This window comes from Chryseobacterium urinae (assembly GCF_030518295.1).
Taxonomy (GTDB): domain Bacteria; phylum Bacteroidota; class Bacteroidia; order Flavobacteriales; family Weeksellaceae; genus Chryseobacterium; species Chryseobacterium mucoviscidosis.
Genome location: NZ_JAULSJ010000002.1, coordinates 1 through 57,671, shown reverse-complemented (window position 1 = coordinate 57,671; position 57,671 = coordinate 1). Strand labels below are relative to the sequence as shown.

Below are 57,671 nucleotides of genomic sequence, written 5' to 3'. Positions count from 1 at the left end.
TGAGTTTAAATTCAACAAATTCATCAGACAGGTTGGTGTAGGAAGCGGTTTCGGATTAAGGGTAAATATTGCCTACATCAAACTGAGACTGGATTTAGCGTATAAAATGTACGAGCCCAACAGACCGGAAGGTGAAAGATGGAGACTGAAATACATTCAGCCGTTTAAACCTACTCTGAATATTGCATTCGGATATCCTTTCTAAAAATTTACAGGTGGTATTTCTCATAAATGCCACCTTTTCTTTTAATCCGGCGAAATTCCCAAAGCGAAATACACCACCGCGACCGTTCTTGCAAGGATCTCTCTAAACTGATTTCTGTAATAACTTTCAGGTTTTGTAACATCCTGCGCATCAAAACCAAGCGCATTCATACTGTTGTTTCTGGCAAATAATAAAGCGCGAAGATTATGAAATCCCTGAGAAACAATAATTACATTGTCTTTTCTATACACATCTTTACAGCGGAGAATACTTTGATAGGTATTAAAGCCTTTCGGATCTTCCATAATAATTTCCTCAGGAACTCCTTCCTGATAAATAAGATAGTTTTTCATGGCAGCAGGCTCATCATATCCTTTGCTCTTTTCACCGCTTACAAGAATTTTCCGGATTTTCCCGTGATGATAAAGCAAGGCTGCCGCATCCATTCTTTTTGTAAAATAAGGATTGGACACACCAGATCTCATTTTGGGTGAAGTTCCCAAAACCAAAGCCACTTCCCTTGGAGGAATTTTTGAAATTTTGGTATAGGTTCTTCCGTCTGTAAGCGCAAAAACCCACGCATTGGCAAGACATATCAACAGAATTCCCATTTCTATTGATATGAATACCAGGTTAAATATGTTTTTTATTATTCTCAACTAAGATAAAAGTTAAGCTTTATTTTTTTGCTTTTAGCAATCGACATACAAGCTAAAATATGTCCTCTCTCCTCTTCATTTACCGTTAAATATTCATTTTCAAGCAATTCCACATCGCCCTCCTCAAGAATACATTCACAGCTTCCGCAAATTCCCGATTTGCAGGAATACGGAACCTGAAATTTCTGTACAAGTAACTGCTGCAAAATCCTTTCCTCGTTGGTCGGAAGTACAGTAGTATATTCTTTTCCAAGCATTTTAAATGCCAGTTCAACGTTTTCTAATAGCGGAAATTCTTTTTCTACAGGATAAATATCGTCATTAAATTCTTCAAAAAGCTCAAAATGAATATTTTTTTTCGGAATTCCGTGATGATAGCAAGCATTGGCAAGCGTTTTAATCATCTCTCCTTTTCCGCAGATCAGCACTTCATCTACGGCATCCCAAATGGTAGATTCTTCATCCGTATCATCCAGATGAAGGATCTGGTTGATGATGAGACTTAATTTTTTATCATCCAGTCTTCCATGGAAAAAACTATTGGCGGTTTTCTCTCTGGAGAAAAAATGAAAAATTTGCAATCTTTCTCCGTGCATTGTAGCGAGCCGATCCAGTTCATCTCTGTAAATCAGATCTTCAGAACTTTTATTTCCAAAAAATAAAAATAATCTTGTTCTCGGTTCGTTGTGGAGAATATTTTTAAAATGACTTAAAATCGGCGTAATTCCTATTCCTGCAGCAAATCCTACAATGGTTCTGAATTCGCTGGGTTTTGAAATTAAAGTAAATCTTCCGTTGGGCTCGCTTACCAGAAGCTCATCACCTTCATGATAATTTTTAAATAACTGTGAAGAGGCTCCGTCATGAGAATTTACCTTTATACCTAAAGTAATTTTTTGTTCATACGGAGCAGAAGTCATCGAATAATCATTGATGATTTCCTTACCGTGAGCGTGAAATTGTATGCTGACAAACTGACCGGCATCAAACCTGAAATTTTCTTTCAGATTCTCCGGAATCTCGAATTCCAGAGAAAAAGTATTTTTGGTCAGTTCTTCCTTTTTCGCTATTTTTAACCAATGAAACTGTGTAAGTTTCCCTTTATAGATTTGTTGTTCCATAACTTCAAATCAAAAATAGATAAAAAATAATTTATGAAGAAGATAATTTTATCCACGCTTGTAGTTTTTTCATTGGCAAGCTGTAAAAAGGAAAATCAACAAAGTGAAGAAACTTCCACGGTTACGGATTCTGTTGCAGTTTCTGAACCAAAAGTCTCTCAATCTGCTTTAAAGACATTTACAAATGAGCAGGCAACTGAATTTTTAGGCAAAAAAAATGACACGCTGTATGTCACGAATTTTTTTGCAACATGGTGCGGTCCATGTGTAAAGGAAATTCCTCACTTTAAAAGTAAGATTGAAGAGCTTAAAGGCAAACCGGTAAAAATTACTTTTATTAGTCTGGATAGTAAAGAAGAGTGGACTACAAAAGTTCCGCAGTTTGTACAAGAACAGGGAATTGAAAAAAACACAATTCTTTTGGACGGTGCTTCGCTTGACGGTAATTTTTTTACTTCTAATTTTAAAGAGTGGACAGGAAATGCAATTCCGTTTACATTCATGAGAAAAGGGGATAAAACTGATGAAACTTTAGGGATGATCAGTGAAGAGCAGCTTAACCAAAAAATCAATTCTTTATTAAAATAAACTTCAGACGTTTTATGTCAGACAAGTTTAAAATCCTGTGTTTCGTTTTATTAATCGCCATTATTTTGGCAGCGGTTATTAATCTGAATACAGGATTTTTAAGTTTACATTTTCAGGACTTTTGGGGAGAATCTTCCAACAGCCAGATTGCGGAAATACGTGTGAACCGTGTTTTGGTAATGCTTTTGGCAGGAATTTCTATCCCCACTTCCGGTTTTCTGATGCAGGAATATTTTCAGAATCCTCTTGCTGGACCGGATATCTTAGGAATTACTTCCATTGCCAGTTTATCTGTCGCATTTTACATCTTTTTTTCGCACGATCTTCTCATCCCGGAATTTCTTCAAAACAGTTTTTTAAGCTTTGCAGCCATCGGCGGAAGTCTTTTACTGATGCTGATTCTTCTTTCCATTTCCAAAAAATTTCAGGATAAATCTTACCTTATTATCTTTGGGTTTCTGGTTTCGGCTTTTGCAGGAGCTATTGTTTCTCTGTTGCAGTTTTATGGAGAAGATCAGAGTCTTAAAAACTATATTTTATGGTCTTTCGGAGCGAATAATATGGTTTCAAGAAATCAGATTTATGTTTTATCTGTTTTAATAATAATCGGACTATTTGTTTGCTTTAAAACCATAAAACCATTGATTGGAAATTCATTGGGAACTTCATACGCACAAAGTCTGGGAGTTAATCTCAATCAGCTTAAACTGTTTATTATTGCTGCCTCTTCCCTTCTTTCCGCTTCTGTCACCGCTTTTTTAGGTCCTATCTTATTTATCGGAATCATTGTTCCACATTTCAGCAGACTGATTTATAATCCGGCAAAGCTTTGGCAGCAATGGATTTTAAACATGATGCTGGGAATGTTGATGATGCTTTTTTTCTCCATCATCGCAGAAAAAACACAGATTCCTATAAATGTAATAAGCTCCGTTTTCGGAATTCCCGTAATTTTACTGATGCTTTTGAAGCAGAATAAGATTTAATATTGTTGGTTTTTCACAAAGGCGCAAAGTTATTTTTATAATTTTACGTTTTAGGCGCAAGGATTTTATCTTTGATAAAATTTAGGATCTCAAAATTATTACAAAATTAATGCAGTACAACACTTGCTGAAAATCTTTGATTTTCTTGCGCCTTAAAAAAAGCATAAAATTTGAAATCTTTGCGACTTTGCGAAAAACCAACAATACAACACAAATGACAGAAAACGAATTATCAAAAATTGTCTTTGAGACAGGATTAAAAATTCATAAAAAACTAGGAGCCGGATTATTTGAGCATGTTTATGAAGAATGTTTATTCTACGAACTTAAAAAAGCCGGACTTTTTGTAGAAAAACAGAAGTTACTTCCAATTGTTTATGAAGAATTAAAAATTGAAAATGCTTTCAGATTAGATATGATTGTCGAAAACAAATTAATTTTAGAGATAAAAACTGTTGATTATATTAACTCAACGCATAAAGCACAACTTTTAACTTATCTCAAAATGACGAATTGTAAATTAGGGCTGCTTTTAAACTTTCAATCTGATATTTTTAAAAACGGGGTGACAAGAATTGTCAACTTTTTATAAATAAACACAATAAAAATTTGACAAAGTCAAATTCCCTGCGTCTTAAAAACAGTATTTTTGCAAAAAAAACTTTGCGCCTTAGCGAAAATCCAACCATAATGCACCTACAAATAAAACAAGCAAACATTGGCTATCACAAAACCTTAATTTCAAATGCAACAGCTCATCTGAAATTAGGCGAGGTCTGCCTTTTGATTGGAAATAATGGTGTCGGGAAAACCACTCTTATTAAATCTATTTTACATCAGATCCCTATTTTAAGCGGTGAAATTTTCATCAATAACAGGAATGTGAAAAATCTTTCCGTAAAGGAGATTGCAGAACAGATTGCCATCGTTTTCTCCAGTTCGGTAATTCCGCAGAATTATACTGTTGAAGATCTAATTTCGTTGGGGAAATACATTTATTATCCTTTTTACTTTGAGCTGAAAAAAGAAGACAGAGAAGAAGTTGCGCATATTATTGAAGAACTCGATCTTGGACAGTACAAAAACACGCTGCTTAAAAATCTGTCGGACGGAAATCTTCAGAAAGCATTTATCGGAAGAGCCATTACACAGAACGCTCCTATCATTATTCTGGATGAACCCACGACTCATCTGGATGAAAAAAATAAAATTATCATCCTCAAAACACTCCGGAAATTAGCAAAAGAACAGAATAAATTAATCCTTTTTTCATCTCACGACTGGCGTCTTGCCAAAGAATTTGCAGACAAAATCTTGTATGTAAAAGATGGTAATCTATTCTCGGGAATCGTAGAAGATGTCCTGCTTCAGCATGATGAACTGATCAATCCTTCATTGTTTCAGATCAATGAAAAATTTGTGGCACCTAAAATCATCGCTTCGGACGCTTACAAAGAAATGCTGTATTCTTTGCTGCAAAAAAACTTTCAAAAAGATCTTTCTTCTCTGAAATTTGAGTTTCAGGACAATTTTTGGCACATCAATGACGGTTTACAAAACTTCAAATGCGAATCTTTTGAAGAAATCGTTAATTTAGTGAAAACCATTCATTAATACCGCATTTTCCTTATATAAACAACATACTATGCATGCATAGTATTATGCTTATCATATAATTTAACTTTCTGATTTCCATTTATTTAACAAAATTTAACGTAAATAAATATTATGCATGCATAATATTTACTAAATTTGGATTATAACCATTCGGATAAAATGATGGATAACAATAAAGAAAAAATAGAAAACGTAGATCTTATTTTAAAACAGACATGGTTAGCTGTTTCTAAAATGTACACCGAATTAGCTCAGGAGCACGATTCGACGGCGGTTCAGGCGCTTACTCTTCTAAAAATTGATCCTAAAGAAGGTACAAGAAGTACAAATCTGGGTCCGAAAATGGCAATTGAACCTACTTCTCTTACAAGAATTATTAAACTTCTGGAAGATAACGGATATATCTATAAGGAAAAAACAACAACCGATAAAAGAGAAGTCATTATAAAACTTACGGATAAAGGTCTGAACTCCAGAAATCTGTCTAAGGAAGTTGTAGTAAATTTCAACAAGAGAGTGATGGAAAAAATCTCTCCGGAAAAGCTTGATACCTTCAAGGAAGTGATGAGCGAAATAATGAAAATTGCAACCGACTTAAACAACAAAAAATAAAATCTGCAAGATGTCATTCTGACGAATAAAGAATCTATTTATATCATTTAGAATGACCAAACAAAAGAATTAATACAATTACAAATAATAAATCAAATGAAAAGAAGAATCAAACACGTTACAGTTCTTGGTTCAGGAATTATGGGAAGCGGTATTGCAGCACACTTTGCCAATATTGGAGTAGAAGTTTTGTTGCTGGATATTGTTCCTTTTGAACTTTCTGAAGCTGAACAGAAAAAAGGTTTGACCAAAGATGACAAAGCGGTACGAAACAGAATCGCTTCAGAAAACTTTGAAAAACTCAAAAAAGCAAGTCCGGCACTGCTCTATTCTCCAAAATTTGCAGACAGAATAAAGGTTGGAAACTTTGATGATGATTTACCAAAAATAAAAAATACAGACTGGATTATTGAGGTTGTGGTTGAAAGACTGGACATCAAAAAATCCGTTTACGAAAAAATCGAGCAGTTCAGAAAACCGGGAACGCTGATTTCTTCCAATACTTCCGGAATTCCTATTCATTTATTAACAGAAGGAAGAAGCGAGGATTTCAAACATTATTTTGCAGGAACACACTTCTTTAATCCTGTAAGATATCTTCCTCTTTTAGAGATCATTCCGACAAACGATACGGCTCCTGAAGTTATCGACTTCTACATGAATTACGGGGCAAAATTCTTAGGAAAAACAACCGTTTTAGCAAAAGATACTCCAGCATTTATCGCCAACAGAATCGGCGTTTTCTCTATGATGGATTTGCTTCACAATGTTCAGAAATTAGGGTTAACCGTTTCTGAAGTTGATAAATTAACAGGTCCTGTAATTGGGCGCCCAAAATCTGCGACCTTCAGAACAGCGGATGTTGTAGGTCTTGATACATTGGTAATGGTGGCAAACGGTGTTCGCCAAAGCGGTGCTGAGGCCAATGACTTCAATAATGTTTTTGCCCTTCCGGATTACATCCAGAAAATGGTTGATAATAAATGGTTAGGATCCAAAACAGATGGAGGTTTCTATAAAAAAGTGAAAAATGCAGAAGGAAAATCTGAAATTCACGGATTAAATCTGGATACTTTAGAATACGAACTTCAGGGAAAATCTTCTTTTGCAACTTTAGAATTAACTAAAAATATCGACAAACCGATTGATAGATTCAAAGTATTAATCGGTGGAAAAGATAAAGCGGGAGAATTGTACAGAAAATCTTTGGGTGCATTATTCGCCTACGTTTCTCATAAAGTTCCTGAGATTTCCGATGAGGTTTACAAAATCGACGATGCAATGAGAGCCGGTTTTGGCTGGGAAAACGGTCCTTTTGAAATCTGGGATGCAGTTGGTGTTCAAAAAGGTATCGAACTGGCTAAAGAAGCAGGTTACGAAGTTTCAGACTGGGTGAAAAACGTTGAATCTTTCTATAAAGTGAATGATGAAGGACAAAGTATTTACGTTGATAAAAATTCAGGAGTTTACAACACCATTCCGGGACAGGATTCTTTCATTATTTTAGATAATATCAGAAAAAATAAAACGCTGTGGAGCAATTCAGGTTCTGCCATCGAAGATTTAGGCGACGGAATTATCAACTTTGAAATCCGTTCCAAAATGAATTCTTTAGGAGGGGAAGTTCTGGATGGCTTAAACAGAGCAATTGATTTAGCTGAAAAAGAATATGACGGATTGGTTGTCGGAAATCAGGGTACGAATTTCTCTGTAGGAGCTAATTTAGCGATGATTTTAATGATGGCTATCGAACAGGATTGGGATGATCTCAATATGGCGATTGCTTATTTCCAGAAATCAATGATGAGAGTTCGTTACTCTTCTATTCCTGTGGTTGTTGCTCCTCACGGAATGACACTTGGTGGTGGTTGCGAAATGACGATGCACGCCGACAGAGTGGTTGCAGCAGCAGAAACATACATCGGATTGGTAGAAACCGGAGTGGGTGTAATTCCTGGCGGTGGAGGAACCAAGGAATTAACGTTAAGAACTTCAAGAGAATTCCACAGCGATGACGTGAAAAACAACAGACTTCGTGAGGCTTTCATGAATATCGCAATGGGTAAAGTGGCAACTTCCGCTTATGAAGCCTACGATATGGGAATTTTAGAACATGGAAAAGATATTGTTTCCGTAGATAAGAGAACCCAGATCAAAACGGCTAAGATGCTGGCTAAAAGTTTAGCAGAACACGGTTACACGCAGCCTATCGAGCAAAAAGTAAAAGTTTTAGGTAAAGACGCTTTAGGAATGTTCTACGTAGGAACAGACCAAATGTTAACCGGAAATTATATTTCTGAACATGACAAAAAAATTGCAGATAAATTAGCCAACGTAATGGTAGGTGGAAATCTTTCTGAACCAACGGTTGTAACGGAGCAGTATCTATTGAATCTCGAAAGAGAAACATTCTTACAGCTTTGCGGGGAAAGAAAAACACTGGAGAGAATTCAGTATATGTTACAGAATGGTAAACCGTTGAGAAATTAGATCTATCTGTAAAATGTAGAGAGTATTAACGTAAAAAGTATTTTAATATGCATGATTTTCGGCAACTTGAAGTTTGGAAAAAATCAATTCAACTTTGCAAAACATATTATTTTTTTTCAAAAGAATTTCCAAAAGACGAATTATTTGGTCTTATATCTCAATCCAGAAGATCGTTATATTCTATTCCTTCAAACATAGCTGAAGGTGCTGGAAGAGATACTAAAGCTCAGTTTTCACATTTTTTAAATATTGCTTTGGGTTCTTCTTTTGAATTTGAGACTCAAATCATAATCGCCAAAGAATGTGAATTTTTTCCGGAGGATAAATTTCAAAAGACTCTTACTGAAATACAGTATATCCAAAATATGATTATTAAACTGAAAAAAGTTTATTCAAGTTAAAACTTAAATACATTGTACATCATACAATAATACATTATACAATTTATGAAAACAGCATATATAGTAAAAGGGTTCAGAACTGCCGTTGGTAAAGCACCAAAAGGAAGTTTAAGATTCACAAGACCCGATGTAATGGCGGCAACCGTAATTGAAAAATTAATGGCTGAACTTCCGCAATTAGACAAAAACAGAATCGATGACCTTATCGTAGGAAATGCGATGCCGGAAGCTGAACAGGGCTTAAATGTGGCACGTCTGATTTCTTTAATGGGGCTTAACACTGACAAAGTTCCCGGAGTTACCGTAAACAGATACTGTGCATCAGGAAGTGAGGCGATTGCGATTGCTTCTGCAAAAATTCAGGCAGGAATGGCAGACTGCATTATTGCAGGAGGTACGGAATCGATGTCTTACATTCCGATGGGTGGTTACAAACCGGTTCCTGAAACTCAGATTGCCAAAACAAATCCTGATTATTATTGGGGAATGGGTTACACGGCGGAAGAAGTTGCCAAGCAATATAAAATTACAAGAGAAGAACAGGATCAGTTTGCGTTTGAATCTCACTTGAAAGCTTTAAAAGCAAATCAGGAAGGAAAATTTAAAAATCAGATCGTTCCGATTCCTGTTGAATATAATTTCTTAGACGAAAACCAGAAAATGCAGACTAAAAAGTTTGATTTTTCAGTAGATGAAGGTCCGAGAGCAGATACATCACTTGAAGGTCTTGCGAAATTAAGACCTGTATTTGCCAACGGAGGAAGTGTAACTGCCGGAAACTCATCCCAGATGAGTGATGGAGCAGCTTTCGTAATGGTCATGAGCGAAGAAATGGTAAAAGAATTGGGACTTGAACCTGAAGCAAGATTGGTTGCTTATGCCGCAGCAGGATTGGAACCAAGAATCATGGGAATGGGACCAATTTATGCAATCCCGAAAGCTTTAAAACAGGCAGGTCTGGAATTAAAAGATATTGAGCTTATCGAACTGAACGAAGCATTTGCCTCTCAATCAGTAGCAATCAAAAAGGAATTAGGCTTAAATCCGGACATTTTAAATGTAAACGGAGGTGCGATTGCTTTAGGTCACCCTCTTGGATGTACCGGAACAAAATTAACTGTTCAGCTTCTTGACGAAATGAGAAAACGCGGAAATAAATATGGTTTGGTTTCAATGTGCGTTGGAACAGGACAGGGAGCAGCTTCAATCTTTGAATTATTATAACTAAAAAAGAAAAAAATCAAATATTAAATGGGAAATATAGTAAAAGGTGGAGAATTCTTAATTAAAGAAATTCCTGCAAACGAAATTTTCAGTCTTGAAGAACTGAATGAAGAACAAAAAATGCTTCGCGATTCTGCGAAAGAATTTATAGACAGAGAAGTAGTTCCGCAAAAAGAACGTTTCGAAAAAAAAGATTATGCATTTACCGAAGAAGTAATGCGTAAACTTGGAGAAATGGGACTATTGGGAATTGCTGTTCCTGAGAATTACGGAGGTCTTGGAATGGGATTCGTAACAACCATGCTTGCCTGCGATTACATTTCCGGAGTTACAGGTTCATTGGCAACAGCTTACGGAGCGCATACCGGAATCGGTACCCTTCCGATCGTTCTTTACGGAACAGAAGCTCAGAAACAAAAATATCTTCCGGATTTAGCAGCCGGAACAAAATTCGGTGCTTATTGCTTGACTGAACCGGATGCAGGTTCTGATGCCAATTCAGGGAAAACAAGAGCAAAATTGTCTGAAGACGGAAAACACTACATCATCAACGGACAGAAAATGTGGATTTCCAATGCAGGATTTGCCGATACTTTTACTTTGTTTGCCAAAATTGATGATGATAAAAACATCACAGGTTTCGTGATCAACCGTTCAGAACTGGAAAATCCTGAAAGCCTTACTTTTGGTGAAGAAGAACACAAATTGGGTATTCGTGCCTCTTCTACGCGTCAGGTTTTCTTTAATGACATGAAAATTCCTGTTGAAAACCTATTAGGAGAAAGAAACAACGGATTTAAAATCGCTTTAAACGCGCTGAATGTTGGCCGTATCAAATTAGCGGCGGCTTGTCTGGATGCGCAGAGAAGAATTTTAAACCACTCTATTCAATATTCTAACGAGAGAAAACAATTCGGAGTTTCTATTTCGACTTTCGGAGCAATAAGAAAGAAACTGGCTGAAATGGCAACCGGAGTTTTCGTAAGTGAAGCAGGATCTTACAGAGCAGCAAAAAATATTGAAGACAAAATCGAAGAACTTGTTGCAGGAGGACTGGATCATCAGGCTGCTGAATTGAAAGGAGTTGAAGAATTCGCTGTAGAATGTTCAATTCTTAAAGTTTTCGTTTCAGATTTATCTCAGCATTCAGCAGATGAAGGAATTCAGGTGTACGGAGGAATGGGATTCTCTGAAGATACTCCGATGGAAGCGGCGTGGAGAGATTCAAGAATCTCAAGAATTTATGAAGGAACCAATGAAATCAACAGATTATTAGCAGTTGGAATGCTTATCAAGAAAGCGATGAAAGGAGAATTGGATTTATTATCTCCGGCAATGGCAATCAGCAAAGAACTGATGGGAATTCCTTCATTCGAAGTTCCGGATTATTCAGCTTTCATGAGCGAAGAAAAAGCCATTATTGCGAATCTTAAAAAAGTATTCTTAATGGTTTCCGGAGCAGCGCTTCAGAAATACATGATGGATATTGAAAAACAGCAGCATTTACTGTTAAACGCTTCAGAAATTCTTAACCAGATTTATATGGCAGAATCTGCCGTTTTAAGAGTTGAAAAACATTTCTCTCCTGATTCTGTGGAAGCAGCAATGGCTCAGTTAAACCTATACAAAGCAGTTGAAAAAATCATCGTTGCAGCAAAAGAAGGAATTGTTTCTTTTGCAGAAGGTGACGAGCAGAGAATGATGCTTTCCGGATTAAGAAGATTCACGAAGTACACCAACCATCCTAATGTGGTTGCACTAACAGAAAAAGTGGCAGCTCATTTTATTGAGAAAGGACACTATTAAAAATAGTTTGAATGTAATAGAAAATCCCGAAATTACTTTCGGGATTTTTTTTATTAAAATTGTTTTTGTCCAATTTCGTTTATTTCGTTATAGTTTCCTTTAGGATCATCTCCATATTGATTTCTACCTTGTGTTCCTTCAGTCGCATACAACACTAAAAGCCATATTCCCCCGATAATAGGAATTAAAGAAATAAACAGGAACCACCCGCTTTTATCCACGTCATGCAATCTTCTTACAGAAACAGCCAGTCCCGGAAGAAAAGTTACCAGCGCATACAATAGATAAAGGTATCCATAAGGAATTTCAGGTGAAAATTTCAAACCAAGAATATTATCTAATACCGCAGCAATAACTGCAAAAATCAGATTAAATAAAAGATACATCCAATATTCAGTTCTTCTTGCTCTTCCGTTAAAATCAGCGTACTGTTTTAATACTTTTAAGTACCATTTCATAGTTATAATTTTTTTGTTGTTTTCAAAAGTAATGATTTTTCAATTAAAATTTTTCAGATGTAATAAAAAAGAAAATTCAATTGTCTTTGAAATATTACATTTAACCTTTTTTTAAATTCAATTATTTTTTATACTTTTAACGTAAATACAAAAAATGAGAATAACATTATTAGCCATTCTGCTGTTTTCAGCTTCACTTTCAGCACAGCAAAAAATCAGAAAACCTTTAATTCCGAGAACAGATTCTGTCGGGATTTATAAAATGGATTCCAAGACAATTCAACCGCCGCAGAAATCGGATCAAAGAAACTTGTATAAAATGCCTTCTGCAAAACCGAAAGAAGGAACAGCGTATTCTGGTCTTAAAAACAACAAAACAGATCATCACGATTATAAAATGCTGAATTCTATTGCTCCGGAAGCACCAAAAAAAGAGGAGAAAGAGCTTCCTTCAACATCCAAATAAACAAATTTTAAAAAATTATTATACACATAGGAAAATTTATTATTTCTACAAGAAAAAACGGTGAGTTTCAATTTAATTTAAAGGCGGCAAACGGACAGGTAATTCTTTCCAGCGAAGGTTACAGTTCTAAAGCAGGATGCCAGAATGGTGTTGAGTCGGTAAGAAAAAACTCTCAGGACGACTCTAAATTTGAAAGACTTACCGCAAAAGACGATCGTTTTTATTTTAATCTGAAAGCTACCAACGGGCAGGTTATCGGAAGCAGCCAGATGTATGAATCTGACAACGGCATGGAAAAAGGCATTGAATCTGTAAAAAACAATGCGCCAAACGCCTCCGTGGAAGAAGAACTCGATTAAAAAGATATCCTAAAATAATTTTTGTAAAATGTCTCATAGTTTTGAGGCATTTTTTATTTTTGTAATCTACTTTACAAAAAATGACAAAAGAAGAAATGCTCCACCGGGCAATAAAAATAGCCGATAAGGCACATAAAGGACAAACCGACAAATATCACGCTCCATACATTGCACACGTTATGCGGGTAATGGAATACGGAAAAACAATGGACGAAAAAATTGTAGGCGTTTTACACGATGTTGTTGAAGATCATCCTCAGGAATTCAGCCTTGATTATTTAAGAGATCAGGGATTTCCGGAGTATATTATTTTTGCGATAAGCTGCCTCACAAAATTTGATCCTGATGAAGATTATGATGATTTCGTAAGAAGAACCGAACGTTCTCCTCTTGCGGTTGCCGTAAAATTAAACGATCTGCGCGATAATATGGATCTGAGAAGGGTTAACCGGGAACTCACTCCAAAAGATATTAAAAGATTTAATAAATACCTGAAAGCCTATCATTATCTGATTGAAAAATATTAGAAAAACATAAAAAACACACAATGACTAATAACCTTCCTCCTATTTCATCAACTTACCGTTCTAAGTTGATTTCTGCTGTTATTTCGGTATCTTTATTCTTTGTTATATACCTTATCCTGATTCTTATCTCTCTGCTGATGATTTTTCTGCTGGGCTATGGAGCGATAAGGCTTGTCGCATTATATGCAAATTATTTTACAGCCATTATTGCTTTGGGACTTATAAGTATAGGATTCATTGTTTTTTATTTCCTCATCAAATTTATTTTCAAAAAAAATACGTACACCACAAGACATTTAATAGAAATCGACAGAAAGAGTCAGCCTGAACTTTTTGGCATCATTGATGAAATTATTCGTGAGACAAAAGTAAGCACACCCGGAAAAGTTTTTTTGTCGCCGGAAGTTAACGCAAGTGTAAGTTACAGTTCTCCGTTCTGGAGTATGTTTTTACCCGTTAAAAAAAATCTTACCATCGGCATCGGACTGGTAAATTCTTTAACAGTTGGTGAGCTTAAAACCGTTCTTGCGCATGAATTCGGACATTTCTCGCAGCGAAGCATGAAAATTGGAGGATACGTGAATCAGGCTGAAAAAATTATTTTTGATACGGTTTATAACAATAAAGATTTTGAAAATTCTATTAAGCACGGTTCAGGACATTGGGCATTTCAGATCACAGGAGTTATTTCGGTAGGATTTATAAACGTTTTTCAGTATATTTTAAAGATGTTTTCAGATTTTCTGTTTAAAAACAATGCTTCTTTACGAAGAGAAATGGAATTTCATGCCGATGCAGTGGCGACGTACGTTACCAATCCCAAAGAACAGGCTTCTTCATTATTAAGATTGGAACTAAGCAATGCTGCGTTCAACAGTGCATTTATGTTTTATGCAGACACTAACAACCAATATTTGCCTGAAAATTTATTTGAAAACCAGACTTTGCTGATGAAGGTTTTCAGCGAAAGAAATAATCATCTTTTTGAACATGGTCTTCCGAAAGTTGATCTTGAAGATATAACCCGATATAATAAAACAAACGTAAAAATTGAAGATCAGTGGTCATATCATCCTGAAACGGATAAAAGAATTGAAATGATCCGGAAAAACGAAACAAAAAATACTGCGGAAAACAATAATCTGGCAAAAAATATCATTCGCGGATATTCAGAAGTATGTAAAATTTTAACGAGTAAATATCTGACTTTATACAATATCAAAAATACGGGTAAGATAATTGATGATAATGATCTATTTCTTCAGCTTTACAATGAAAAATACCCTTACAGACTGATAAGTTCGGGGTTCAACGGATATTATGAAAGTCATAATCCTGTTCTGGAAAATATTGATGAGCTTATAAATGATACTCAAGTTACAGAAAAGCAGGATTTTTTCAGTGATAAAAAAGTTACTTTGGTTTATGAAAAAGCAGGAGCAGAAAGCGATCTCTATACATTGGATTATCTGGTTGCCAATCCGAAAGCTATTAAAACCTTTACCTACAAAGGAAGATTATATAAATCAAAAGAAGCCGGACTTTTAATTCCGAAAATTAAAGAAGAGCTTGAAATCCTTAAAAAGCATCTACTCGAAAATGACATTCTTGTTTTCAGATACTTTTACAGTCTCGCCGATGATCACGAAAAAGAAATTTTAGCCGATAAATACAGAAAATTTGCTTTACTGGATACAGAATTTGATGTCTTTCAGAATTCTATCAATAATTTCACCCCTCATCTGGAATTTATGATGGTAACTTTGCCATTGGAAGAAATTCGTAAGCACAGAGCTGTTTTACTAAAGAATGAAAAACCGTTTAAAGATATCCTGAAACATTTTACGGAAGAATCTGCATACAAAGACTTTTTAACAATTGAAAATAAACAGCTTATGAAAGATTTCATCAGTTCTGAATACATTTATTTCAATCATGACAAATATATTCAGAAGGAAGTGGATGTTTTATTTTCTTTGATTAATGAATATCAGATCACAATCAATAAAATCTATACCGATTTTAAAGAAGAGCTTATTGAATATCAGAAAAGATTAGAGAAAGCTTATTAATCCGCACCAGGATATTCAAATGTTTTAACAGGATGTTTGGTTCCGTCGATATTAATGTTTAAAGCAACATACAGGAAATGAAAATTCTGGTTTGAGGAAGCATTGAATTCTCTCTGCCAAAGATATCCCGCAACAACTCCCACACTATTATCGATCTGATAACCACCGCCAACGTACACTCTGTTTCTTGCAAAAGTCGGTTTCATAGGACTTACAAAAAAAACCTCATCGTATGCATTGGCAAACACAGTTCCTTTCTTTACTTCTTTTGCATTAAGTGGAACACTTACGTTCAAACGGTAACGGTAACGCATTCTTTCAGAATTTTTGTCAGACTGAGGTTCATAAAACCATGATTTTTCTGCACGGATTCTGTTTTCAAACTTTACAATTCCTTTTTTAAAATCGATTACGTCCTGTAACCATACCCGGAACTCTTCTTTGTTGATAGAGCGATCTTTATAAGTCGCATATCTTCCCAAACCGATAAAAGGTTTATGATTTTTGGTAAGATTATACCCCAATCCTCCTTTAATTTCGTAGTAATCGGGGTATGTATATTCTTCAATTCCTCTTGACTGTCCTTCCAGATAAAGGAAAAATTTAGGATGAAATTTGTAAGTGATGGTGAGTGCGTTGAAGCTGGAAATATGTTCCTGTGCTTTAAAAAATGTAACCCCTAAAAGTAAACCCAAACTCACAAATAGTTTCATCTAAAAAATTTTTGCAAATGTAAATGAATTAACAATTTCGTAATATTAACTTTAATTCATCATTAATTAACATTTACTTAATATTAATAGTATACGATAAACCAATATGGAACCATCTTTGTGGCATTGGAACTCCAAAAGTTTCTGTATATGAAGTATTTGTTAAATTATTGATCAAAACGTACACTGAAAAATCTTTTTTGGCAAAACTCAGTTTTTCATCCAGAAGATTGTAGCTTCCGTTATTCAGTCTTTCATTATAACGGTAAACTACTTCATTGGTAAAGTTTTTCAGGAATTTTGTTTCCAGCTTTGCAATAAACTGATGTTTTAAATTATCCAGAACATATCTTGCTACAAAATTATCAGACTGATTCGCTTTGTTATCCAGATAAGTATAGCCGACCGTATATTTCAGCCATTCAGTTAATCTGTGATTCAGTTCAGCTTCCATTCCTTTTAAAGTGGTATCTCCTATATTCTGTGCATACCAGACTGCATCATTCGGTTTAATTTTTGTCCAGTCGATTGCATTTCCGGAATCACGAAGGAATCCGCTCACTTTCGCCAGAATATTTTTCGTCTGATATTGGTATCCCACTTCTGCATATACCGCACTTTCAGGTTTAAGATTAGGGTTTCCAACTTCCGTTTTGCTTACATAATACAGATCTGTGAAGGTAGGAACCCTGTGAACTTTTGCAATATTTCCGTAGATTTTATTGTTTTGGTTAAAGCTAAATCCTACATCCAGACCGGGATAGAAAAAGTTTCCTTCTTTGGAATAATTTGCCCAGGAAATTCCTGGAGTAATGTTTAGTTTTTTATCTAATAAAGCAAAATGGTGCTCAAAGAAAACCTGTGAAACAAAACGGTTTCTTTCTCCTAAATTGTTACTTACCAGAAATTCTTTCCTTAGTTCTACTCCTATTCCTGTTGTTCCCAATCTCCATTCGTAAGTAGAATTTACTTCTCCTCCTACATTGTTCCCGATGTGCATGTTTCGGTAAATTTCAGGCTTTTGTCTGTTGAAAAGATACATATCCTGCCCTCTTCTCCAGTAGACATTTGAACTGAGCTTCATCTTACCAAATCTTTGCTGATGTGCTAAACTTACAATTGAAGCCTGCGTCTCTTCATACTGTTCCGTAGCTGCTTTCGATGCATAAAAACCGTTTGCTCCGAATTTCTTCTCAGAAAAACCAGCCTGAAGCCTGATATCACCTTCTTTTATATTCAGTTTACTCTGATAAAATACATTTCTGATCTCATAATCTGTATTGTACATATATCCTTCTGAACTTGCAGAATTAGCCTGTAAAGAATTGGAAAATTTTTCATTTCCAAGCTGTGCGTTCATACCAAAACCATACGTTTCATAATCTCCGCCTTCTGCATTTATTTTTACTCTTTTTCCGGGATTTGTTTTGGTGATCACATTAATCACTCCGGCATAGGCATTCTGCCCGAATCTTCTTGCTGCAGGACCTTTTATTACTTCAATTCTCTCCACATCATCAAGATCTACCGGAAGATTCATGGAGTTATGCCCGGTTTGAGAATCGTTCATACGGATTCCGTTTAAAAGCAGAAGAACCTGCTCGAAAGAGCTTCCCCGAAAACCGATATCACTCTGTACTCCATTGGCTCCTCTCCTTCTGATATCCATTCCCGGAACCTGCTGAAGAATTTCATCGATGCTTTTTGCAGGAGAATTGATGATTTCTTCTCTTGTAATGATGGTAATATTCTGGTTTGCCGTTTTGTAAGGGGTTGAAATAAGTTTTCCCTGAACCTCAATTGTTTCAATATCGGTAGATTTTTCCTGTGCGTGCGTAAAGCAGAAAGCTCCTACAAGAAAAACAGGAAGTATTCTTTTAATCATAATCAGTTTTATTCTCAGTTAGTTTCGTGAGCGCAAAAGTACTGGAGATCATGAAGAAAGCCAAATGATAGTTGTCATAAAAAAAGATGCGACTGAAAAATCGCATCTTGGGAAGTAATTTCATTATCTTTTTCTCATTAAATGTGTAATAAGATCTCTGAACAGCTTTCTCATTTCTATATTACATATTTATGGGTACAATTTTAACAAATTTTAAAATAAAAAACAATACTTTGAACTTAAAAATACTTAAAAAATTCACCAGACTGTTAAATACTTATTACGGTGGTTATTAGCTTAGGTAAGTATATACAATTCTACACTAAGTGACTTTATTATTCCTTTTTAAAGATTCCTTTTATACTCTTATCAAAGTCTGTACATTCTGAAATATATTTCGCTTTGATAACTTTTACACCATGTACTGATATTATTTTCTCTGTATCAACCTTTAAGTCCGGATGATTTTCTTTTATATCTGCTATATCAAAATAGATACTTCCTTTATCGGTTATATTTTTAACATTTTGGTGTTTTAATTGTTTTGGTGTCATTTTTTTAGTTATTAGATATTATCGGCTATATTAAATTAAAACTTTTTTATCACATAGCTTTAGCCATTAACTACAAAAATGAAAAAAATTATATTATTAATTTATGATCCAAATATATATTATTATTTATTACTCAAATAATTAAATATTTAAACTAAAAAACAATATAACGTAGTAAATAAATTAGTTTTTATCCTTAACTAAATCTTTATATTTCGTCCTCACTTCACTGTTTATAAGAAAATACCTGAATTTATCACCATCTGATATTTCCCTTAAATTAAATTTATATACGAATTCGTCTACATATTTCTGAAGATGCTTTTTAGAAACATGGTTGTAAGTTCCGTTCAGAGAATTTTTTAAAATTTTCCACAAACCTTCAATAGTATTGGTATGAATACTACTGTCTGCAGAATTTACATATTCTTTTTTTGAATGATCTACAATCTTATGATCATAAGTTCTCCGTAATCCTTCATAACCCCACCATTCATCGCTTATTAATCTGGTTTCCTTCTTAACAACGTATTTATAGATCAGGGGCTGAATACTCAGTTTCTTGGTATCATCTACTACAAAAGCATTCATTTTGCCTCCTCTCTGCAACATTCCCATTACCGGCACTTTGTCTTTATAATTTCTTCCCTGCGAATTTTTTACTTTTTTATTTTTATGTCTGTTTTTATTTTTTCCACCGATAAAAGTTTCATCACACTCTACAGTTCCTTCCAATTCATTATGATTTTCAATTCCAAAGCAGGCGCGTATTCTTTGCAGCATAAACCAGGCTGTTTTTTGTGTTACATCAATATCTTTTGCAAGCTGTAGAGAACTTATTCCTTTTTTGTGGGAAGTTATCAGCCAGATCGCCAGAAACCACTTCTGTAGGCTAATTTTGGAATTTTCAAACATAGAGCCGGTTTTGGCATTGAAATATTTTCCTGTATTTTTACATTTATATCGATTTTTACTACATTTATATACTTGAGATTCAGAATCGAAAGGACTCTCTATTATTCCTCCCCATCTCATCTGTTCAAGATAATCGATACATTTTTCCTCCGTTGAAAAAGTCTGGAGCAATTCAAGTACAGACTTTATATTAGTGTTTATCATGGTATAGTAAATATTAAGTTTACATTATGAAAGATGCAATCTGTTTAATAATGGTTCACTCATAAGAGAAAAATTAACATATTTTTATGGTTTTCCCTTTGTAGTGTAAAAACGTAAGTAATTACCAAAAATTATATCGGCCTGTAATCCGCCAAAAATTCGTAATTTTGTTAGTCTTAATTTTACTATGGCTCATACAACAGATATAGATATTAAAAAACAGATTTTCGTTAAGAATGCACATCTTAATAATCTGAAACACATAGATGTTCTTATCCCGAAAAACAAACTCATCGTTATTACAGGAGTTTCCGGAAGCGGAAAATCTTCATTAGCGTTTGATACCATTTACGCGGAAGGACAGCGAAGATATGTAGAGAGTTTAAGCTCTTACGCACGTCAGTTTTTAGGAAAATTAGAAAAACCTAAAGTTGACGATATCAAAGGTTTGGCACCTTCTATTGCCATTCAGCAGAAAGTAATTTCTTCAAATCCCAGATCTACGGTAGGAACTTCTACGGAGATCTACGATTACATGAAGCTTCTTTTCGCAAGAATCGGAAAAACATTTTCTCCGGTTTCAGGCGAAGAGGTAAAAAAAGATTCGGTTTCCGATGTCGTAGATTTTATTAAATCTTCAAAAAAAGAAACTTCCTTTTTATTAACAGCTCCTTATGATTACGATGCTGCAAATTTTGGAGAAAATTTAAATGTTCTGAAATTGGCAGGTTTTACAAGGCTCGAAATTAATGGAAACGTTGCAGGAATTGAAGATCTCGAAAGTTTTGGTTTTACTCCCGAAAAAGGAATGGAAATAAATCTGGTTATCGACCGTTTTACTTACGAGGAAGATGAAAGTTTTCTTCAGCGTCTTGCCGATTCTATCCAGATGGCTTTCTATGAAGGTCGCGGATATTGTTCATTAAAAAATGTTGATACCGGAAAAGTAAAAGAGTTTTCAAACAAATTTGAACTGGACGGAATCGAGTTTTTAGAACCGAATGTTCATTTTTTCAGCTTTAATAATCCTTACGGAGCGTGTCCTACTTGTGAAGGATACGGAAAAGTGATCGGAATTGATGAAGATCTTGTAATTCCCAACAAAACATTGTCCGTTTTCGAAGATGCGGTTGCTTCATGGAAAGGAGAAAGCATGAGCGAATGGAAAAAAGATTTCATTAAAAAAGCAAAAGACTTCCCGATTCATAAGCCGTATCATCAGTTAACCAAAGAACAGAAAAAGTACCTTTGGAAAGGAGACGGAAAAAGCACGTTCCCATCGATTGACAATTTCTTCAAAATGCTTGAGGAAAATCTGTATAAAATTCAGTACCGTGTTATGCTTTCACGTTATCGCGGAAAGACTCTTTGCCCGACTTGCGAAGGTTTGAGACTGCGTGAAGAAACAAGCTGGGTAAAAATCGACGGACACAATATCCAATCTATGATCGAGCTTCCTCTGGATGAGCTTTTTCCTTTAATTAAAAGCTTAAAATTATCCGAACACGATCAGGAAGTTGCCAAAAGATTATTGTACGAAATCACCACCCGACTGGAGTTCTTGTTAAAAGTTGGTTTAGGCTATTTAACCTTAAACAGAACATCCAATACACTTTCCGGTGGTGAGAGCCAGAGAATTAATCTTGCGACAAGTTTAGGAAGTTCTTTGGTGGGTTCTATTTATATTCTGGACGAGCCTTCAATAGGACTTCACTCCAGAGATACGGAAAATTTAATTGAAGTTTTACAGAATCTGCGTGACCTTGGCAATACGGTAATCGTTGTGGAACATGACGAAGACGTGATGAAAGCAGCGGATTACATTATTGATATTGGTCCTGAAGCAGGTTATCTTGGTGGAGAATTGGTTTTCGCAGGAGATTACAAAGAGCTGAAAGATGCAGATACATTAACTTCAAAATATCTTACCGGAAGACTGGAAATTGAAGTTCCCAAAAAGCGGAGAAAAGGTAAAGAATGGATTCACATAAAAGGAGCAAGACAAAATAACCTTAAGAATATTGATGTTGATATTCCTTTGGAAAATCTCGTTGTAATTTCGGGGGTTTCAGGAAGTGGAAAATCAACTTTAATGAAGGAAATTCTTACCAATGATATCCAGATTCAGCTTGGAATGGGCGGTAAAAAAGGAGATTACGATTCTGTGGATTTTCCGAAAAAACTGATTCAGCATATTGAACTCATCGACCAGAATCCTATCGGAAAGTCTTCAAGATCCAATCCTGTAACGTATCTGAAAGCATACGACGACATCCGAGATCTTTTTGCTAAGCAGAAAATCGCAAAAATGATGGGCTATAAACCGAAACATTTTTCCTTTAACGTAGATGGCGGAAGATGTGATGAATGTAAAGGAGAAGGCGTTATCAACGTTTCCATGCAGTTTATGGCAGATATTGAGCTTGAATGTGAAGTTTGTAAAGGAACCCGCTTCAAAAGCGAAATTCTGGAAGTAAAGTACGACGAAAAAAATATTTCAGATATTCTTCACATGACCGTGGATGAAGCTTTGGAATTTTTCAAAGATAATAAGGAAGAAAAGATCGCAACCAAATTAAAACCTTTACAGGATGTAGGTTTAGGATATTTGCAGTTAGGACAGAGCTCTTCTACCCTTTCCGGCGGTGAAGCACAGCGTGTAAAACTGGCATCCTTCCTTGTAAAAGGAGTTACAACAGATAAGACGTTATTTATTTTTGACGAACCTTCAACGGGACTTCATTTCCATGATATTCAGAAATTGCTGAAGTCTTTACAGGCTTTGATTGATCTTGGACATTCTGTAATCGTGATTGAACATCAACCCGATATCATTAAATCTGCAGATTACATCATCGACATCGGTCCTGAAGCCGGAAAACACGGCGGTGAGGTTGTCTTCACCGGAACTCCCGAAGAACTGGCAAAAAATAAGAAATCTCATACAGCACGATATATTAAAGAAAAACTGGAAAACTAAATAAAAACAGAGAGTACAATTGCTCTCTGTTTTATATATTAAAATTGAGTCTGTTTAAACTTTTTATTTAACCACAAAAGTCACAAAAGATAACTAAACTTTTATTTAAAGTTGATCATTATCAATGAAAAAGTTCACAATAGTTTTTAAAAATCTTTGATTTTTATTCTTTTGAGCGCTTTGAATAGTATTGAAATTCGCTTTAACATTGTCTTTTGTGCCTTTTGTGGTTAATTCTGAATTTAGTTTAAACAACTTTAATTATTTAAAATAAAATATCAGAAAGCTCTATGGAGTTTTATCTGTGTAAACAACATATAATGATGACGTTTGGTGTTCCGTAGGAACGCTATCTTTAGCTTATTTATCGTAATATAGATATCACTCTACGGATTTCTTGTTTCTGCAAAGATTCTGCTTTTAAAGGAGCAAAAATTCTTACTTTAAAACAACTTCACACATTTAACTTTACCATGAAATATAATTCCTTTTTTTTATTTTTAACTGCTTTGATAATGCTGAGCTGTTCAACGAAAAAAAATACAAATCCGAACAGCATTTATCCTGTAAAATTAGATACTCTGACTATGTTTGATAAATCAAGAAACCGGAAAATTCCGGTAGCTTATTTCAGTCCCAAAACATCAGAAAAAATTTCAAAACAACAGATTGTCATTTTCAGTCATGGATATGGTGGCAATACAGGCGGAGACTATTTAAAATATTCTTACTTAAAGGAAAATATGGCTTCTAAAGGTTATTTTGTGGTGAGTATTCAGCATGAACTTTCCACAGATCAGCTTATTCCTTCAGAGGGAAAACCTCAAATCGTAAGAATGCCTTTTTGGGAACGTGGTACAGAAAATATTTTATTTGTTTTGAATGAATTAAAAAAAACGAAATCTGAGCTTGATTATAAACATCTTACTTTAATAGGACATTCGAACGGCGGAGATATGACGGCTCTTTTCGCCAATAAGTATCCCGATTTTGTGTATAAAATGATTACCCTGGATAACCGGAGAATGTATCTGCCCAAAACTTTGATTCCGAAAATTTATACTTTACGCTCAAACGACTATCCTGCCGATGAAGGAGTTTTGCCGACAATGGAAGAGCAAAAAAAATTCCATATTACGGTTCAGGCAACCACGATTAATCATGGAAAAATGGATGATAAGGCAAATGACAATGAAAAAACAACTTTAAATCTTTTTATCGAACAATTTTTGCGTGAAAAATAACCTTGAGATTTATTAACACAAAGATAACACACAGTTGTAAATTTTAACATTAAGTCTATTGTTTGGCATAAAATTTATTCCTACATTTACTATGAAATACAACTGAAGTGGAAACATATTTTGCTTTTTTCAACTCTGAAATCGCAATTAAATTTATAAAAATTTAAGCACAGCATTGTCGGCTGTGCTTTTTTATTGTTGTCTAATTAAAAAAATGAGATGTATTTATCTACTGGATCTGCTCCTAAAGAGCAGATTCTTTTAGTTTTAATCTTATATATACATTTTAAGGTTAATAAAAGAATTCATGTACAATAATTGATTTAGCTACAAAACAACAAAAACCGGAAATTCATTGAATTTCCGGTTGTTAAAAAAACTTGCTAAATATTAATGAAATTAATTACGATTTCAGGGTCCAGATTGAACCGTTTTTGGTGGTAAGCTTTTCAAGCGTTCCTTTGTCGGAAAGCTCATTTAATAATCTTTCGCTTTCTTTTCTCGGCGTTCCCGATAATTCTGAAAATTCTTTTGCGGTAAGCGAATTATACTTTGCAAAAAGACTTTCCCAGTTTTTGGAATATTCAGATTTCTTGGTGTCAGAATTTACTCTCAGAACAGCAGTTTCGTAGAATGCATACGGTTTTGAGCCGTAAACAATCTCTCTCTTTCCGGCATTATTGGTAAAAAACATCGTAGGAAATCCACGAACCCCCATTTCTCTTGCCAGTTTCAGATCTTCCTGAAAAAGCTCTTTTCCTCTTCCTTCAAAGTCTTTTTTCAACTGATCTGTATTTAATCCTACTTTTTGGGCAGCTGTTGCAATATGTTCCCATTTTGCAATATTTTTCTTCTTTAAAAACACCATTTCACGAAGTTCTCTCATGAAATCCAGTGCTTTTTCTATGTCCTGCATCTGTGCTGCTTTAAAGGCAATGGAAGGCGGATAAGAAGAATCCAGCGGATCCTGTAACCATATATCTCCGTCAATCGGCATATCGTAGTACAAGCTTACTTCATCCCAATGATGTGCTACGTCCGAAGGTTTGCTTATTCCTCCGCTGTTATAGCTCCAGTCCGGAAGAAGACCTCCCATTCTGTATTCTATATCTACATTATCTCCGTATTCCAGTTTTAGTTTTCTGAGTTGAGGTTCAATTCCCCAGCAAGAAGAACAGATAGGGTCTGTAAAATAAATAACTTTTACAGATTTTTCGTCAGTTTTTACATCAATATTCCCAATATCAAATTTCTCTCCGGGAACTTCACAAACTCCTGTTGCCGGATCGCATAATAGCGGATTTGCAGATCTGTTTTCCATTTTTTTACTTTTATCACTTTGTCCGTTACAACTGCTTAAAGCCGCCGTGAGGAACACAAATGTTAGTATTTTATTATTTATCATTTTTTGTGATGATAAAGGTTTCACACTTTTTAATGTTACCACAAATCTAATATTTAATCATCATACTTTTGTAATGGATTTCCTTTTAGAAACTGGTTTCCTCGAGGAAACTACCTTACTGTTTTTTTATTACCTTTACAGGAATATAATTTATTTTAAAATCATGAAAAAAGAAGCTAACCTGAACATCACTCCTATCTGTAAAAACCGTATGAACGCTATTAAGGATTCAATGGAAATTTTATCCGGAAAATGGAAGTTTCATATTCTGGGAACTTTAATGCAGAGTGAAAAAATGCGTTTTATGGATCTTTTAAGAGAAATTGACGGTATTGCTGCCAAAATGCTTTCAAAAGAGCTTCAGGATATGGAAATCAATCATCTGATCAAGCGTACTGTTTTAGACACAAAACCTGTAACTGTGGAATATGAAATCACAGAATACGGAAAAACCATTGAGCCGATTATTGATGAGATTGCCAAATGGGGAATTGAATACCGAAAGTCTCTTTATCAAAAAACCGACAAATAGATTTTGCCGGTTGAAAAAACAAAAATTGATATGGATATGATTGATATGTGTTTTAGTACTTAACTTTTTAATTGAAACAAATTTATATTTATTTAGACTTAATAAAAATAATATTTGAATGACATTTGTCACTTTAAAGAAATTTGCAATCAAAAAAGTCTAAAAGGAACTTAGGCGTTGGAAATTAAATGATTTTAACTTCGGGAAAGCTGATCTAATTTTTTAAGCAAGGTCGGAATTCTGAAATTTCCGTGCATTTGTTCAACTTTTTGTTTTATTTCATCTACATCTGCTCCTTTTGCAGTGACGAATAAAGGTGTTTTACTTTCTCCGCGATAAACTGTTCTTCTCCGTGAATCTGGTGTATTAAAACCGTTCTTTGCAATTCCGACCACCGTAAATTTTTGGTCTAAAGCTTCGTAAAGATGCCCTCCAAGTCCTATTTTTCCTTCTTCATCCAAAGTTACGTAGCCATCAATAATGATAACATCGCCTTGCTGAAGTTGAATTTTATTTAAAAGACTGAGAATACACGGCAATTCTCTCTTGTAAAAGGCTCCGCTTTCGTAATCGGAAGTAATTGATGTTTTTTCTGTAAAAATTTCTGCTTCCTGTTCAGAATTCCAATCCTGAAAGACTAAACAGACTGTATGGGCATAATCGTCGTAATAATAGGTATCGAAAGCGTAGATCATTCTTCGTTTGTAGTTGATTATTGTTTTTAAATGAAGGTAATGGAATTTCTCTTAGCTACAATTGATTAAAAAAATTCTCCGAAATGCCACAAAACTCCGCAAGGATCATAAACAAAACATTCTTTGCCCCAATCCATTGTTCTCACAGGCAAAATTCTTACTTTTCCATACTTTTCTGTGAGATTTAAACTGATGAGTTCCTGATAAAATTCGTCTGTATCTTCAACTTCCACAAAAAGCATGGTGTTATCAATCCAGTCTTTTACATAAGCATCCTGAAGATAAAAAGCAGCCTCATTCCATTTGAACAGAGACATTTTAGCGTCTAGAACCACTTCTTCAAAACCGAGATCACGATAAAAATTCCTGCTGGTTTCAAAGTTTTCAGAGCCTATAAAAGGACGCATTGATTTTATTTTCTGTTTCATATTATTTGTTTTTCCAATCGTTATAGCCCATTTCAAATTTTATTTCATTCTTTCCGTGAATTCCGTTTGCTGTCCATCCGGATTTTCTGTAAAATGTTTCAGCTCTTGTATCCGGAGAAGTTCCCAGCCAGATTTTATCATTCGTCTGGTCAAAATACCAGTTCAGCATCGTATCGTGAAGTTTTCTTCCGATTCCTCTGTTTTCAAATTCAGGATGAACAAAAAGCGCCCAGATGCTTTTCTCTTTCATATCTACAATTCCGAATCCCACAATTCTGTCACTATCTTCACAAACCCAGCCTTTCCCCCTGTTAAAGAGAAAATTCTCACAATCCTGATCTGTAACAAGACTCGGATCAGATAATGTGTTTTCTTTAACTGAATTTCTTACGATTTGAATCTGTGGAATATCTTTCAGCTCAGCTTCACGGATTTTCATGTAAATTTTAATTTAACTAAAAAGGCAAACCGCTGATCTGCTAATTTGCCTTTTGTTCTGTATTTCTTGATTCAATTATTTCTTATCAACAACGATTCTTTCTGCTCTGTTGGCGATTTCCCAAGCCGTTGTAAAAACCAGTTGGGTTCTTTTAGCCAGCAGATTGTAATCGATTTTCTCTACATCATCCGTTGGTTTGTGGTAATCTTCGTGGATTCCGTCAAAGAAAAATGCTACCGGAACATTATTTTTAGCGAAATTATAGTGATCTGATCTGTAATACAGTCTTTCGGTATCATTTGGATCGTCATATTTATAATTTAACTCAAGATTATTGGTCTTTTTGTTTGCCGCTTCATTAATTACTTTTAACTGAGAACTCAGCATTTCAGATCCAATGACATATACATACTGTTTTCCTCTGTTTTCAGGATCATCACGACCGATCATATCGATATTCAAATCAACCACGGTATTGGCTAAAGGAAAAACCGGATTATCCGTGTAAAATTCAGAACCAAATAAACCATGCTCCTCTCCCGTTACGTGAAGAAATAAAATGGATCTTTTCGGACCGTTTCCTGCTTTTTTAGCTGCCTGAAAAGCCTTTGCAATCTCCATTACAGCTACCGTTCCGCTTCCGTCATCATCTGCTCCGTTGTAAACCACTCCGTTTCTCGTTCCCACGTGATCGTAATGACCGGAGATCACCACAATTTCTTCTGGTTTTTCAGATCCTTCGATAAAGGCTAAAATATTTTCGGAGTCAGGAAGATTTCCGCCACCTCTTTTCTTCATAAAATCTGCCGGAACTTTCTGATAATAGGATCCCAAAGCTTTAGGATAAGAAATTCCTAAGCCTTTATAGTAATTCACCATGTATTCTCCTGCTCTTTTCTGTCCCGGACTTCCCGTATCTCTTCCCTCCATTTCATCGGAAGCAATAACGTATAAGTTTTTCTTTAGATCTTCTGCTTTAATTTCCTTATAGGCAGATAGAAAAGCTTTATCACCTTTGGATGAAGATGAAGTCTGGGCTGCTCCTGCATCGGCTGCATTTTTTGCCGTTCCGCAGCTTACCAATACAGCAAGTGAAAATAGTGGAATCAATAATTTTCTCATTATGGAATAATTTGCCTAAAAATAACAAAAAATATTTAATCTTTTACGGATTGCTATTTTTCTTATATTTGAAATAAATGCAAAAAGTATGGAGAATATCTACGGATTCAATCATTACTCTTTTTTTACCGAAATGTCTGAACTGGCTGTTAAAAACAACAGCTTTGATCTTTCTTTGGGTTTACCGGATTTTGATATTGATTACCGTCTGAGAGAATACCTTAAAGAAGCTGCTGATCTCAATATTCATCATTATGAACCACTTGCAGGAAATCCGCTGTTGATAAAAAATATAATCTCTTTTAATCTTAACAGAAAAAACAGCATCCGATTACAGGAAAATGAAGTAACAATCGTTCCCTGTGCAACCTTTGCTTTATATACTTCCCTTAAATCTATTCTGAATCAGGGAGATGAAGTTATTGTCATTCAGCCTTCTTATTATACGTATGGTCCATCCATTTTCCTGAATGGAGGCATTCCTGTCTATTATGATCTTGACAATGATTTTTCGGTAAATTGGGAAAAACTGCAAAGTTGCATTTCTGAAAAAACAAAAGCCATCATTGTAAATTCTCCACAAAATCCAACCGGAAAAATATGGTCTGAAAGCGACTGGAACCAATTATACAACATGATTAAACATCAGGAAATTTATCTGATTTCAGAAGAAATTTACGACACTTATTGTTTTGACGAAAAGGAACATTACAGTTCGTTTCTTCATCCTGAACTGAAAAAAAGAACTTTCTGCATTTTTTCTTTTGGGAAAATGTTTCATTCTACCGGATGGAAAGTCGGCTATCTTTTGGCACCTAAAGAATTAACAGCGAAATTCCGCTGTCATCAGCAATACATTTCTTACAGCGCAAATGCGCCGTGTCAGTACGCAATAGCCAAATATCTGGAAGTTTTTGATGCTTCGGAAAATCATATTGTAATGCAAAAAAAGCGTGATCTTTTTAATGAACTGATTCAAGAAACACGTTTCATTGTAGAACAAAAAGCAGAAGGTGCCGTTTTTCAAATCGTGAATTTCAGAACCGTTTCGAAAACAATGACGGATGTAGAATTCTCAAAATGGCTGACTATCGAAAAGAAAGTATCATGTCTGCCTCTATCCGCTTTTTACAATTCCAGACAGAATTCAGATTATATCCGTTTCAGTTTTGCTAAAAATGATGATCTGATTACTAATGCGCTTGAATATTTGAAAAAGAATCTTTAAAATTACTGTCAGTGTAAAGATTTTCATTTTTTTATTTTTAGATTTCTCATTTGTCGAAATGACAGCATGAAATATTTTATTTTGTTGATTGAGCAGATTTCTTGGCAGGAAAATTTAAATGATATTTAAAACAAAAGCACCGCATGATGCAGTGCTTTCAATATTCAAAGTTGATTTTTACAGAGACAAAACTCTTACATCAATTCTTCTGTTTTTTGCCATACATTCGTCCGTATCGTTGGCTGCGCAAACAGGATGCTGCGAACCGTATCCTTCTGCTTCTACCCTGTCTCCTGAAATTCCCAGTTCTAGCAGTTTCAGTTTCGCAGTCTGAGCTCTCAGATTGGAAAGTTTCTGATTGCTTTCTTCATTTCCTGAATTATCGGTATAGCCTCCCAATTTGATCTTTAAAGTTGGATAAGCATTCATAATTTCAACTAAATTTAATAACTGTACTTCAGAACCCGCTTTTAAATCACTGGAACCTGTCTCAAAGTAAAGATTTTCTATCGTAAACCATTTATTCGGATCCAAAACTCCCTGATCATTATTCTTAACCGAATTAACCATTTGGTACAACTGACTTCCTTCTCCTATTTTTATTTTCTTTCCGCCTTTTAGTTCTATCTCCTGAATATTTCCTGTGTCATAAACAAAATCTCCGCTTTCATTAACATAGCCTTTTATTTCCTGCGGAACAACGGCTGTTGATCCTGTCTGATTAGTTAATGAAACTGCTGAAACTCCTGTTAAAGCTTCAATTTTAGCTTTTCTGTTAGCCTCAATTTTGTCTTTATGCATTACTGCCAATGTAGGAGCAATTACGAGAGAAACAATAGACATCAGTTTGATCAGAATATTCATTGAAGGTCCTGAAGTATCTTTGAACGGATCTCCCACCGTATCTCCCGTTACGGAAGCTTTATGTGGTTCAGAACCTTTATAATACGTCTGTCCATTGATATCCACTCCTTTTTCGAAAGATTTCTTTGCATTGTCCCAAGCTCCGCCTGCATTATTCTGGAACATTCCCATTAAAACACCGCTTACTGTAGCTCCGGCAAGAAAACCTCCCAGAACTTCAGGTCCGAAAATAAATCCGATGAGCAAAGGGGAAACGATGGCAATAGCTCCCGGAAGCATCATTTTTCTGATGGAGGCATCGGTGGATATGGCCACACATTTTTCATATTCCGGCTGTGCTTTTCCTTCCATAATTCCCGGAATTTCGCGAAATTGCCTTCTAACTTCTTCTACCATTGCCATTGCAGCCTGTCCCACTGCGGTAATTGCCAATGATGAAAAGATAAACGGAATCATTCCGCCGACAAATAATCCGGCAAGAACATCGGCTCTGTAAATATCAATTCCGTCGATTCCTGCAATCCCAACAAAAGCCGCGAATAAAGCTAAAGCCGTTAAAGCTGCAGAAGCGATAGCAAAACCCTTTCCTGTGGCTGCCGTTGTATTGCCTACCGCATCCAAAATATCTGTTTTTTCACGTACTTCTTTTGGAAGTTCGCTCATTTCGGCAATTCCTCCTGCGTTGTCTGCAATCGGTCCGAAAGCATCAATTGCCAACTGCATGGCTGTTGTTGCCATCATTCCGGCTGCTGCGATAGCTACACCATATAATCCTGCACAAAGATATGATCCGTAAATTCCGCCTGCCAAAACAATAATCGGAAGCAATGTAGATTCCATTCCTACAGAAAGACCTCCGATAATATTGGTGGCATGACCTGTTGAAGATTGTCTAACGATGCTCGAAACCGGTCTTTTACCCATTGCGGTATAATATTCTGTGATGATGCTCATTAAAGTACCTACAACCAGTCCTACCATAATCGCCCCAAAAACACCCATTTTAGAGAATTCATGTCCTCGGAGAACCATCTTGTCCGGCAGAATATAATTTACCAAAAAATAAGAAGCTATTGCCGTAATTACAATGCTTCCCCAGTTTCCAAGGTTTAAAGCATTCTGTACGCTTGAAGTGGAAGAGTCTTCATTATCATTAATTCTTACAAACAGGGTTCCTATTATTGAAAAAATAATTCCTGTTCCGGCAATCAGCATTGGGAGAAGAATCGGGGCAAAACCACCGAAAGAATCTTCAGAAATGGTTTCTCTTCCCAAAACCATGGTTGCTAAAACTGTTGCTACGTAAGAACCGAATAAATCGGCTCCCATTCCTGCAACATCACCTACGTTATCTCCTACATTATCTGCGATGGTTGCAGGATTTCGTGGGTCATCTTCAGGAATTCCTGCTTCTACTTTGCCTACTAAATCGGCGCCCACATCTGCTGCTTTTGTATAAATTCCGCCTCCTACTCTTGCAAAAAGCGCGATAGATTCAGCTCCCAGAGAAAATCCTGTAAGAATTTCAATCGTTCTTTCCATTTCGTGGGAATCTACGGTTGCATCCGGTGCAAAAATCTGTTTAATGATTAAAAACAAAGCTCCCAATCCTAAGACAGCCAAACCGGCAACGCCCATTCCCATTACGGAACCTCCTGTAAAAGAAACCTTTAAAGCTTTTGAAAGTGATGTTTTAGCAGCCTGTGCGGTTCTTACGTTGGCTTTTGTAGCGATTTTCATCCCAATAAAACCTGCCGATGCGGAAAATATAGCTCCGACTACAAAGGCAATCCCGATACTCCAGTGGGAGTTGGCATTGCTCATCCCCATCACTGCTAAAAGAATCGCTACCACGACTACGAAATAGGTTAAAATCTTGTACTCAGCTTTCAGGAAAGCCATTGCACCGTCAGCAATATGTCCGCTGATAATTTTCATTTTTTCATTTCCGGCATCCTGCTTACTCACCCAGTTACTCTGAAAAAAAGTATACAATAAAGCAACAACACCAAAAATTGGTACTAACACAAATAGATCCATAGTTTAATATTTTTTTGGTAATAGATATTAAATATAACGAATAATTTCTATGGATTATGTTAAAATCTTTATAAGTGTTTCAAAATTAGCAGTTAAACGATTAAACGGATTGTGTTGTGTAAATTGAATTTCGTTTTTTTAAGAAAGTTTTCTCTAAGGAATTATCATTCAGCAATTGACAGCAAAACGTTTTGGGTAAATTAAATTGAAAGGATTTTGAGGAGTTTTTGTTCTGTATGGAATGTTGCTGTCGGAAACCTCATAGGTTTTAAAAACCTATGAGGTTTGGTTTGTATTACACTAAAAGTAATAATGATTAGCCCTGATTGAAACGACATCCTTTTTTGTTGCGGGCGGAGCGAAGCGGAGCCCGTAACAAAAAAGATACAGTGGAAAGCAGGAAACAGCTCCTAGAAAAATTAAAAATTGACAATATCACTCTCTTTATTATTATCAAAAGTAGTGATTGCGGAATTTTCAGTAAAAATAAAAAACGATCAAAAAGAAAAAGGATAAACGAAAACCGTCTATCCTTAATTTATCTGAAATAAAGAGTATTTATCCTCCGTATTTGTTTGAATAATCTTCCTGAGAAGCTTTGATTACTTTCTTAGCATGTTCTGCTCCGTAAACTTCCTGAATTCTGCATTTTGCAGGCTCATCCGGTAAGTTTTTATAAGTAAGGAAGTAGTGCATTAATCGTTTCACTTCGGCTTCCGGCAATTCTGAAATATCCCTGAAATGTCCAAATGCGTGATCTCCGATCATTACTGCTACGATTTTATCGTCTGCTTCACCTCCATCGATCATTTTGAAACCTCCGATTGGAATAGCTTCCATTAACAAACCTCCTGCGTGAATGTTGTGAGAACTTAAAACGCAGATGTCTAATGGATCATGATCTCCCATCGTAACGTCTGTAGCGCCTCTTTCAACCGCTAAATTCATTACTGCGCTGTCGCAATAGGTTCTTGGAACAAAACCGTATAATGCCGGAATAATATTTGAGAATTTCTGAGGTCTGTCTACCTTTAAAAATCCTGTTTCTTTATCTACTTCGTATTTAATAGTGTCTGAAGGAACGATCTCCACGAAAACATTTACAACATTTGGCGCATCTTCTCCTGCAGAAATTCCGTGCCATGGATGTGCTTTAAAATTTGGAATCATTATTTAAAATTTATTTTTTTAGTTAAGCTATTATTAAAATTTCTTTTCTTAAATCTTCAATGGTCATAGAAATATAATCTTCTCCTTCCATATAGTTCATCAGAAAAATAGTTTTGAATTCATCAAGGTTTGCGTTTCCGTTGATTCCTTCGTAGGTTCTGTGAAGAAGTTCTATAACTGCGTTTTTGGAATCGACAATGTTTTTCCATGAATTTTTGGTGATGTACAATTGCTGGGAAGCATTATAGTCAAATTCTTCATTGATCGCTTTTTCAGTCAGAAAAATAAATTCATGGGCTGCAAGACCTTTATCAAATCTCTGGATAAGATTGGAAGGTTTTAATCTTTCCATAAAAAGCGTCATTCTTTCGTAAGACTGGGTTTTATTTTCGGAATTAGACTTTACAGAAAGTAACCTGATTTCCTGTTCTTTAAGTTTAATGTAAGTAAATACAAACTGTCTCAGCAAAACCAAAAAAGGTATTGCAATAATCAATGCAAAAGCATAGGGTAAATATCCTGAAAAACTTGTCATAATTTGAGGTAGCAAAATTAGTAATTATTTGGCTATTTTTCTATAGTATGAGCTAATATTTGCTTTTTCGAATTCTGATACGCAATTAACGACAAAATTATAATTAAGTAAAACCCAACCATCATTCTGTTTACTAATGTAGGAAACATTATAAAACGTAATGATACAGTAAGATAAACAACAACATACAGACCTAAAAAAATTAAGCTTTTTCTGTTCTTACTGATGATTAATCTATAATCTAAAATAATAATGATAAAAATTAATAGTAATGGAAAGTAAGATGTATTCCATTCAAACAATATTTTTCCTTTCACACAGTTTACATATTCGCGAAAATTAAATTCATCGGGATTTGAAATCGGGAACAACTGCACTTTTGTAAATTGGTTCATAAACAAAACAGACCACGGGATCTGGTTAAAATACTGTATGATTGCGAAAGTTAATGTAAAATAGCCAAATGAAAATAAAATTTCTTTAGTTTGAAATTTAAAATCCTTTCTGAAAAAGTATACTAGTAAAGATAAAAATGCATAAAAAATAAAATATTCAGGTCTTGTAAGAATACATAAAATTCCAAATATTGTAGAAACAAAAAGATTTCTTTTCATTATTGCAAAATAAAAACTAAGTAATAAAAGTAATGTAGAAAAGCCATCCGGAGTAGCATGTCTTGAGGTATCTAAGAGAGGTTTGAATATTGAGATTAAAATGGTTAAAATAAAAGCCAGATAATTATTTCTAAGTATTTTTATTAAAAAACTAAAAATCAGAATGACGATTAAGACATAGGAAATAATAGTAATAAGAAAAGTAGATGTTGAAGCAGAAAATCCAAATTTAAAAAAGACTGAGTTTATTAAATTGTAAAACGGTTTTACTGTAAATAACTGAAGTTCTTCCTCATACATTTTAGGATTTTCAGATAAATTCTTATAATAACTGTTATCTCCGATGGCTTCCTCTTTCCTTTCCATATTTACCTTACCTACATCTGGATCTTTTTCTCTAAGTTCACTATAAACTTTTTTATGGATCTCTTCAATTTTCATATCAGGGAAATTAGTTTTATATACTAATCCCATGTAAGCTTCAATATCTGAATTGTAATATTGATGAGTATAGAGATAATATGTCATTAAACATAAATAAAGTGATAGTAGAAATTTAATGATTTTATTATTTTTAATTAACATTTTACTTTTGTTTAGTAATTTAATTTTTATAGATTTACAAAACTATAACAAAATAAAAAAATAATCTTTTAATCATGAAAAAAACAATAATTTTAATTGCTCTTGCAGTTAATGGAATCTTCACAGCTCAATCTTGGAATTTAAATGGTAACTCTGGAACTACACCTGGAACAAACTATATTGGTACTTCTGATAATCAAGACCTTATATTAAAAACCAATAATCAAGAAAGACTAAGAGTAAACTCTAGCGGAAATATTGGATTAGCCGGAGCTCCTGCAAATGATATTGCTCTAAAAGTATCTGGACGAACACAAGTTTTAACTAATATTTTAAGCGATACCTTTTATGTGGGAAATGAAGGTGCGAATCATGATAATGGAAATTCTCTTGTTTTTCTTCGATACACACAATATCAGCCAAATAATCCAGGAATTATTGACGTAGCAGGATGGGGAACTTCTGCAGCATATGGATGGATCATGTCATTAAGAGCAAACGGAAAACTTTTCTTGGGTACTAATCCAAATAGTTCTTGTACAGATTGTAATGATTATCGTCTTTTTGTAAAAGATGGAATTAGAACCGAAAAAGTAAAAGTAGATATAGCATCATCAAATGGATGGGCAGATTATGTTTTTGATGACACTTATAAATTAATGGATTTAAACAGTTTAGAAGATTATATTAAAACCAATAAACATCTTCCAGAAGTTCCATCAACTGATGAAGCAATAAAAAATGGTATTGAATTAAAAGAAATGAACATTCTTTTGTTAAAAAAAGTAGAAGAATTAACTCTTTATGTAATACAGCAACAAAAGGAGATTCAAAAACTTAAAAATACTGTTAAAAATGATGAAAAATAAAGTACTTCCAATATTATTATTTGCAACATCGTTTTTATTTGGACAGAATAAACTTTATTATGTTGAAATACCTGATGAAAACAATGTTCCAAAAATAACAACAATTGATGGAAAAACGTTTATATCACATAATGATATACAAGTAAGAGATATGCTTTCCAAACATGGAGTCATCAATTTAGAGAAGGCTTTCCCTACATCAAAAATGCCTTATCTAAGAACTATCTATTTATTAGAAACTAAAAGTACAGATTTAATTAGTGACTTAAATAAGTATAAACAATATTTTCCTTACACTGAAGAAACTTATAAAGGAGAAACCTTACTTTATACACCCAATGACTATGATTTGATAGATCCTGTTTATCATCATAGAAATTTTGATTTGATTAATCTCAGAACAGCATGGGATTATAGTACCGGGGATCCAAATTTTAATATTGGGATTTCTGATAGCGGAATTAATACTGCACATGAAGACTTACAAGGTAAAGTAACGATGCTTACAAATGTAAGCGATTGGCATGGAACTTCGGTTGCAGGAATTGCAGCTGCTGCAACTGATAACAATGTTGGTATGGCTGGAATTGGCTTTAATTCAAAAGTGTTATTCAAATATATGTATGATGGTGCTATGATGAATACATTACTTGTTTTATCACAAAATGGAGCAAGAGTAGTAAATGCAAGTTGGTATAACTCATGTTCTTACAGCTCAATAGACCAACTTGTTATTGATGAAGTTCATCAGAATGGAACAGTTATCGTTGTTGCGGCCGGAAATGGAGGAACCTGTGGAGGTCCCGATAATTACGTTTATCCTGCAAGTTACAATCATGTGATAAGTGTTTCATCGGTAGGTTTTGCAAAAGTCGGAAATGTTGCCTGTTGTGGACCTGGTGCAGGACTCCCTTTCAATTGGGAAGATCGTATAGGAATTGGCCCAGGTGTGAACAATGACAGACATCAAACAAACGATATGGTAGATTTGAGAGCTCCAGGTTATGATGTGGTTTCACTGTTTGATCCCAATTACAATAATCAAGGAACAAAATATACCCATATTTACGGAACATCAATTGCAGCACCACAAGTTTCAGGAGTCGTTAGTTTGATGTTAACTGCAAATAGTTGTTTAAATACTGAAGAGGTTGAAACAATCTTAAAACTTACCTCAGCCCGACTAGATAACATTCAGGAGAATCAACCATACCTAGGAAAACTTGGTGCAGGAAGAATTGATGCGGGTGAAGCTACAAAAATTGCATGGCAAATGAATCCTGCAAACGGAGGAGAAGTATTAATAAAGAATAGAAACTTTGAAAAATGGGACTTTGAGCTTATAAATTCACCAGAATCTATAAGAATTCAAAACGAAAGTTTTACAGAGAATGCAAATGTTAAATTTAAAGCTAAAAAAAGTATAATTTTAGATACAAATACACTTTTGGAGCCAGGAAATGGAAAAAGTCATTATTTCTATATAGAAGATACAAACACTTGTTTTAATTTTAATATTAATCAAAATAAATCTGCTAATTCGGGAGCAAATGTATCAAAAAATAATTCTTCAAGCATAATCGAAATTAAGAATGAAGATATTACACTTTATCCAATCCCGGCTAAGGATAATCTATTCATTAAAGCTAATAAAGAATTGAAAAATAGCACGATTAAAATATTTGATATGAGTAACAGATTAGTGTTTGAAAGCAATATTTCTATTATAAATACTGCTTCAATAGATATCTCAAAATTATTAAAAGGCACTTATTTTATTGATATTACTAATGATAATTCTAAGTTAAAGTATTTCAAAAAATTCGTTAAGGAATAAAAATATAATTTTATAAACAGAAAGATCGCTTCTTGAATTTGAAGCGATTTTTTTACTGCCTGAAAAAACTCTTTATAACTTGCTTTTTTGAGTTAAAGATAACAGGATAGCTCTTCAATTCCGGACGAAAACCTCTGAAAAACTCTTCAATAGCGGGAATGTCACTTCCTTCAAAATCAAAGATTTTAGTCTGTACATTCTCACGAATTACATCGTCTATAATAAATGAAGAACCTGATAATTTAATATAATCTTTATCATTAAATGTACCTAATAAGACAACAGTCTTATGATCAGTAAAGACAGCTATAAGATTAATAATCTCAGTATCATAAAAAAATGCTTTTAACTTTAAGTAGCCTGCTTTTTCCAGATCTGTAAAAATTTGCAGAAAGCTATTTTTATCCTTTTCATTTTTTGCACCAATCAGATTTTTTGAAATAAATTCCCAAGCATTAAATATAGAAACCTCTCTTACTTCAGATTTTTGTAAAATATCATCATCAAGCCTTAATTTTCTCTTTCTCTTAGGAGAGTATTTCTGTCTTACAATTTCATAATTATCCGGATAAATAAGGAAATTTTTTCTCCTTTTTAATAATTTACTAAAGGTATTTTTATCATTAAAACCATAATACCAGATATTATATTTTTTTTCTAAAAAACTTAAAAAAAGATCGTTAATTTTAACATCATCGATATGCGAAAAAATACCTAATTGCTGACAAAGTTTAGGATTAATTACAATTTTAAATCCTATTTTTTTTACAAAAGGAACAGGCATTACTGCTTCATAGTCATTATAAACAAGCAATTCCCACTGTTTTCCACAAGTAATATCTAAAAAATCCTTAGTAGCGGAATATTTCCGTTGTGCAGAATTTTCAAGACACTTAGAATACTTCTCAAAATCTATTTCATTGTATTTCAATCTTCTAATCATAATAATCCGTCGTCTGAGAAACTAAAGTATGAATTCTGTGTCACAATAAGATGATCCAGGAGCTGAATTCCTAGCATTTTTCCTGCTTCCTTTATTTTTTGAGTGATTTCAATATCTTCTCTGCTTGGCTTCAGATTTCCAGAAGGATGGTTGTGTGCCACAATAATTCCTGTCGAAAAATGATCTAAAGCTGTTTTAAAAAGGACTCGAATATCCACAATCGATTGATTAATTCCTCCTTGCGTAAGCTGAGCAAGATGAATGACTCTGTTGCTCTGATTCAGAAAAATTGCCCAAAAAGCTTCTGTCCGGAGATCCGACAAATGATTTCTGAAAATCTGATATGCTCCATCACTTCCTGAAATCACAGGCTTTTCAGGGATTTCCTGACTTGCTCTTCTTCTCCCGATCTCCAAAGCAGTGATTATAGATATTGCTTTTACCTCTCCCACTCCCTTAAATTTCATTAAATCTTTTAAAGACAGAAGACTTAACTGATGCCAGTTGTTATTAACAGATGCTAAAATTTTTCTTGCCAGTTCTATCGCTGTTTCATCCCTGCTTCCGCTTCCCATAATAATGGCAAGTAGTTCAGAATCAGAAAGCGAACTTTTACCTTTCCGTAAAAATTTTTCTCTCGGTCTGTCGTCTTCGGCAAGAAATTTAATAGGCATTTGTTAAGTTTTGAAAATAAAATTAGTAAAAAGCATACAAAATAATGGTTTTATTTGAACCGTCAATAAATTTTGAAGTTTCGTTGAATGCACTTTTAGAAAGCATCGGACATCCAAAACTTAAACAGGCAGGATTTGCAGATTCTTTGTCTGGAATACAATAATAAGAATGCAGTACAATTGCTCTGGCTCTTGCATTGCTGTTCGTTTCATCCAGACCATCCAGTCGATAGGCTTTTCCGAATTTTCCGGAATAACTTTCCCGAATTTCGTATTTTCCTAAAGAGGATTGGTGAGAACCATCAACATTGCTGAATTTCAAGGCAGAGGAGTTTTTTACAACAGATCCGTCACCATGAGCAACAATTGCTTTCTGCAGGATTTTATTGTTCTTCAGATCGTAAACAAAGTAACGGTATTTCCCTGAATGAATTTTAAAATTAATAAAAACAGCAAGGTTCTGATTATAATTTTTTCCTTTAATAAAATTCTTTACTTCCAAAATTTTAGATTTAGGCAAATCTTCAACAGTATTTGAAGCCTGAGAATCAAATTTGGTGCACGAAATAAGGAAAAGAAATAAAAAAATAAAGGGTTTCATCATTTGCGGAAGTTTTATTCGATAATCATTCCGTCTTTCATTACCAGTTTCCGGTCTGTAATTTCTGCTAAATTCGGGTTATGCGTAACGATTACAAAAGTCTGGTTGTATTTATCTCTCAAATCAAAAAACAATCTGTGAAGATCATCTGCATTTTTCGAATCTAAATTTCCCGTTGGTTCATCAGCAAAAATAATTTTCGGTGAGTTGATTAAAGCTCTTGCCACCGCTACTCTTTGCGCTTCACCACCTGAAAGCTGATTGGGCTTATGATGCAGTCGCTGTTCAATTTTTAAGTCTTCAAACAGAGCATATGCCTTTTCTATAGCTTCTTTTTCGTTGGCTCCTGCGATTTTTGTAGGCAATAAAACGTTTTCTAAAGCTGTAAATTCCGGCAATAATTGATGGAACTGAAATACAAAACCGATATTCTGATTTCTGAATTTAGAAAGCTGCTTATCATTCATATTGATGAAAGATTCTCCGGCAATTTCAATTTCCGTATCAAACTTATTGGAAGTCGTTGGCTGATCCAGTGTTCCCAGAATCTGCAAAAGTGTAGATTTTCCGGCTCCGGATTCTCCCACAATTGAAACCACCTCTCCTGTTTTGATATGAATATCAACACCTTTCAGTACTTCTAAATTCCCATAAAATTTATGGATATTCCTTGCTTTAATCATGATTCAAAAATAGTGAATTGATTTAAATCTGAAAAGCAATAAAAATATAATTTACAGCGACTATCCATTTTCCAGTCGATATTTTTTCTCAATTTTATTGGCAAGCCAGCTCACGTAAAATAGCTGAAAACTGTGATAGATCATTACAGGAAGCAGAAACAGCACTTTCTGATCTTCCGGTATCCCCAAAACCATTACAAAAAGGCTTCCGTGAACAAGGGATTTCTTTGATCCACAGAAGGTAGCTGTGATGGTATCTTCTCTTTTAAAATGAAGCTTTCCGGAAATTAATTTTAAAATTCCGTATACCGAGAAAAATAAAGTGATAACGCTGACTGCAATAATCAGGAATACAGAAGAAGGAACTGAGGCAAATACATTCTGTGAAAACGCATCGGAGAAACTTTCATAGACGATGAGTAAAATGATCATTTTATCAAATTCCGAAATAATTTTCGCATATTTTGTCACCCAATTTTTTAATAGCGGATTTAAAATTAACCCTAAAATGATCGGCAGTAAAACTTTAAGCAACAATTGCTGAATAATTTCTGCGTTATTAATATTTTCCTGATCGGGTTGTATAAAAAAGCTCATCAGTAAAGGAGTCATGACAATTCCAATGATTCCTGAAATGGAGGCATTGAAAATAGCCGAAGTTATGTTTCCTTTTGCGATAGAAACCATTACAACGGACGATGATACTGTAGAAGGCAGACTTGCAAGAAAAAATATGGAAAGCCACGTCACAAAAAATTCGGTATCTTTTACAAAACCATAAAACAAAAAGACGAGCAGCGGAAAAATAATAAATGTTCCTGCCTGAACCAAAAGATGCAGTTTCCAGTTGGAAATATCTTTGATGATTTCTTTGATATTCAGCTTTAATCCGTAAAGAAGAAAGATCGTTGCAATTACCCAGTCTATAAATGCTGATAGATTAAAATACTGATTGTATTCGCTTCTGAAAGGAATCAGTTTACCTGCTGCAACCATTACGATCAGCAATAAAAGAAAAATATTTTGCTTGTCTAATTTTATTCTGCTCAATTTCATTTTTTAAAAGTAGCAAGGATCATTCTAAAATCTTTGTGACCATATTAAAATCACCTTAAAATTATCTTAAAAGCAAAAAAGGTCTACCGAATTTCTTCCGGTAAACCTTTTTAAATTGTATATCTAAACAGAAAATTACAGTAACAATGTTAAAGGACTTTCTAGATAAGTTTTTAAAGTCTGTAAGAACTGTGCTCCTGTAGCACCGTCTACTACTCTGTGATCACAAGCTAATGAAAGCTTCATGATATTTCCAACCACGATTTGTCCGTTTTTCACAACAGGTTTCTCGATGATGGCTCCTACTGAAAGAATCGCAGCATTTGGCTGATTGATGATGCTTGTAAATGTTTCGATTCCGAACATCCCTAAGTTTGAGATAGAGAAGGTAGAACCTTCCATTTCATTAGCTTTAAGACCTTTGTTTTTCGCTCTTGAAGCCATATCTTTCACAGCAGCAGAAATCTGCGTATAATTCATCTGATCTGTATTCTTAAGAACAGGAACTACCAATCCGTCCGGAATTGCAACTGCTACCCCAATATTGATGTTTCCTCTGTGAATAATCTTATCTCCTGCCCAGCTTGAATTTACCTGTGGATGTTTTCTTAAAGCAACAGCAGTCGCCTTAATAATCATATCATTGAAAGAAATTTTGGTATCCAGTAAAGAATTGATCTCTTTTCTTGCCTCGATCGCTTTATCCATGTTGATTTCCACCATCAGATAATAGTGAGGCGCAGAGAATTTACTTTCAGAAAGACGTTTTGCAATTACGTTTCTTACCTGTGAGTTCGGAGTTTCTGTATCTTCACCCTGTACGAAACTTAGTGCAACCTGAGCCGCCGCAGGACTTGCAGATGGAGCTGAAGCCGCTGTTTTAGCCGCAGAAGGCTGATAATTTTCAATATCTTTTTTAACGATTCTTCCGTTTTCTCCGGAACCCTGAATACTGTTGATGTCTACGCCTTTATCCTGAGCCATTTTCTTCGCTAAAGGAGAAATTGCAACTCTGTCTGTAGATGAATGATCTGCAGCCGGTGCCGCTTTTTCTTCTGCTTTAGCTTCTATTTTTTGTTCAGCAGGTTTTTCTGATGATGAAGCAGCCGCTTTCGGAGCGCCAACTCCTGAAACATCTGTTCCTTCTGGTCCTATAATTGCCAAAACCGAATCTACCGGAGCAGCTCCTCCTTCTTCAACACCTTGTTTCAACAACACTCCATTGAATTCAGATTCGAAATCCTGAACAGCTTTATCTGTTTCGATTTCAGCAAGAAGATCACCTTCTTTTACGGTATCTCCAACGTTTTTGTGCCATTTTGCTACCTTACCTTCCGTCATTGTATCCGAAAGTCTTGGCATGGTAATTACCTCCACCCCTGCAGGAACTTCCGCAGAAGTCTGTTCCACACTGGAAGAAGTGTTTTCGGTTTTAGATTCTTCTTCTGTTTTTTTCTCTTCGGAACCACCTTGAGCCGGAGCTGCTGCACCGCCAGTAAGTCCTGAAATATCTTCTCCTTCATTACCGATAATTGCAAGAACAGAATCTACCGCTGCTGCATTACCTTCTTCTACTCCTACATATAAAAGAGTTCCTTCCATTTCAGATTCAAAATCCTGAACCGCCTTATCTGTTTCAATTTCAGCTAAGATATCGCCTTCCTTTACTTTATCACCTACTTTTTTATGCCATTTTGCCACTTTCCCTTCCGTCATTGTATCGGAAAGACGCGGCATTGTAATTACTTCTGCCATAATTTTTTATAATTTGAAAATTTGGGATTTTATGAATTTGAAAATTAAAAAAGATATGATAATAAATCATTTTCAAATTTTCAAACTTTCAAACCGATTTATTATCTTTTAGTTTTCTAATTTGTCTAAGAACGGATAGTCTTCCTGAGCATATACATACTCGTAGATCTTCTCTGCATCCGGATAAGGAGAGTTTTCCATGAATTCTATGCACTCTTCCACGAAATCTCTGGATTTGTTATCCATCGCTTCCAATTCCTCTTCTGTTGCCCAGCTGTTAGCCAAAATTCTTTGTTTGATAAGCTCGATAGGATCATCATTTTTGTGAAGCGCAACTTCATCTTTAGATCTGTATGGTTCTGCATCAGACATAGAGTGTCCTCTGTAACGGTATGTTCTTGCTTCAATGAAAGTAGGTCCGTCTCCTCTTCTTGCTCTTTCAATCGCTTCATAAGCCGCTTCAGCTACTTTTTCAGGATCCATTGCGTCTACTGCAAGACAAGGCATTTCGTATCCTAAACCTAATTTATAGATATCTTCGTGGTTTGCTGTTCTTTTAACAGAAGTTCCCATCGCATACTGATTATTTTCTACAACGAAAATTACCGGAAGCTTCCAGTTCATCGCCATGTTAAACGTTTCATGTAATGAACCCTGTCTAGCCGCTCCATCTCCGAAGAAACAGATATTCACCGCTTTTCTGTCGAAGTATTTGTCTGCAAAAGCAATACCTGCTCCCAAAGGAATCTGACCCCCTACAATACCGTGACCACCGTAAAATCTGTGCTCTTTGCTGAAAATGTGCATAGATCCGCCCATTCCTCCGGAAGTACCTGTAGCTTTACCACAAAGTTCCGCCATGATTCTTTTAGGATCCACTCCCATCGCCATTGGATGGATATGGCATCTGTAAGCAGTGATCATACTATCTTTAGTTAAATCCATTGCATGCGTAAAACCTGCAGGGATCGCTTCCTGACCGTTATACAAATGTAAAAAACCTCTGATTTTTTGTTTTAGATAAAGAGAACGGCATTTGTCTTCAAACCTTCTCCACATTGTCATATCTTCATACCACTTCAGGTATACCTCTTTAGAAAATTCTTTCATGTGTTGAGCTCTTGCTTATTTATTATGAAATAGTTGAGCAAAATTATAAAAAAAACTTCATTTTTATTGTATACCTACCTATTGTTTTTTTGGTTATAGTATTATATTTACATCATTAAACCTTAATATGGAAGAAAAACAGCCTTCATTATTGCATAAAATATCAAGAATTATATCAGATTTTTTCAATCCTCTGCTCTCTCTGTTTATATTTTTCGTTTACATGAGTTTTCTGAAATACTCTCTGAAAGAAGCCATTACCTCATTTCTTCCTATATTAATAATAGTAATTGCTCCTGTCATCATCTGGCTGGTTTGGAATGTAAAAACAGGAAGATATACCAACATGGATGTATCCAACAGAGTACAGCGAAAAACGTTATATATTTTTATTGCAGCTTCTGTGATATCGTATATCGGCTTTAATTATTTCAGAAACGGACAGATCGATTTTGTAATGCTCTTTATTCTGATATTGCTTTTTGCATTGCAGATCAGCAATTATTTCATCAAAAGTTCGATGCATACTGCATTTAATATATTTGTAGCTGCTTTATTTTTTACGCTGAATACCATAATGGGAATCATCTGGTTAGGCATTGCGATACTCGTAGGAATTACAAGAATTATTCTAAAACGACATACCCCAAAAGAAGTGTTCATGGGAGCCGGAATTGCTTTTATAGTATCTTTTCTTTACCTTTATTGCAATATTCAGTTTCAACATTAAGAATTTATATGAAAATCAATCATCTTACATCTGCGGAAGAAAATTTAATGAAGCTGTTCTGGAAGCTGGAATCATTTTATTTAAAGGATATTATGGAACAGCATCCTGAACCCAAACCCCATCAGAATACCGTTTCCACATACCTTAAAATACTGGTTGAAAAAGGATATCTTTCTACGGAAAAGGAAGGAAGGATATTTAAATACTCCGTGATTGTACCTTTGGAAGAATACCGGAAATTTTTATTAAAAGAATTTTCACAGCATTTTTTTGACAATTCGGGTAAGGAAATTTTAAATCTTCTGCTTCAGGAAAAATTAATTTCTCAGGAAGATCTGAAGGAACTTAATCCTGCAATAGAGATAAAGCCTCTGAAAGTAAAAGAAGAATTTGAGTATGCCAATGAAATTCTGAATCCTAAAAAGGAGAAAAAGAAAAACAAGGATAAGGATAAGGATAAGGAAAAAGACAAAGACAAGAAAAAGAAAAAAAAGAAGGAAAAAGAATAATTCCTTTAAAAAAGATCATAAAAAAAGCGGTTCCAAAAGAACCGCTTATATTTTTTACCAACGTTTTCCACCGCCGTTTCCGCCGCGATCTCCTCCACCGTAGCCACCGCCACCGCTTCTGTTACCGCCACCGTAGCCACCGCCACCTCTGTTGTTACCTCCGTAACCGCCACCTCTGTTACCTCCACCATTGTTGCTGAAAGTTCTTCTTGGCTTTTCTTCTCTTGGTTTAGCTTCCGAAACGTTAAGTTCTTTTCCGTTGAATTCTTTCTGATTAAGAGCTTCAATAGCCTGTTGTCCTTCTGCGTCCTCCATTTCGACAAATCCGAAACCTCTAGAACGACCAGTTTCTTTATCTGTAATGATTTTTACAGAAGAAACTTCTCCAAATTCTGAAAATAAATCCTGCAACTCATAATCTTTAGTTGCGTAGTTGATGTTTGAAACAAAAATGTTCATCTTGATTAATAAAATTAAAATAAGTTAAAAATGATTTGGTTTATAAAAGAAAAACAACATAAAGAATGAACAAATATTGATTCCAGATATAATACAGGTGCAAGATACGATTATTAATTTCATATCAAAGCTTTTTTTAAAATTATTTTAATAAATTTTTCAATCAAAATATTATTTCGTTAAAAAGTATTAATTTATCATGAAATATTTATGAATAATCATTAAAAAGAGTGACATCTACAAAATAACGGAACACCGTGACCTCCTACTTTGGATAAATTTAAATCCCAAACATAAATCTCAAAAGTAAAAACCATACGCTCTAAAAGAAATAATTGAGAATATAAATATTTCTTTTCGGATTACTGAATCTAAATCTTTTGACAAAGCCGGTTATAAAAGCTAAATTTGTGCAGTAAAATTTCAGATATGAACTATCACACAAGAAAATGGGTAAAACCGGAAGACCTTAACCCCAATCAGTCTCTTTTCGGAGGAAGACTGTTGCAGTGGATCGATGAAGAAGCTGCGTTGTATGCAGTTATTCAGCTTGAAAACAAAAAAGTAGTCACCAAATTTATCTCAGAAATCAATTTCGTAAGCTCCGCAAAACAGGGCGATATCATTGAAATCGGGATCGAAGTTTCGGCGTTCGGCTCAACTTCTCTTACTTTAAGATGTGAAGTGCGAAACAAAATGACCCATCAAACCATCATCACCGTCGACAGAATCGTTATGGTAAATCTCGACGAAAACGGAAATCCTGCTCCTCACGGAAAAACGAAAGTGGAATTTGTGAAAGACAGACTGAACAACCAAAGCTCCTTATGAAAATTTTCATAAAAAATATGGTCTGCGGCAGATGCATTTCTGCTGTGGAAGCTATATTTGCTGAAGCAGGTATTCCTTTAACATCAATCACTCTCGGAGAAGTGGAGACTCAGCAGGATGTTTCAGTTCATGATATGGAAAAACTGGAAAATCTTCTCCTAAAAACAGGCTTTGAAAGAATAAAAGATTCTGCCCATCAGTTGATTGAGAAAATTAAAAATTTAATTATTGTAAAAATCAGCGAACTGGATATCGCTGAAAGTTTTCTTTTGTCTGAATTTTTAACCCAGAGACTGCATAAAGAGTACAGTTCTCTTTCAAAAACCTTCTCTCAGAACGAAAACATCACGCTTGAACAGTTTTTCATTCTTCAAAAAATTGAAAAAGTAAAAGAACTTCTTTTATATAATGAATTTACTTTAACAGAAATCGCGGGAAAACTCGGCTATAAAAGTGTTCAGCATTTATCTTCCCAGTTCCGAAACAGCACCGGCTTCACTCCTACTGAATTTAAAAAACTGAAAATTCACAACAGAAAACCGCTGGACCAGATTTAAGTTGGAGGGTTGGAGAATTGGAGAGTTTTTTTGGATTTAAAATCGTTTGGATTTTCACTTCTACACTAAAACTCTAATACCCTCAAACACAAAACCCCTCCCACTCATAAGACAGAATTCTGTAAACATTATCCTTAAAATTATAACAGGCTTCCGATTGCTTTTTAGAAATTTGTACCATAAATCAGAAGGATCATGGAAAAGCAATATAAAATTCTCGGAATGACCTGTTCCGGATGTCAGAAAAAAATTTCTGAGAAACTGAACAGTTTAGAAAACATAAAAGCTGATATAAATCTCGAAAACAATACAGCAATCATTATCTCCGACAATGAATTTGAGCTGCATACTTTAAATAAAGCACTCGAAGAAATCGGCAACTACAAACTGGAAGATCCGGACAATCCTGAAAAAACCTTCATTAAACCACAGGACAGAGTTTCTCCGTCTTCGGTTTACTATTGCCCAATGGAATGTGAAGGAGAAAAAGTTTATTTTCAGCAAGGAAAAAGATGTCCGACTTGCAATATGTATCTGGTTCCAATTGAGGAAAAACACGCTAAAGATCCGAATTTTAAACCTGCTTATTCCCAAACAAATCTACCTGAAAATTTCAAAGACAACATCGGAAAATACTACTGTCCGATGTTCTGCGAAAGCGATAAAATTTATCCTGAAAAGGGAGACTGCCCTGTCTGTAATATGCATCTGGAAGAAATTACAGAAGATTTAGTTAAAAATTCCACTTCAAATTCGCATCAACATTCTCACTATCACACCCATCATCATCACGAAGCACCGAAAGTAACCGATGAAATGGCTGGAAAATACTATTGTCCGATGTATTGCGAAGGCGATAAAGTCTACGACAGCAATGTCGGATGTCCCGTTTGCGGAATGGATCTCGTAAAATATCCTGAGAAAAAAGTGGCAAAATATACCTGTCCGATGCATCCTGAAATCATTCGTGACAAACCGGGAGACTGCCCGATCTGCGGAATGGACCTCGTAAGAATGCCCGACAAAAACGAGGAAGAAGATGAAACCTACAACATCTTAAAAAAGAAATTCATCATTTCACTGGCTTTTACCGTTCCCGTTTTCATTCTTTCGATGGGCGGAATGCTGTTTAATTTTCCTTTTTCCCATCAAATTCAGGGAATTTTTGAATTGATTTTAACGCTTCCTGTTGTCTTGTATTCAGGATGGTTTTTAATGAAAAGAGGATTTGTTTCTTTCAAAACAGGGAACTTAAATATGTTCAGCCTGATTGTTCTGGGAGTTGCAGCCGCATTTATTTTCAGTATTGTCGCTTTGATTTTCCCTGATATAATTCCGCATGAAATTCGTGGCAGCCATCATGAAACTCCATTATATTTCGAAGCGGTCTGTGTTATTTTAACGCTGGTTATTTTGGGACAGCTAATGGAAGCTGCGGCGCACAAAAAAACAGGAAATGCCATCCGTGAACTGATGAACTTGTCTCCTGATGAAGCCAATCTTATCGTTAACGGAGAAGAGAAAAAAGTACTGCTTTCACAGATTAAAATCGGCGATTTATTAAAAGTGAAACCGGGGGAGAAAATTCCGGTGGACGGAAAAATAACGGAAGGAAGTTCTGTAGTTGATGAAAGTATGATTACCGGAGAGCCAATTCCCATTGAGAAAAACGTTAATGATAAAGTTTCTTCCGGAACCATCAACGGAAATCATGTTTTTATCATGAGAGCGGAAAAAGTAGGCAATGAAACCCTGCTTTCCCAAATTATTAAAATGGTGAACGAAGCGAGCCGAAGCAAAGCCCCGATTCAGAAACTTACAGATAAAGTTTCTAAAATATTTGTTCCTGCTGTCATTTTAATAGCCGTTTTAACCTTTATTCTGTGGCAGATTTTCGGTCCGGAAGGTCAGAAAACGCTGTTTGCATTCGTCAATACGGTTGCTGTTTTAATTGTAGCCTGTCCTTGCGCTTTAGGTTTGGCAACACCAATGTCTTTGATGGTTGGAATAGGTAAAGGCGCAAAAAACGGAATTTTAATTAAAAATGCTGAAGCCCTTGAACAGATGAATAGGGTAAATGTGCTGATTACCGATAAAACAGGAACTTTAACCGAAGGGAAACCATCCTTAGAACATATTGAAACAGTTGATAAAGACGAAAAATTCATTTTAAAATTAGCCTATTCATTAAATCAGAATTCGGAACATCCGCTTTCAAATGCAGTGATTAAAAAGGCAAAAGCTGAAAGTATAACTCCTGAAAAAGTAGAAAATTTCGAAAATATTTCCGGAAAAGGAATCAAAGGAAACATCAATGGAAAAACAATTTTCCTTGGAAACGAAGGTCTTTTAACCTCACATCAGATTTTTATTCCTCAAAATATAAAACAAAATGCAGAAGAAATCCAGGCGAAAGCACATACCATTTCTTATGTCGCTCAGGAAAACGAAGTTTTAGGATTTATCAGTTTTACCGATAAAATTAAAGAAAGTTCTAAAAAAGCGGTTCAGCAGTTATTGAGTGAGGGAATTGACATTATCATGATGACTGGGGACAACGAATACACTGCAAAAGCCGTTGCAGAGGAATTGGGAATCAGACATTTTAAAGCAAACTGTCTTCCTGAAGATAAATTAAATGAAGTAAAAAGACTGCAGAAACAAGGGAAAATTGTAGCGATGACTGGCGACGGAATCAACGACTCTCCCGCTTTAGCTCAGGCAAATATCGGAATCGCAATGGGAACAGGAACCGATGTTGCCATCGAAAGTGCAGAAATTACTTTGCTGAAAGGTGATATTTTAGGCGTTGCAAAAGCCAGACTGTTAAGTGAAAAACTACTGAAAAATATTAAGGAAAATCTGTTTTTTGCTTTTATATACAATATTTTGGGAGTTCCCGTTGCGGCAGGATTATTGTATCCGTTTTTTGGAATTTTGTTATCTCCGATGATTGCGGCAGCGGCGATGAGTTTTAGTTCTCTTTCTGTCATTTTAAACTCTTTGCGACTGAATTCGGTGGATCTGGATATTGAGTAAATTTTTCTCGCAGATTTGGAGACTAAAATCACTGATTATCAACAAAAAAGATCACAATAGCTTTTAAAAATCTTTGATTTTTATTCTTTTGAGAACTTTAAAAATTCTGATAATCGCTTGTATAAATGTCTTTTGCAACTTTTGCGGTTAATTCTGAATTTGTTTAAAACAGGCTTATTAATAAACGTAAATAATAACAGTACAATTATCTCCTAAATCTGCGAAAGCAAAAAGTAACAATATGAAAAAAGAAGATCTATACATTGGCTGTTCGGGATTCTACAATAACGATTGGAAGGGTTCATTGTATCCTGAAGACGCGAAAAGTAAAGATTTTCTTACGTTGTATTCAGCGGAATTTAACTGTGTGGAAATCAATTCTACATTTTACAGAAAACCGACCGCAAAAACTTTGTTGAAATGGTATGACGAAACGCCCGATGATTTTAAGTTTTTCATTAAAATTCCGAAAATCATTTCTCATGAAAAAAGACTGAAAGACTGTAAAGAAGAAATAGTGGAATTCTGTCATCATATCGAATCTCATCTGAAGGAAAAACTGTCCGGATTTCTGTATCAGTTTCCTCCCTCTTTTAAAAATACTCAGGAAAATATTGATTTAATCCTTAATAATCTTAATTTCAATTATCTGAATGTCATTGAATTCCGTCACGAATCGTGGTGGAATGAAGAAGCGTTTAGAAGCTTGAAGGAAAATAAGGTCATTTTTTCCGGTGTCAGTTTTCCCGGAAATCTACCGGAAGATGTCATTATCAACGATTCTGAAGTTTTATATTATCGGCTTCACGGAAAACCTGTGCTTTACAAATCTGAATACAGCAATGAATTTCTTGAAAAATTAGCTGAAAAGATTAAAAATTCACAACATAAATCATTTATCTTTTTCAATAATACATGGGGAAATGCCGCCATTAAAAATTCGCTGTATTTAAAGAAAATTCTGGAGTAAAAATATTTTATTAAAATAAGATTAAAAAGTCAAAATCAAGTGAAATTTGGCGTAATTTTTGTTAAGAATAATTTGGAAAAATTAACAATTTTTAACAACAAAATTCCATTAAATTTTATGACAAAAACTTTTGCGGAAAAGTCTAGAAACAAGACTTTTCTTGGGATGCTTGCATTGGTGAGTGCAACTTCAATCTTATTCAACAGCTGTAATCAAAAAAAAGACAAGAAAGAATCTGAAAAACTGATTCCGAAAGACCATCCCGTCGCAAAAATTGTCCCCAAACCTGATGATGAAAATGTTCCCACAGATAAAAGAGTAATTTATCTGACTTTCGATGACGGTCCGAATCGCGGAACCGAAAATCTCCTGAAAATTTTACACAAAAGAAACATCTGCGCCACCGCATTTCTTGTAGGCAAACACGCTTACGGAAGCAAAAAGCAGCAGGAAGATCTGGAACTGTTAAGAAAAGATCATTTAATAGAACTTGCAAATCACAGTTTCACGCACGCGCACAACAAGTACACCGATTTTTACAAAAATCCGGCGGGTGTAGTTGAAGATTTTAATGCCGCAAAAGACAGCCTGAAAATGTATGATAAAATCGCGAGAACTCCCGGAAGAAACATCTGGAGACTGAATAACATTACCGTAACAGACCTTAAAAGTTCTACCGAAGCCGCAGATAAGCTAAAACAGGCAGGTTACAAAGTAATCGGTTGGGATCTTGAGTGGAAACCGACCAATAAAATGGCATTAAAGGGAAAACATGAAGAAATGCTGAAAAAAGTGGACAGTATTTTCTTTAATGATCTTGAAAAAACTTCAAGACATCTGGTTTTTCTTACGCATGACCAGTATTTAACCGATGCAGATTCCATAAATGAACTCGATCTTTTTATTGAAAAACTTCAGAAAAGCAACCGTTTTGTTTTCAGAAAAATCTCGGAATATCCTAAAATTAATGAGGTTTTGAATTAAATTTAATCATCCTTGTCCGATAAACATTGAAACATAATTATAAGGTCGCTCCTCCGGAGCTTCCATTCTAAGAATAACTATTTTCTATGAACAGGTTGCTCCTAATGGAGCTGCATTTAATCCCATCGGGATTTACTGTTAGTAGAAAAAAAGACGCCATCAAAAAAAGCTCCAGAGGAGCGAACTGTCGATTTGTGCGATAAAAATTGAGATCATAAATTTGTTTATATGTTTTATCGGACAATATTGAAATTTAATATATTGTATGTCTGTCATTCTGATCGAAACGAAGTGGAGTAAAGAATCTTTAACAATAAAACTTAGATTCGCCCTTCGTCAGAATGACAGACATTCTGTTTTAGACTCAACAAGAATCTCAAGTCTAAAAATTTCAATATTCATTAGCTTTTCCTCTTTAAAATTCGGAAATTTGCCATTATGAGTATTCAGGAAAATTACAATCATATTAAAAGCCAGCTTCCTTCTGATGTACAGTTGGTTGCGGTTTCAAAAACACATCCTGTTTCTGCGATTCAGGAAGTTTATAATCTTGGACAGAGAGTTTTTGGTGAAAATAAAGTTCAGGAAGTAGCAGAAAAATATCCGCTCCTTCCCAAAGATATTCAATGGCATCTGATTGGGCATCTTCAGACGAATAAAGTAAAATATATCGCTGAATTTGTGGATACCATCCAAAGTGTAGATTCCGAAAAGCTGATCCGTGAGATCAACAAAGAAGCAGCAAAGCACAACCGAACCATCAAAGTATTGCTTCAGGTGAAAATTGCAGAGGAAGAAAGCAAATTCGGACTGGATATTAATGAAGCCAAAGATTTGTTTGAACAGTATCTCAGCGGAGAATTTCAGAATATCGAAATTACCGGATTGATGGGAATGGCAACTTTCACGGACGATAAAGATCAGGTGAAAAAGGAATTTTTAAACCTGAAAAGTCTTTTTGATGAATTAAATCAATTAAAAAACCTCGAAACATTATCAATGGGAATGAGTGACGATTTTCCGATTGCCATTGAATGTGGTGCCAATTCCGTAAGAGTGGGATCTGCCATTTTCGGGAGAAGAGATTATTCCAACTAAACGATTAGGTATAGTTTTTGCTAATAATTCAATCAAAAAAATCTAAATTTGCAACTATGCAAAAAATCCTTATTGTAGAAGACGAAAAAGCAATCTCAGGAGTACTCCACAGTATTCTTTCTGACGAACTAACCGACTATGAATTTGTAATCGCCGAAGACGGACTTGAAGGCTATAAACAGGTAGAAAAAGAAGATTTCGCACTGGTGATTTCCGATATCAAAATGCCTAAACTTTCAGGAACTGAACTTTTAAAGCAAAGTTTAGCGCTGAAGCCGGAATCTACCTTCATCATGATTTCAGGACACGCAGACATCGATTCTGCGGTTTCATGCCTTAGAGACGGTGCTTACGATTTCATTTCTAAGCCAATCGACATCAACAGACTGATTACGAGCGTAAAAAATGCTTTAGCTAAAGAAACACTGAAGAAAGAAAATAAAAATCTTCAGACAGAAAATAAAACGCTAAAGAAAAAGGTAAATAAAAAATACCAGATGATCGGCGAATCGGCAGGCTTGAAGAAAATTCAGGATATGATCGAAAAGGTGGCTGTTTCTGATGCAAGGGTTTTAATTACAGGACCAAACGGAGCCGGAAAAGAGCTGGTTGCACATGCGATTCATAATCAAAGTGACAGAGCAAGAGGTCCGATGGTAGAAGTTAACTGTGCGGCGATTCCTTCTGAACTGATTGAATCTGAATTATTTGGTCACGTAAAGGGATCTTTTACAGGGGCTATTAAGGATAAGCAGGGAAAGTTTGAGCAGGCAAACGGTGGAACAATTTTCCTCGACGAAATCGGAGATATGAGCTTAATTGCTCAGGCAAAAGTGTTGAGAGCATTACAGGAAAGCAAAGTTTCGCCTGTAGGAAGCGATAAGGAGATTAAGGTGGATGTAAGAGTTCTTGCAGCAACCAACAAAAATATGCAGAAGGAAATTGAAGCGGGAAGATTCAGAGAAGACCTTTACCACAGACTTTCTGTGATTGAAATCTACGTTCCGCCATTGGATGAAAGAAAAGAAGATATCAGGTTACTGGTTGAGCATTTCTCCGGAATGATTGCCGATGAACACGGTACTGCTGTAAAGAAATTCGATGATAAAGCTATTGAAGCTTTAAAAGCACTTTCATGGACCGGAAATATCAGAGAATTGAGAAACGTTGTGGAAAGATTGATTATTTTAGGAGGAAACACGGTTTCTGCCGAAGACGTTGCAAGTTTTGTAAGGAAGTAATATAATGATTACTTTAAAATAAATTATGAAAATTGCAGTATCATTTGTTACTGCAATTTTTTTTTGAATAAAAACTATATGAATTGTAAATAATTATGAACTTTTTGAATAAAAACTATACGAAAGAATGCCTTACTCTGGCTCTTCCCGTCATGTTGACGCAGGTTGGGCAGGTTTCGGTGAATCTTTTTGATAATATTATTGTAGGAAATCTTCTGGGAGCCGATGCTCTGGCCTCAGTTTCATTGGGAAATGCTGTATTTTTCTCGATGTTTGTATTGGCTTTGGGATTTTCTTTTGCGATTCCGCCTTTGGTTTCGGAGGCGCATTCGAAACATGACCATAAGACGATCAATTCTGTTTTCAGTCATGGCTTTGTCATCAATATGACGGTGGGAATTTTGCTAATGGGGATTTTACTTCTGGGAATGCCGCTGCTTTACAAATCCGGACAGCCGGAGAAGATCATTCCAGATACGGTTGATTTTTTAACGATTATGGCAATCAGCATTGTTCCGTTTATGGCTTTTCAGACACTGAGAGAAGTTTCGGAAGGGCTTTCTTACACCATCGGAGTTACTAAAGCGACCATTATTGCCAATGTCATTAATATTGTTTTAAATTATGTTTTCATTAAAGGACTTTGGATTTTTCCTGAAATGGGGGTAAAAGGTTCTGCTCTTGCAAGTTTAATCGCCAGAATTTTTATGGTGGTTTTTCTGTATTTTGTGCTTTCGAATGAGAATAAAACGAAACAGTACATCAAAGATTTTTCATTAAAAGTTGAAGTTTTTTCAAAGAAAATGTTTGAAAAGATGATAAGACTCGGTTTTCCGACGGCTTTACAGATGTTCTTTGAAGTAACTGCTTTTGCGGGAGCAGCTTTTATCTGCGGATTAATTTCGGCGCACGATATTGCTTCTCACCAGATTGCCTTAAGCATGGCTTCTTTTACTTTTAATTTATGCATCGGTTTCAGTGTGGCTTCAACGGTGATGATCGGGAGAAAACTGGGCGAACAGAATTTCGTTGAATTAAGAAAGGTAGGAATTAACAATCTGAAAATTGCGTTTATTTTTATGTGCATCTGCGGAATTGTCTTCATTTTGGGACGAAATATTCTTCCGACATTTTTCACCAAAAAAGAGGAAGTTGAAGTGATTGCTTTAGCATCTAAATTAATGATAATTGCCGCATTATTCCAGCTTTCGGATGGAATTCAGGTGACAGCTTTAGGAATGCTGAGAGGGTTGCAGGATGTAAAAATTCCTTCTATTTACACGTTTATTGCATATTGGGTAATCACAATTCCTTTAGGATATTTCCTTTGTGTAACCATGAAAATGGGAGCTTTCGGAATGTGGATCGCTTTAGGACTGGGATTAACGGTTTCTGCAGTAATGCTCGTCAAACGTTTTTTGAATATGTCTGCAAAAAGAATTAAGCAGAATCTGTAATAGGAAAGCGGTCTTTTTTGGATCGCTTTTTTATTTAAATTTGTTAAATGGAATTGACAAACCGCGACCTGAGAAGACATTTATTATTTTTTGATCCTGCTTTTTCAAGACTGGAAAATATTCTTGAAGGCTTAGATAATGGCATTAAACATCTTTATAATTCTGAATTATGTATTGATTGGTACGGTACAATGGATGAAAAACATGAATGTGAAACTATTTACAGATTGGCTATTCTGGCTTTTGAAACTTATATTACTTCAAGCGCTGCTTCCTTGTGTAAAGAGAATGAAAATCCTCAGCAGTTTTACAACCTTTCATCAGAAATTATTTTAATTTCAGCTCTCGCAAATTATCTTACTTCTACAACAAAAAATTATGATACCATTTTTGAGAAATATTCTTTAGAAATTAATAATTATCCTCTTTACAATGGAATCAAGATTTTAAACAACGAAAGAGATTTACTTCAGATTGGTAAAATTTTGAAATCGTGGAGAAACCAAATTGTATATATTCAATATC

55 protein-coding genes (1 of these 55 running past the window's edge) are annotated in these 57,671 nt (G+C 35.0%); 31 read left to right on the top strand and 24 right to left on the bottom strand.

The genetic code is table 11. The features are described from left to right. Positions 1-205, top strand: the 3' portion of a protein-coding gene (gene tamL / locus QWT87_RS01460) for a translocation and assembly module lipoprotein TamL (RefSeq protein ID WP_302712955.1). 2,393 nt of this gene lie to the left of the window's left edge; only the last 205 of its 2,598 coding nucleotides appear in the window; its start codon lies beyond the left edge, outside the window; its stop codon occupies positions 203-205. A 41-nt stretch (positions 206-246) separates the two neighbouring features. Here tamL and QWT87_RS01455 read toward each other — a convergent pair whose 3' ends face one another. Together QWT87_RS01455 and QWT87_RS01450 are read right to left on the bottom strand one after the other, a co-directional pair. Beyond that, positions 247-864: a SanA/YdcF family protein gene (locus tag QWT87_RS01455; RefSeq protein ID WP_185204473.1), complete on the bottom strand. Its 618-nt coding sequence runs from the start codon at positions 862-864 to the stop codon at positions 247-249. Further along, positions 861-1,985 carry a ferredoxin--NADP reductase gene (locus QWT87_RS01450; protein ID WP_302712951.1) on the bottom strand — a complete coding sequence of 375 codons (1,125 nt, stop codon included), beginning with the start codon at positions 1,983-1,985 and terminating at the stop codon, positions 861-863. The genes QWT87_RS01455 and QWT87_RS01450 overlap by 4 nt, the downstream gene beginning before the upstream one ends. Positions 1,986-2,018: 33 nt before the next feature. On the opposite strand from QWT87_RS01450, the gene QWT87_RS01445 reads away from it, so the two are divergent. The 9 genes from QWT87_RS01445 to QWT87_RS01405 all read left to right on the top strand — a co-directional run bounded on the left by QWT87_RS01445 (position 2,019) and on the right by QWT87_RS01405 (position 11,709). Next, positions 2,019-2,573, top strand: coding sequence for a TlpA family protein disulfide reductase (locus QWT87_RS01445; RefSeq protein ID WP_116099249.1), 555 nt, complete (start codon positions 2,019-2,021; stop codon positions 2,571-2,573). A 14-nt stretch (positions 2,574-2,587) separates the two neighbouring features. Beyond that, positions 2,588-3,559: an iron ABC transporter permease gene (locus QWT87_RS01440; RefSeq protein ID WP_302712948.1), complete on the top strand. Its 972-nt coding sequence runs from the start codon at positions 2,588-2,590 to the stop codon at positions 3,557-3,559. A gap of 214 nt (positions 3,560-3,773) precedes the next feature. Beyond that, on the top strand, positions 3,774-4,151 hold the full coding sequence (locus QWT87_RS01435; protein WP_302712946.1) for a GxxExxY protein: 378 nt from the start codon (positions 3,774-3,776) through the stop codon (positions 4,149-4,151). A gap of 98 nt (positions 4,152-4,249) precedes the next feature. Further along, positions 4,250-5,173: an ABC transporter ATP-binding protein gene (locus tag QWT87_RS01430; RefSeq protein WP_302712944.1), complete on the top strand. Its 924-nt coding sequence runs from the start codon at positions 4,250-4,252 to the stop codon at positions 5,171-5,173. 165 nt (positions 5,174-5,338) lie between these two features. After that, a complete protein-coding gene (locus tag QWT87_RS01425; RefSeq protein ID WP_076390553.1) occupies positions 5,339-5,788 on the top strand; it encodes a MarR family winged helix-turn-helix transcriptional regulator in 450 nt (149 codons plus the stop codon). 96 nt (positions 5,789-5,884) lie between these two features. Next, positions 5,885-8,278, top strand: coding sequence for a 3-hydroxyacyl-CoA dehydrogenase/enoyl-CoA hydratase family protein (locus QWT87_RS01420; RefSeq protein WP_302712942.1), 2,394 nt, complete (start codon positions 5,885-5,887; stop codon positions 8,276-8,278). A gap of 47 nt (positions 8,279-8,325) precedes the next feature. Then, positions 8,326-8,679 (top strand): four helix bundle protein, encoded by a 354-nt coding sequence (locus QWT87_RS01415; protein ID WP_302712940.1) that lies wholly within the window; start codon positions 8,326-8,328, stop codon positions 8,677-8,679. 45 nt (positions 8,680-8,724) lie between these two features. Further along, on the top strand, positions 8,725-9,903 hold the full coding sequence (locus QWT87_RS01410; protein WP_268053969.1) for a thiolase family protein: 1,179 nt from the start codon (positions 8,725-8,727) through the stop codon (positions 9,901-9,903). 27 nt (positions 9,904-9,930) lie between these two features. Beyond that, positions 9,931-11,709, top strand: coding sequence for an acyl-CoA dehydrogenase family protein (locus QWT87_RS01405; protein ID WP_087710017.1), 1,779 nt, complete (start codon positions 9,931-9,933; stop codon positions 11,707-11,709). A 53-nt stretch (positions 11,710-11,762) separates the two neighbouring features. Here QWT87_RS01405 and QWT87_RS01400 read toward each other — a convergent pair whose 3' ends face one another. After that, positions 11,763-12,167 (bottom strand): DUF805 domain-containing protein, encoded by a 405-nt coding sequence (locus tag QWT87_RS01400; RefSeq protein ID WP_302712935.1) that lies wholly within the window; start codon positions 12,165-12,167, stop codon positions 11,763-11,765. 154 nt (positions 12,168-12,321) lie between these two features. Between QWT87_RS01400 and QWT87_RS01395 the strand changes: the two genes are divergently transcribed. The 4 genes from QWT87_RS01395 (at position 12,322) to QWT87_RS01380 (ending at position 15,591) form a co-directional block, all read left to right on the top strand. Beyond that, positions 12,322-12,633, top strand: coding sequence for a hypothetical protein (locus QWT87_RS01395; RefSeq protein WP_116100076.1), 312 nt, complete (start codon positions 12,322-12,324; stop codon positions 12,631-12,633). 26 nt (positions 12,634-12,659) lie between these two features. Next, entirely contained in the window at positions 12,660-12,992 is a 333-nt protein-coding gene (locus QWT87_RS01390) for a YegP family protein (RefSeq protein WP_185204464.1), read from the top strand. 80 nt (positions 12,993-13,072) lie between these two features. Then, positions 13,073-13,519 carry a phosphohydrolase gene (locus tag QWT87_RS01385; protein WP_084196341.1) on the top strand — a complete coding sequence of 149 codons (447 nt, stop codon included), beginning with the start codon at positions 13,073-13,075 and terminating at the stop codon, positions 13,517-13,519. A 20-nt stretch (positions 13,520-13,539) separates the two neighbouring features. Continuing rightward, complete coding sequence (locus QWT87_RS01380; RefSeq protein WP_302712930.1) at positions 13,540-15,591, top strand: M48 family metallopeptidase; 2,052 nt, start codon at positions 13,540-13,542, stop codon at positions 15,589-15,591. On the opposite strand, the gene QWT87_RS01375 is transcribed toward QWT87_RS01380, so the two are convergent. The 4 genes from QWT87_RS01375 to QWT87_RS01360 all read right to left on the bottom strand — a co-directional run bounded on the left by QWT87_RS01375 (position 15,588) and on the right by QWT87_RS01360 (position 19,862). Beyond that, positions 15,588-16,304, bottom strand: a complete 717-nt coding sequence (locus tag QWT87_RS01375) for a DUF2490 domain-containing protein (RefSeq protein ID WP_076390320.1) — start codon at positions 16,302-16,304, stop codon at positions 15,588-15,590. The two genes, QWT87_RS01380 and QWT87_RS01375, sit on opposite strands and share 4 nt — an antisense overlap. Before the next feature lie 73 nt (positions 16,305-16,377). Continuing rightward, positions 16,378-18,189 (bottom strand): TonB-dependent receptor plug domain-containing protein, encoded by a 1,812-nt coding sequence (locus QWT87_RS01370; RefSeq protein ID WP_302712927.1) that lies wholly within the window; start codon positions 18,187-18,189, stop codon positions 16,378-16,380. 335 nt (positions 18,190-18,524) lie between these two features. Beyond that, a complete protein-coding gene (locus tag QWT87_RS01365) occupies positions 18,525-18,743 on the bottom strand; it encodes a hypothetical protein (RefSeq protein WP_302712925.1) in 219 nt (72 codons plus the stop codon). Between the two features lie 183 nt (positions 18,744-18,926). Beyond that, complete coding sequence (locus QWT87_RS01360; protein WP_302712923.1) at positions 18,927-19,862, bottom strand: IS1595 family transposase; 936 nt, start codon at positions 19,860-19,862, stop codon at positions 18,927-18,929. Positions 19,863-20,049: 187 nt separating this feature from the next. Between QWT87_RS01360 and uvrA the strand changes: the two genes are divergently transcribed. Together uvrA and QWT87_RS01350 are read left to right on the top strand one after the other, a co-directional pair. Beyond that, the gene (uvrA, locus tag QWT87_RS01355; protein WP_302712921.1) at positions 20,050-22,842 is read left to right on the top strand and encodes an excinuclease ABC subunit UvrA; all 2,793 of its coding nucleotides are present in this window, start codon (positions 20,050-20,052) and stop codon (positions 22,840-22,842) included. A 515-nt stretch (positions 22,843-23,357) separates the two neighbouring features. Further along, complete coding sequence (locus QWT87_RS01350; RefSeq protein ID WP_302712919.1) at positions 23,358-24,086, top strand: alpha/beta hydrolase family protein; 729 nt, start codon at positions 23,358-23,360, stop codon at positions 24,084-24,086. 403 nt (positions 24,087-24,489) lie between these two features. Here the strand turns inward: QWT87_RS01350 and QWT87_RS01345 are convergent, their stop codons facing one another. Beyond that, entirely contained in the window at positions 24,490-25,407 is a 918-nt protein-coding gene (locus QWT87_RS01345; protein ID WP_302712917.1) for a ClpXP adapter SpxH family protein, read from the bottom strand. Between the two features lie 247 nt (positions 25,408-25,654). Between QWT87_RS01345 and QWT87_RS01340 the strand changes: the two genes are divergently transcribed. Beyond that, complete coding sequence (locus tag QWT87_RS01340) at positions 25,655-26,023, top strand: winged helix-turn-helix transcriptional regulator (RefSeq protein WP_076390327.1); 369 nt, start codon at positions 25,655-25,657, stop codon at positions 26,021-26,023. A 194-nt stretch (positions 26,024-26,217) separates the two neighbouring features. On the opposite strand, the gene QWT87_RS01335 is transcribed toward QWT87_RS01340, so the two are convergent. The 4 genes from QWT87_RS01335 to QWT87_RS01320 all read right to left on the bottom strand — a co-directional run bounded on the left by QWT87_RS01335 (position 26,218) and on the right by QWT87_RS01320 (position 28,707). After that, positions 26,218-26,736: an endonuclease V gene (locus QWT87_RS01335; RefSeq protein WP_302713258.1), complete on the bottom strand. Its 519-nt coding sequence runs from the start codon at positions 26,734-26,736 to the stop codon at positions 26,218-26,220. Between the two features lie 47 nt (positions 26,737-26,783). After that, a complete protein-coding gene (locus tag QWT87_RS01330; protein ID WP_302712913.1) occupies positions 26,784-27,146 on the bottom strand; it encodes a VOC family protein in 363 nt (120 codons plus the stop codon). A gap of 1 nt (position 27,147) precedes the next feature. Beyond that, positions 27,148-27,585: a GNAT family N-acetyltransferase gene (locus QWT87_RS01325; protein ID WP_302712911.1), complete on the bottom strand. Its 438-nt coding sequence runs from the start codon at positions 27,583-27,585 to the stop codon at positions 27,148-27,150. Between the two features lie 75 nt (positions 27,586-27,660). Further along, entirely contained in the window at positions 27,661-28,707 is a 1,047-nt protein-coding gene (locus tag QWT87_RS01320; RefSeq protein ID WP_302712909.1) for a M28 family metallopeptidase, read from the bottom strand. A gap of 88 nt (positions 28,708-28,795) precedes the next feature. On the opposite strand from QWT87_RS01320, the gene QWT87_RS01315 reads away from it, so the two are divergent. Further along, positions 28,796-29,935, top strand: coding sequence for an aminotransferase class I/II-fold pyridoxal phosphate-dependent enzyme (locus QWT87_RS01315; protein ID WP_302712907.1), 1,140 nt, complete (start codon positions 28,796-28,798; stop codon positions 29,933-29,935). A gap of 177 nt (positions 29,936-30,112) precedes the next feature. Here QWT87_RS01315 and QWT87_RS01310 read toward each other — a convergent pair whose 3' ends face one another. The 4 genes from QWT87_RS01310 to QWT87_RS01295 all read right to left on the bottom strand — a co-directional run bounded on the left by QWT87_RS01310 (position 30,113) and on the right by QWT87_RS01295 (position 35,599). Further along, positions 30,113-32,839 (bottom strand): sodium-translocating pyrophosphatase, encoded by a 2,727-nt coding sequence (locus QWT87_RS01310; protein ID WP_302712905.1) that lies wholly within the window; start codon positions 32,837-32,839, stop codon positions 30,113-30,115. A 558-nt stretch (positions 32,840-33,397) separates the two neighbouring features. Next, positions 33,398-34,009, bottom strand: coding sequence for an inorganic pyrophosphatase (locus QWT87_RS01305; protein ID WP_076390334.1), 612 nt, complete (start codon positions 34,007-34,009; stop codon positions 33,398-33,400). Between the two features lie 22 nt (positions 34,010-34,031). Next, a complete protein-coding gene (locus QWT87_RS01300; RefSeq protein ID WP_076390335.1) occupies positions 34,032-34,544 on the bottom strand; it encodes a DUF7935 family protein in 513 nt (170 codons plus the stop codon). 32 nt (positions 34,545-34,576) lie between these two features. Continuing rightward, a complete protein-coding gene (locus tag QWT87_RS01295) occupies positions 34,577-35,599 on the bottom strand; it encodes a hypothetical protein (protein ID WP_302712900.1) in 1,023 nt (340 codons plus the stop codon). Between the two features lie 218 nt (positions 35,600-35,817). Between QWT87_RS01295 and QWT87_RS01290 the strand changes: the two genes are divergently transcribed. Further along, positions 35,818-36,612 (top strand): hypothetical protein, encoded by a 795-nt coding sequence (locus QWT87_RS01290; protein ID WP_302712898.1) that lies wholly within the window; start codon positions 35,818-35,820, stop codon positions 36,610-36,612. Beyond that, positions 36,599-38,449: a S8 family peptidase gene (locus QWT87_RS01285; RefSeq protein WP_302712896.1), complete on the top strand. Its 1,851-nt coding sequence runs from the start codon at positions 36,599-36,601 to the stop codon at positions 38,447-38,449. The genes QWT87_RS01290 and QWT87_RS01285 overlap by 14 nt, the downstream gene beginning before the upstream one ends. Positions 38,450-38,501: 52 nt before the next feature. Here the strand turns inward: QWT87_RS01285 and QWT87_RS01280 are convergent, their stop codons facing one another. The 7 genes from QWT87_RS01280 to pdhA all read right to left on the bottom strand — a co-directional run bounded on the left by QWT87_RS01280 (position 38,502) and on the right by pdhA (position 45,271). Further along, positions 38,502-39,380, bottom strand: coding sequence for a hypothetical protein (locus QWT87_RS01280; RefSeq protein WP_302712894.1), 879 nt, complete (start codon positions 39,378-39,380; stop codon positions 38,502-38,504). 8 nt (positions 39,381-39,388) lie between these two features. Continuing rightward, entirely contained in the window at positions 39,389-40,066 is a 678-nt protein-coding gene (gene radC / locus QWT87_RS01275) for a RadC family protein (RefSeq protein ID WP_302712892.1), read from the bottom strand. A 22-nt stretch (positions 40,067-40,088) separates the two neighbouring features. Continuing rightward, positions 40,089-40,670, bottom strand: coding sequence for a murein L,D-transpeptidase catalytic domain-containing protein (locus QWT87_RS01270; protein WP_302712890.1), 582 nt, complete (start codon positions 40,668-40,670; stop codon positions 40,089-40,091). Between the two features lie 11 nt (positions 40,671-40,681). Then, entirely contained in the window at positions 40,682-41,350 is a 669-nt protein-coding gene (locus QWT87_RS01265; RefSeq protein WP_087709976.1) for an ABC transporter ATP-binding protein, read from the bottom strand. A 60-nt stretch (positions 41,351-41,410) separates the two neighbouring features. Continuing rightward, positions 41,411-42,400, bottom strand: coding sequence for a bile acid:sodium symporter (locus QWT87_RS01260; RefSeq protein ID WP_302712886.1), 990 nt, complete (start codon positions 42,398-42,400; stop codon positions 41,411-41,413). 141 nt (positions 42,401-42,541) lie between these two features. Beyond that, entirely contained in the window at positions 42,542-44,161 is a 1,620-nt protein-coding gene (locus QWT87_RS01255; RefSeq protein WP_302712884.1) for a 2-oxo acid dehydrogenase subunit E2, read from the bottom strand. 108 nt (positions 44,162-44,269) lie between these two features. Then, complete coding sequence (gene pdhA, locus QWT87_RS01250) at positions 44,270-45,271, bottom strand: pyruvate dehydrogenase (acetyl-transferring) E1 component subunit alpha (protein ID WP_076390342.1); 1,002 nt, start codon at positions 45,269-45,271, stop codon at positions 44,270-44,272. Between the two features lie 127 nt (positions 45,272-45,398). Between pdhA and QWT87_RS01245 the strand changes: the two genes are divergently transcribed. Both QWT87_RS01245 and QWT87_RS01240 read left to right on the top strand, forming a co-directional pair. Continuing rightward, the gene (locus QWT87_RS01245) at positions 45,399-46,001 is read left to right on the top strand and encodes a phosphatase PAP2 family protein (protein ID WP_302712879.1); all 603 of its coding nucleotides are present in this window, start codon (positions 45,399-45,401) and stop codon (positions 45,999-46,001) included. An 8-nt stretch (positions 46,002-46,009) separates the two neighbouring features. Then, on the top strand, positions 46,010-46,510 hold the full coding sequence (locus QWT87_RS01240) for a BlaI/MecI/CopY family transcriptional regulator (protein WP_302712877.1): 501 nt from the start codon (positions 46,010-46,012) through the stop codon (positions 46,508-46,510). A gap of 54 nt (positions 46,511-46,564) precedes the next feature. Here the strand turns inward: QWT87_RS01240 and QWT87_RS01235 are convergent, their stop codons facing one another. Continuing rightward, positions 46,565-46,969: an RNA recognition motif domain-containing protein gene (locus tag QWT87_RS01235; protein WP_076390345.1), complete on the bottom strand. Its 405-nt coding sequence runs from the start codon at positions 46,967-46,969 to the stop codon at positions 46,565-46,567. Positions 46,970-47,398: 429 nt separating this feature from the next. Between QWT87_RS01235 and QWT87_RS01230 the strand changes: the two genes are divergently transcribed. The 9 genes from QWT87_RS01230 to QWT87_RS01190 form a co-directional block, all read left to right on the top strand. Next, complete coding sequence (locus tag QWT87_RS01230; RefSeq protein WP_076390346.1) at positions 47,399-47,800, top strand: acyl-CoA thioesterase; 402 nt, start codon at positions 47,399-47,401, stop codon at positions 47,798-47,800. Then, on the top strand, positions 47,797-48,357 hold the full coding sequence (locus QWT87_RS01225) for a helix-turn-helix domain-containing protein (protein ID WP_302712868.1): 561 nt from the start codon (positions 47,797-47,799) through the stop codon (positions 48,355-48,357). Before QWT87_RS01230 ends, QWT87_RS01225 begins: the two co-directional genes overlap by 4 nt. Positions 48,358-48,552: 195 nt before the next feature. Beyond that, entirely contained in the window at positions 48,553-51,396 is a 2,844-nt protein-coding gene (locus tag QWT87_RS01220; RefSeq protein ID WP_302712866.1) for a heavy metal translocating P-type ATPase, read from the top strand. Between the two features lie 241 nt (positions 51,397-51,637). Further along, positions 51,638-52,366, top strand: a complete 729-nt coding sequence (locus QWT87_RS01215) for a DUF72 domain-containing protein (RefSeq protein WP_302712864.1) — start codon at positions 51,638-51,640, stop codon at positions 52,364-52,366. A 117-nt stretch (positions 52,367-52,483) separates the two neighbouring features. Next, positions 52,484-53,350 (top strand): polysaccharide deacetylase family protein, encoded by an 867-nt coding sequence (locus tag QWT87_RS01210; protein WP_302712862.1) that lies wholly within the window; start codon positions 52,484-52,486, stop codon positions 53,348-53,350. Between the two features lie 438 nt (positions 53,351-53,788). Beyond that, positions 53,789-54,448, top strand: a complete 660-nt coding sequence (locus QWT87_RS01205) for a YggS family pyridoxal phosphate-dependent enzyme (RefSeq protein WP_302712860.1) — start codon at positions 53,789-53,791, stop codon at positions 54,446-54,448. A gap of 56 nt (positions 54,449-54,504) precedes the next feature. Beyond that, positions 54,505-55,689 carry a sigma-54-dependent transcriptional regulator gene (locus QWT87_RS01200; RefSeq protein ID WP_302712858.1) on the top strand — a complete coding sequence of 395 codons (1,185 nt, stop codon included), beginning with the start codon at positions 54,505-54,507 and terminating at the stop codon, positions 55,687-55,689. Positions 55,690-55,784: 95 nt separating this feature from the next. Further along, the gene (locus QWT87_RS01195; RefSeq protein ID WP_302712856.1) at positions 55,785-57,146 is read left to right on the top strand and encodes an MATE family efflux transporter; all 1,362 of its coding nucleotides are present in this window, start codon (positions 55,785-55,787) and stop codon (positions 57,144-57,146) included. Between the two features lie 47 nt (positions 57,147-57,193). Then, positions 57,194-57,671 (top strand): hypothetical protein (locus QWT87_RS01190; protein WP_302712854.1); only part of this gene is annotated, 478 nt, incomplete at its 3' end.

What these genes read in the sequence shown, in the direction of transcription:
- QWT87_RS01310 (WP_302712905.1), bottom strand. Translation starts at nt 32,839, where the DNA reads ATGGATCTATTTGTGTTAGTACCAATTTTTGGTGTTGTTGCTTTATTG.
- QWT87_RS01380 (WP_302712930.1), top strand. Translation starts at nt 13,540, where the DNA reads ATGACTAATAACCTTCCTCCTATTTCATCAACTTACCGTTCTAAGTTG.
- QWT87_RS01200 (WP_302712858.1), top strand. Translation starts at nt 54,505, where the DNA reads ATGCAAAAAATCCTTATTGTAGAAGACGAAAAAGCAATCTCAGGAGTA.
- QWT87_RS01220 (WP_302712866.1), top strand. Translation starts at nt 48,553, where the DNA reads ATGGAAAAGCAATATAAAATTCTCGGAATGACCTGTTCCGGATGTCAG.
- QWT87_RS01365 (WP_302712925.1), bottom strand. Translation starts at nt 18,743, where the DNA reads ATGACACCAAAACAATTAAAACACCAAAATGTTAAAAATATAACCGAT.
- QWT87_RS01300 (WP_076390335.1), bottom strand. Translation starts at nt 34,544, where the DNA reads ATGACAAGTTTTTCAGGATATTTACCCTATGCTTTTGCATTGATTATT.
- QWT87_RS01410 (WP_268053969.1), top strand. Translation starts at nt 8,725, where the DNA reads ATGAAAACAGCATATATAGTAAAAGGGTTCAGAACTGCCGTTGGTAAA.
- QWT87_RS01445 (WP_116099249.1), top strand. Translation starts at nt 2,019, where the DNA reads ATGAAGAAGATAATTTTATCCACGCTTGTAGTTTTTTCATTGGCAAGC.
- QWT87_RS01315 (WP_302712907.1), top strand. Translation starts at nt 28,796, where the DNA reads ATGGAGAATATCTACGGATTCAATCATTACTCTTTTTTTACCGAAATG.
- QWT87_RS01345 (WP_302712917.1), bottom strand. Translation starts at nt 25,407, where the DNA reads ATGGAAAACAGATCTGCAAATCCGCTATTATGCGATCCGGCAACAGGA.
- QWT87_RS01195 (WP_302712856.1), top strand. Translation starts at nt 55,785, where the DNA reads ATGAACTTTTTGAATAAAAACTATACGAAAGAATGCCTTACTCTGGCT.
- QWT87_RS01395 (WP_116100076.1), top strand. Translation starts at nt 12,322, where the DNA reads ATGAGAATAACATTATTAGCCATTCTGCTGTTTTCAGCTTCACTTTCA.
- QWT87_RS01270 (WP_302712890.1), bottom strand. Translation starts at nt 40,670, where the DNA reads ATGATGAAACCCTTTATTTTTTTATTTCTTTTCCTTATTTCGTGCACC.
- radC (WP_302712892.1), bottom strand. Translation starts at nt 40,066, where the DNA reads ATGCCTATTAAATTTCTTGCCGAAGACGACAGACCGAGAGAAAAATTT.
- QWT87_RS01225 (WP_302712868.1), top strand. Translation starts at nt 47,797, where the DNA reads ATGAAAATTTTCATAAAAAATATGGTCTGCGGCAGATGCATTTCTGCT.
- QWT87_RS01450 (WP_302712951.1), bottom strand. Translation starts at nt 1,985, where the DNA reads ATGGAACAACAAATCTATAAAGGGAAACTTACACAGTTTCATTGGTTA.
- QWT87_RS01210 (WP_302712862.1), top strand. Translation starts at nt 52,484, where the DNA reads ATGACAAAAACTTTTGCGGAAAAGTCTAGAAACAAGACTTTTCTTGGG.
- QWT87_RS01325 (WP_302712911.1), bottom strand. Translation starts at nt 27,585, where the DNA reads ATGAAAATCCGTGAAGCTGAGCTGAAAGATATTCCACAGATTCAAATC.
- QWT87_RS01415 (WP_302712940.1), top strand. Translation starts at nt 8,326, where the DNA reads ATGCATGATTTTCGGCAACTTGAAGTTTGGAAAAAATCAATTCAACTT.
- QWT87_RS01265 (WP_087709976.1), bottom strand. Translation starts at nt 41,350, where the DNA reads ATGATTAAAGCAAGGAATATCCATAAATTTTATGGGAATTTAGAAGTA.
- QWT87_RS01240 (WP_302712877.1), top strand. Translation starts at nt 46,010, where the DNA reads ATGAAAATCAATCATCTTACATCTGCGGAAGAAAATTTAATGAAGCTG.
- uvrA (WP_302712921.1), top strand. Translation starts at nt 20,050, where the DNA reads ATGGCTCATACAACAGATATAGATATTAAAAAACAGATTTTCGTTAAG.
- QWT87_RS01295 (WP_302712900.1), bottom strand. Translation starts at nt 35,599, where the DNA reads ATGAAAATTGAAGAGATCCATAAAAAAGTTTATAGTGAACTTAGAGAA.
- QWT87_RS01245 (WP_302712879.1), top strand. Translation starts at nt 45,399, where the DNA reads ATGGAAGAAAAACAGCCTTCATTATTGCATAAAATATCAAGAATTATA.
- QWT87_RS01385 (WP_084196341.1), top strand. Translation starts at nt 13,073, where the DNA reads ATGACAAAAGAAGAAATGCTCCACCGGGCAATAAAAATAGCCGATAAG.
- QWT87_RS01305 (WP_076390334.1), bottom strand. Translation starts at nt 34,009, where the DNA reads ATGATTCCAAATTTTAAAGCACATCCATGGCACGGAATTTCTGCAGGA.
- QWT87_RS01205 (WP_302712860.1), top strand. Translation starts at nt 53,789, where the DNA reads ATGAGTATTCAGGAAAATTACAATCATATTAAAAGCCAGCTTCCTTCT.
- QWT87_RS01235 (WP_076390345.1), bottom strand. Translation starts at nt 46,969, where the DNA reads ATGAACATTTTTGTTTCAAACATCAACTACGCAACTAAAGATTATGAG.
- QWT87_RS01360 (WP_302712923.1), bottom strand. Translation starts at nt 19,862, where the DNA reads ATGATAAACACTAATATAAAGTCTGTACTTGAATTGCTCCAGACTTTT.
- QWT87_RS01330 (WP_302712913.1), bottom strand. Translation starts at nt 27,146, where the DNA reads ATGAAACAGAAAATAAAATCAATGCGTCCTTTTATAGGCTCTGAAAAC.
- QWT87_RS01230 (WP_076390346.1), top strand. Translation starts at nt 47,399, where the DNA reads ATGAACTATCACACAAGAAAATGGGTAAAACCGGAAGACCTTAACCCC.
- QWT87_RS01430 (WP_302712944.1), top strand. Translation starts at nt 4,250, where the DNA reads ATGCACCTACAAATAAAACAAGCAAACATTGGCTATCACAAAACCTTA.
- QWT87_RS01440 (WP_302712948.1), top strand. Translation starts at nt 2,588, where the DNA reads ATGTCAGACAAGTTTAAAATCCTGTGTTTCGTTTTATTAATCGCCATT.
- QWT87_RS01215 (WP_302712864.1), top strand. Translation starts at nt 51,638, where the DNA reads ATGAAAAAAGAAGATCTATACATTGGCTGTTCGGGATTCTACAATAAC.
- QWT87_RS01290 (WP_302712898.1), top strand. Translation starts at nt 35,818, where the DNA reads ATGAAAAAAACAATAATTTTAATTGCTCTTGCAGTTAATGGAATCTTC.
- QWT87_RS01375 (WP_076390320.1), bottom strand. Translation starts at nt 16,304, where the DNA reads ATGAAACTATTTGTGAGTTTGGGTTTACTTTTAGGGGTTACATTTTTT.
- QWT87_RS01255 (WP_302712884.1), bottom strand. Translation starts at nt 44,161, where the DNA reads ATGGCAGAAGTAATTACAATGCCGCGTCTTTCCGATACAATGACGGAA.
- QWT87_RS01285 (WP_302712896.1), top strand. Translation starts at nt 36,599, where the DNA reads ATGATGAAAAATAAAGTACTTCCAATATTATTATTTGCAACATCGTTT.
- QWT87_RS01420 (WP_302712942.1), top strand. Translation starts at nt 5,885, where the DNA reads ATGAAAAGAAGAATCAAACACGTTACAGTTCTTGGTTCAGGAATTATG.
- QWT87_RS01320 (WP_302712909.1), bottom strand. Translation starts at nt 28,707, where the DNA reads ATGAGAAAATTATTGATTCCACTATTTTCACTTGCTGTATTGGTAAGC.
- QWT87_RS01370 (WP_302712927.1), bottom strand. Translation starts at nt 18,189, where the DNA reads ATGATTAAAAGAATACTTCCTGTTTTTCTTGTAGGAGCTTTCTGCTTT.
- QWT87_RS01425 (WP_076390553.1), top strand. Translation starts at nt 5,339, where the DNA reads ATGGATAACAATAAAGAAAAAATAGAAAACGTAGATCTTATTTTAAAA.
- QWT87_RS01405 (WP_087710017.1), top strand. Translation starts at nt 9,931, where the DNA reads ATGGGAAATATAGTAAAAGGTGGAGAATTCTTAATTAAAGAAATTCCT.
- pdhA (WP_076390342.1), bottom strand. Translation starts at nt 45,271, where the DNA reads ATGAAAGAATTTTCTAAAGAGGTATACCTGAAGTGGTATGAAGATATG.
- QWT87_RS01400 (WP_302712935.1), bottom strand. Translation starts at nt 12,167, where the DNA reads ATGAAATGGTACTTAAAAGTATTAAAACAGTACGCTGATTTTAACGGA.
- QWT87_RS01340 (WP_076390327.1), top strand. Translation starts at nt 25,655, where the DNA reads ATGAAAAAAGAAGCTAACCTGAACATCACTCCTATCTGTAAAAACCGT.
- QWT87_RS01435 (WP_302712946.1), top strand. Translation starts at nt 3,774, where the DNA reads ATGACAGAAAACGAATTATCAAAAATTGTCTTTGAGACAGGATTAAAA.
- QWT87_RS01350 (WP_302712919.1), top strand. Translation starts at nt 23,358, where the DNA reads ATGCTGAGCTGTTCAACGAAAAAAAATACAAATCCGAACAGCATTTAT.